Below are 57671 nucleotides of genomic sequence, written 5' to 3' on the forward strand. Positions count from 1 at the left end.
AGAAAATCGCAGCTCAAATTGCAGATTTTATCGAGAGCGTTGATATTATTTATTTAACCATTGATATGGATTGCTTACCATCAAGCGTCGTACCCGGCGTTAGTGCGCCAGCCGCCTACGGTATTGAGCTCAGTTTCGTTGAGCGCGCGGTCAAACTTATCTTGTCCTCTGGTAAGGTAAAAGTAGCCGATATTGCTGAGATTAACCCTACTTTTGATATTGATTCGCGTAGCTGCAAAGTTGCCGCTCGTCTTTTGGCTACTATTATCGAGCAGCATTTACTAAATTTATAGATAAAGGCTTATAAGTTTAACTTTAGAAATGAATTTTATATATTTACCTGATTATCAGTGTTAAGCAGGAGCTTATTATGAACAACTCTAGCGAACAGATACTTGACGACTCTATCAATACTACCGATGCTATGGATGACTTAACAACGTTTGACCATATTATTATCAATGCCAATCTTGCGACTTTTTCAGCGCAATATGGTTTCGATACTTATGCTAACAATAAAGACAGTATATCCGCAGCCGCAAAAAGCACGCCTTATGGTCAATTAGAAAACGCTGCTATCGGCATCAAAGACCGCAAAATTGCATGGATTGGGGCGCATACGCAAATAACACCCTATCTCACCCATTATCAGCGTCAGCAAATCACAGACGCTGATGGTCATTGGATAACGCCTGGATTGATAGATTGCCATACTCATATCGTCTATGGCGGCAACCGCAGCAATGAGTTTGAAGCGCGTCTACACGGTGCCAACTATCAAGATATTGCTGCCCAAGGTGGCGGTATTGTCTCAACAGTTCGTTCCACTCGCGAAGCCAATACCGAAGAATTGTTTGCACAGAGTGAAAAACGTCTGCTGGCGCTTATCAAAGAAGGTGTGACCAGTATCGAGATTAAATCTGGTTATGGACTAGACTTAGAAACTGAACGCAAAATGCTAAAAGTTGCCCGCGCACTCGGTGACAAACACAACATTCATGTCAGCACCACTTATTTAGCTGCTCATGCCTTACCACCTGAATACAAAGATCGTGTCGATGACTATATTGAGCAAGTTTGCCAGTGGTTACCAATCTTGCATAGCGAGGGCTTGGTCGATGCAGTCGATGGCTTTTGTGAAAACATTGCCTTTACTGCTGAGCAGATTAAGTGCGTCTTTGAAGTCGCACGCTCATTAAACTTACCAGTGAAACTGCATTCTGAACAACTATCAAATATAGGCGCTAGCGCCTTAGTTGCTGAATATCAAGGATTATCAAGCGACCATCTTGAGCACTTAGTAGAAGACGATATCAAAAAAATGGCAGCAAGTAATACGGTGGCTGTACTGTTGCCAGGCGCGTTTTATACCCTACGTGATACCAAGTTGCCACCGATCGAAGAACTGCGTAAACATCAAGTACCAATGGCAATTTCGACTGACTGTAATCCAGGTACCTCACCGCTGACCTCACTGCTATTAGCGATGAATATGGGCTGTACTCTGTTTTATTTAACTCCTGAAGAAGTCTTGTCAGGGGCAACGGTTCATGCTGCTCAAGCATTAGGTCTAACTTTTAAGGGGCGTATAGAAGTTGGCTGTGATGCGGATTTGGCGCTTTGGGATATCACTCGCCCTGCTGATTTAGCCTATCAAATGGGGCTAAATCCTATTGAAGGTATTATGGCTAAAGGTGAATGGCGCTAAACCTTATAGCCTCACCATTTTCTTTTAAATCGTAAAAAGCCCCAATCAATGAATGATTGGGGCTTTTGGTTTATGAAAAGAATTTATGACATTAACAACTTATGTCTTATAGTGAGTTCAATATAAAAGAGTTACGTTCAGAATAGCATTATGCTGGGATAAATTTCTCTCGCTTGCTGTGCGCTTCGCACTCCAGAGGCTTCGCAAAATTTATCCCAACAGTACTGTATTCTTTTTAAATTGAATCGACTGTAGTATGATCTATAAACCGTTCTTAGTTCAAGATACCATAAGCAACTAAGGCATCGGCAACACGTTTAAAGCCGACGATATTAGCGCCAGTCATATAATCGATATAACCTTTATCAGTTTGATGGTATTTTTCTGAGGCTTCAGCAGCGCCGTCATGAATATTTTTCATAATAACTTTTAAACGCGCATCAATCTCTTCAAAAGTTTTGTACTGACGTACTGAGTTCTGTGACATCTCAAGACCAGATACTGCCACGCCGCCTGCATTTGCCGCTTTACCTGGAGCATAGTGCACACGATGCAAGCGAATATGATCAATCGCTTCTGCAGTCAATGGCATATTAGCGCCTTCAACCACATACTTAATGCCGTTCTCAACCATCAGCTTGGCGTCGTCTTCATTCACTTCGTTTTGCGTGGCTGATGGAATAGCGATATCGCCTTTGATATGCCAAGGTTTTTGACCAGCGAACCATTCGCCACCATAGACCGCAACGTAATCTGCTAATGGTTGGCTTTTTGCTTTTTGCGCTTTTAACCAGTTGATTTTTTCTTGATTTAGACCCGTCTCATCATACAAGGTACCTTGCGAATCAGATACGGTGACCACAACACCGCCCAGCATATGAGCTTTTTCAGCAGCATGTAGAGAGACGTTACCCGCGCCTGAAACCAGTACTCGCTTACCATCTATGCGCTCATTTTGAGCCGTTAGCATATTTTCTAAGAAGTAAACCGCGCCATAGCCCGTCGCTTCCGTACGCATCAAACTGCCACCAAACCCTACGCCTTTACCAGTCAATACACCGCCGTATTCGCGGGTTAGGTTTTTATACATGGCAAACATATAGCTGATTTCGCGTCCGCTAACGCCGATATCACCTGCCGGTACATCCGTATCTTTATTGATATAGGGATGCAGCTCACGCATGAAAGCATAGCAAAAACGACGGATTTCGTTGTCTGACTTGCCCTTTGGATCAAAATCAGAACCACCTTTAGCGCCGCCCATTGGCAAACCGGTCAAGGCATTTTTAAAAATTTGCTCAAAACCTAAGAACTTTAAAACCGATTGATTGACGGTTGGGTGAAATCTAATACCGCCCTTATAAGGTCCTAACGCGTTACTAAATTGGACACGCCAGCCGCGATTTACTTGTACTTCGCCCTTATCGTTTTCCCAGTTGATACGGAAACCCATCACGCGGTCAGGCTCAACCAAGCGCTCAAAAACTTTGAAAGCATCATATTCAGGATGAGAGTCATATAGTGGCGCAATCGTGATTGCAACTTCTTTTACTGCCTGAATAAACTCAGGTTGATGGGCGTAACGTGCTTCGATTTTTTCGATTGCCTGACTGATACTCATATAGGTTCCTTAGGGTAGAAATTGTAATCGTGCTGATTTACACCGGCGCACTATCGCATACCCGAAAATGATAGGATGGTGAACACAGATGTAGGATTGATGTCGCTGCTATACGCTATTTGGTATGACAACTGGTGGGATTAGAATCCAAAGGTTTGGGTCGCTAAATTATGATAAAGAAGCCCAGACTATTTTTATCTCGTAATTGTATATCATTCTTTTGATGTATACGTCTAGTAAATATCGGCATCATCAAAAGTTATGGATAATTTTTTATCATTAAAATATCTGAAAATAGTGCGTAGTAAAAATTTAATAATTAAAAAAAAGGTGATTACTTCAGAAAGCTTTAGACGACTGAAGCAAATATTGAAGCATTTGCCTTTAACACTGAATGAATAATGAATAATGGTTTCATTAGCCCTATCAAAAGGCGTCGATGAAGAGCGCATTCGAGCTATGCAGCTTTTATTGTCACTGGGTGATCGTATTGGTCGCGAATTGGCTCGTGGTAGCACCGACCGTATTATGATTCAAGGTGTGAAAAACTATGTGATCATGACTTCATCAGGTTACAAGACTGCAATGAATATTAGGGCTAAACTGAATGATAAACTTGGCTCAATATTCTTAGATATTGAATGTGCTTTGGAGGCATTGATGAAATTAATGGGATAAGTGGTGTTAAAGGACCATCAACGCTGTTTGATACCTCATCTAGCTATCAATCGCTTTATCAATAACACTTTAAATGAAAATAGGCACCTTGTCTTATAAAAATTATTTAAGGCATTGCACACTGTTTATATGCAATGAGTCATTAGTACATTTAAATAATGGAAATAGCCATTCACAATGAGATGGTAATACATTAAGGTATTCTCTTCTGATGTGGCAACGCTCATTCTAAAGCTACTTAAACTGCCTGCCACTGCTGCCGAGTGATCTTATATAGCACATGTTCAGCGAGTAGATGATTTGACTCAAGTGCAGGATGATAAAAATTGTTTTGCGTATCAGTCATCCTGATACGCTTCATAAGCAGTTGAGAGCGCTTATTAATCACAGTAGTGAATGCAACCACCTCATCAAGCGCTAGCTCGCTGAAAGCAAAATCTAAAGACGCACGAGCAGCTTCAGTTGCATAGCCTTGTCCCCAAAACTCCTTACGCAGTCGCCAAGCAATCTCAACACAGGGAGCAAAAGACATATCAGCATGCGTCTGATTTAAGCCAACAAAACCAATAAAGGCATCATTTTTTTCTGAACCCTCTTTTAAACTGAGCGCCCAAAATCCCCAACCATTATCTTCAATCAGCTGCTGGCATTTACTCGCAATAATATCGCTCACTTTAGCTGATAAAAGCTTGGGGAAATACCTCATAACCTCTGGATCGGCATTCATAGCAGCAAATATTGCAAAATCGCTTGCTTGCCACTGTCTAAGATAAAGACGCTCTGTTTCTATATAAGGTTTCATTTGGTACTCTATAAAGCTCATTAAATTGCCTATTTACATAATTTCTCAAGCCATTCTTATGATGGCTACCCAGTTTAAGCCGCCATAATTAATAGTTGGCTTATGATTATGGCTGGTAGTTATCATTAGTAACTTATCCGCCATTGTAATCACCTAGCCTTTCTCTTAGTATCGTTTGATAAGTATCGTTTGATAAGTATCGTTTGATAAGTATTGTTTGATAAGTATCGCTTAATAAGCATATTGATTACAGTCAGCTTCAGGTAAGAAAGCTTACTTCAAATGGTACTTCATTAGATAAAAACAGACAATAAATTAGGTGAAACATATGGAAAACTCAGAGCAGTTAACATCAGAGCAGCCACTACGTATCGATATCGTATCAGACGTCGTCTGCCCTTGGTGTGTCGTCGGCTATCGCCAACTAGCAGCAGCACTAGAGCAAACCAATACTGATCATGTGATACATTGGCATCCGTTTGAGCTAAATCCTAATATGCCAAGCGAGGGTCAAAACATGCGTGAGCATATCATGGAGAAATATGGCTCAAGCAAAGCCGAGTCAGACGCTAGCCGCACTAGAATAGCCGAGGCAGGTTCTGAGGTCGGCTTTGAGTTTAATTTTAATGATGACTTGCGTATGCACAACACCTTTAATCTGCATCAGCTTTTGCATTGGGCTGAGCAGCAAGGGCGAATGCATGAGTTAAAGCAGGCATTATTTATCGCGCACTTTACCGATAATAGAAACCTCTCTGATATCAGGGTACTTGCCGATATTGCTGCAGAGATTGGGTTAGATGGTAAAGAAGCGTTGACGGTTTTAGAAGACCAGCGGTTTGCCAATGACGTACGTGAAGTAGAGCAGCATTGGCAAAGGCAAGGTATTCAAAGCGTCCCTGCTATCATTTTTAATGAGCAGCACTTGGTTAGTGGCGCACAAGGCATGGACAATTATGTCAATATTTTAGAGCAGCTATCCAATATGAAAGAATAAATTAAGATTTTTTAGTAGGACCATTTGTATGAATAAAGATAAACCAATCACCCTATCAGATGAAACTGAGATCCTTATCTTAGATCAACTACGGGTTTATATGAATGAGGAATTCGATATCGATATTGGCAATTTGCCCGCTAAGTTCTTATTGGATTTTATCATCGAAACCGTAGGTCCGCATTTTTATAATCAAGTGGTCGATGATATGGAGCCATGGCTATACGAGAGGTTTACGGGGATGTTAGAAGACATGCATAGCTTTAAAAAGGACTAAAAGATAGACAGAAAAAAGCCGCTCCTATGATACCTATGATAGGAGCGGCTTTTTTCTGTCTATAGTGCTAATTTTATAACTGCTTCAAGTTAAAAATGAATAACCGTACGAATACTCTCGCCTTTATGCATCAAATCAAACGCTTCATTAATGTCCTCTAATGGCATCGTATGAGTGATAAAGTCATTTAATGGAATATCACCTTGCATATAACGATCGACATAGCCGGGCAGCTCTGAACGTCCTTTGACGCCGCCAAAAGCTGAACCACGCCAGACGCGACCAGTCACTAGCTGGAATGGGCGAGTTGAGATTTCTTTGCCGGCACCAGCGACACCGATGATGACCGACTCGCCCCAGCCTTTATGACAGCACTCAAGCGCTGAACGCATAACATCGACATTACCGATACACTCAAATGAGTAGTCAACGCCGCCATCGGTCATCTCAACGATAACCTCTTGGATAGGCTTGTCATAATCTTTAGAATTGATGCAATCAGTTGCGCCTAGCTTTTTGGCGAGCTCAAATTTATCTTCGTTAATATCAATACCGATAATACGACTGGCTTTTGCCATTTTTGCACCGATGATGGCCGCTAAGCCAATGCCACCAAGACCGAAAACAGCCACGGTCGAGCCTTCTTCCACCTTAGCGGTATTCATGACTGCGCCCAGACCAGTGGTCACACCACAACCAAGTAAGCAAACTTTTTCTAACGGTGCATTGGCGTCGACTTTGGCTAAAGAGATCTCTGGCAATACCGTATATTCAGAAAAGGTTGAGCAACCCATATAATGGTAGATTGGCTGACCGTCTTTATAAAAACGGGTGGTGCCATCTGGCATCAAGCCTTTACCTTGAGTCTCACGTACCGCTGAGCATAAGTTGGTTTTACCTGAAGTACAGAATTTACATTCGCCGCACTCTGCGGTGTATAAAGGAATGACATGGTCACCCACTTGCACGCTAGTCACGCCTTCACCGATTTGCTCAACGATACCGCCACCTTCATGACCTAAAATAGCTGGGAATACGCCTTCTGGGTCTTCACCAGATAAGGTAAAGGCGTCGGTATGGCAAACGCCACTGGCGATGATTTTAACCAATACTTCGCCTTTACGCGGTAGCATGACGTCCACTTCTTCAATCGATAATGGCTGATTAGGCCCCCAAGCAATGGCGGCTTTTGATTTGATAAATTTATCTGACATAAAAGTCTCTCTTTTTAATGGTTGAATTTTAATAGTGTGATTATTTTATATTACTTCCCTGCTAATGATAATATAGCATATTTGCAAATATCTTTTACACAGTGGTAATAATCATGAAGTGGGATGGTATCAGTGAGTTTGTTTACGTGGCAGAATTTGAGAGCTTTACTAAAGCGGCGTCCAAGCTTGCCATCTCGACGGCGCAAGTGAGTCGGCAAGTCACTGCACTGGAGAAGCGGCTCAATACCAAGCTACTGTATCGAACCACGCGTAAAGTGTCGCTAACAGAAGAAGGGCGGGTGTTTTATCAGCATTGCCGCAGCATCCTTGATGGACTAGATGCCGCAGAGCAAGCGGTCAGTAATTTGCAGTCCAAACCGCAAGGTCGAATCAATCTGACAGCTCCTGTCACCTATGGAGAGCAGCAGCTATTGCCACTGATAAATGATTTTATGGTGCAATATAGTGACATCGAAGTGACGGCTTTTTTGAGCAATCAGAAGATTGATTTGATTGAAGGTGGTTATGATTTGGCAATACGTATCGGTAAGCTGAGCGACTCTACGATGATGGCAAAAAAACTCAGTCACCGTACCAACTTTGTCTGTGCATCGCCCGCTTATTTTGAAAAATATGGTCGCCCAAAAACCTTGGATGAACTCAGTCAACACAGCTGCTTATTGGGTACACTTGATTATTGGCATTTTAAAGAAGCGGATACAGAGCGCAATATACGCGTGAGCGGTAAGATACGCTATAACAGCGGTTATAGCTTGGTTGATGCAGCGCTAAAGGGGCTTGGCATCGTACAACTGCCAGATTATTATGTACAAAAACATCTAGTAACCGGTCGTTTAATGACAGTATTGGACGAATATAGAGAGCAAGAAGAAGGGATATGGGCAGTCTACCCGCACAATCGTCATTTATCGCCAAAAATTAGGCTGTTGGTGGACTATCTAGCAGATCATTTGGCTTAATAATTCGTTAAGGCATGTTGCAAAGCGACTCTTTACTATGCACCGTTTATTACGCACAATGTAATGATGCACTATAAGGACTCGATGTTGCCAACCATCACTCACTGAATAAATGACCACTATAAAAAAGGAATTTTTATGCTTAAGATTATCTCTATTGCTGCTCTAGCTTTGGCTGTATCCTCTTGCGCCAGTGTTGAAAATATTTTAAACGCACCTGATAAGATGCCATCAACGCCAGACACGATGACTGCTATCAATACTAAAAAAGGTTTGGTTACGATGCAAAGTCCTCATTCCGTGCAAGATACCGCTGATAAGCTGGCAGCGATTATTGAAAGCAAAGGTATGAAGGTATTCGCACGCGTCGATCATCAAAAAAATGCACAGGGTGTCGATTTAACATTAAGACCAACACAAGTCATTATGTTTGGTAATCCAAAAGCGGGTACGTCATTGATGCAATGCGAGCAAAGCGTCGCCATCGACTTACCGCAAAAAATTCTCATCAGCGAAGATGCCGATAAAAAAGTATGGCTGTCATATAATAATCCTGAGTATTTAAAAAATCGTCATAACATTAAAGGTTGCGATACCGAGATTGCTAACATCTCAAAAGCGCTCAACAGTGTTAGTAAGGCAGCTATTACCAAGTAAATTTCTAGCAAAAAATTTAATAAATAAAAAGGTGGGTAGCCAAATCGCAACCCACCTTTTTTCTATCTCTAGAATATTAACTTATTTATTAGCAATGCTCAGAGCGTGCTATTTGCTCATGCAACTCTACTTTTAATTTCTTTGCACATTCTATAATCTTCTTTCGATCGGCAGGGATAGCACCATACTCAATGGCAATTTCGCGCATTTGTACGGTGACATCGTAGTGCGGGTAACTGGCATGACGATGGAATAAGCGCGCATCCACTTCAATCAACGCAGCAAAATCATGCAGCTCTTGCAAGGTATCTGCCAGCAGATGGCACCACTTATAGCCTTTAAACTCTATCTGCATAAAATCGACGTATATCGCCATAGAGCTACCCCTTTATTTATTGCTTTAAAATAATCTAAGTACTTTTACTTTAGTGCATCTACCACACACAAATCAGTATAACCTTGGTAATTCCCTTACGTTTTTCTTTAGCTGCTTAAGTACTTGCTGGTACTCATTATTACTCATATCTATCGTGCTCAAACGCCCATAACGCAGCTGACGATAATCCTTTTTAATCTGCTCTATTTTTATTTGAGCCACTGTTAAAGCATTGCTGTCTACCAACTGACTAGGACTACTACTCTGAGTATTTGTCCCTGTGTTTGCTTCAGGTTTTGGACGAGCACTTGTATCAAGTGACATTGCCAAGCGTTCAAGCCATGCCAATTGCCCTTCACTCTCAAACCTAGCCAACGTTTTATTATTCTTGCCAATACGTTTTGATAGCTGTGCAAGTGGCAGATCTGCTGGATGCCAGCGCTTGCGGCGGCGTTGCCAAATGACAAAAACCAAAGTCACCATGATGGTAATAGCACTCACCGCTAGCCAAATAATTTGCTGCATCACTGAGCGGATGTTAAACCATTTGAGTAGCGAATCAGCTTGTTTGTCCTGATCGTAACCAACGACGTCTTTTTGCCAATAGTAGCTGGCTTGATCTGAGAGGCGGCGCAAGGTTTGTAGCATTTGATACTGCTGATAGCTGATTTGCGCACTAGCGCCATCACCGAACATCGCCGCTCCCTGCGACTGCGTCAGCGCATCCATGCCTTGCTCGACGCGCTCAGGCGCAACAAAAGCTGTCGGATCAACACGTACCCAGCCTTGACCCTCAAGCCAAACTTCCGTCCAAGCGTGTGCATCTTTCTGCCGAACTTCCCAAACATTGCCGCCGCGGCTTAGCTCGCCACCTTGATAGCCTGCCACGACCCGCGCAGGTATACCAGCTGCCCGCATCATAAACGTAAAACTTGAAGAATAATGCTCACAAAATCCCGCTTTGGTCTCAAATAAAAACTCGTCAATACGGTTCTTATTCAGCCGTGGCGGTGATAGTGTATAACGAAATTCTGTTTGATTAATCCAGCGTTCAATAGCTGCAATATAGCGCACTGGATCTGAGCCAGATTGCGCAAATAATCGCTTTGCCAGTGCGCGTGCTTGTGGGTTGCCATCAGCTGGCAGAGCAAGATTCAGACGCCGTAATGCTTCAGACAGAACAGGGTCAATGCGCATCGGCGCAAACTGTAATACGTCATAACGGAACTGCTGAGTAACGGGCTGGTCTTTTAATAGGGTAAAGTTTGAAGTAATACTGATGTCTTGGCGCTGGGCAAAAGGATAATCGAGGCCAAATAGCCAGTTTTGTTGTGTGGGTTCTAAAATAATCTCATAGCTGGTAGGCGCAACTTTCACTTCATCAGGGATAGTAGCAAAGGCGTTCTCAATCCAAACAGGCATTTGCGGTGCAGGCCGCCATTGTTGTTGCTGAGGGCTAGGACGCCATGTAACCCCATCAAAATCGCTAAATACCAAGCCGCGCCAGTACAGCTGCTGCTGCGGTGGGCGCTTATCTGCAAACTCTACCCGAAAAGCCAGCTCAGTCGATTGTCCCAAATTAGCAAAGTCACCGGGCGACATACTATCGGAGACGCCAGTGGTTGCTTGCTGACCCGACAGCTGTACTGACCATAGCGGTGGTAAGCGCGGGAAGAATAAAAACAATACAACCAATAATGGCAGTGCCCCAAGACCTAATACACCCAAGGTGCGCAGACGACCATCACCGCGAGTATTGCCATCGTCATTGAGCGCAATAAATGCCAACAAGATAATGACAGCACCGATGATTACTTCTAAAGTCGTAACAAGACCTTGATCCATCAAAAACAGCGCGGCAAGCACGAATAGTGATAAATTTAAGACCACATAAGCATCGCGCCGCTTATACAATTCCCACAGCTTACTGATGAGACATAGCACTAAAAATGCGACGCCCATATCCAGTCCAAACGCCGTATTGTAGGTCAGCCACAATCCTGCCAGCCCCAATAAGAAGCCAAGCATTTGCATGCCTTGATAGACGCGTTTTAAATATGCTATTTTTTTAAACCGCACTTTGATGCGTGGCAATTGGGCAATAATACTGACGACAGCAAAACCCATTAGCCATAATGGTAAGTGTGCCGCATGAGGTAAAATAACAATGACTTGGGCAATTAATACCCAGTAATAGGCTGGTAGCGCTAAAAAATTGCGATACCATTTTCTACCGTAACCGTGTTCAACACTAGCGCGGGTGCTTTGACCCGTTGCCAATTGCTCAAAAACGGCTGTCTCTGTAGAGTTTTTAGTAAGAAAATCGATTGATACATTTTCAATGTCATTTGAGGAAGATCGTTTAGAATTGTTCATGGCGCTTTTGCCAATCTTAGCAAGCACGCTTGTGCAAAGCTGTCGCCCTCGCCCATCATCAGCGCAGAGGAAAATTCAGACGGTGCCTCATTTGGTAAGCACATATTAAACGGCACACCCAATTGCCCTAATATGAGCGTGCCGTGAGCCAGTTGTGCCAGCTTCTGTTCATGATTCGCCGCTGGCATATCGGCATAATCCAAGGTTTGCTCGTGACCAACAGGATCGGCAAAATGCTTGGTAAGCATACCCTGACCGCGTGCCACATGTCCCCAAGAAACCCGTGCCAGTGACTCTCCTTCGATATAGACATCTAGCCGCTCAAAGTCATCTTGACCTTGCCGATATTGCCCGCCTGTTGGTAAATCCTCCTGACTGGCAACTGCATACTGCGCTTGCCAATCAAATACTTCAGGTTTTGGATAGACCCAAGCAGTACGGGCAAAATAAACGTAAGACCACGCCCGCATAATGCCCAAAGGGTAAACCGTTTTTATTTTTAACCGTGGTAATTCAAACTGCCCACGATTCTGCGTCGGTACAGGCAAGCGAATAATTTGCTCGTTTTGCAGTCGTGTCACCAGTATTGACTGTTTATTATCAGCGCTACGTTTAATTTTTTTGCTGATGTTTTTATCTTTCTTGCTATTAGCCTTGTCATCAGTCTGCTCAAAGCTAAATAACAACTGCCGTCTTGGTTGACGGCTCTCACTGCGCAGCTGCAAAGTCACCCAAACAGGTGCACCTGCTTCTGCCATAGTCACCTCAAGCAAACGTACTTGCAAACCTGAAATGTGCGCAAAGGTTACATGAAAGCTGATCAGCCAGACGCTGACCAAATAAAAACATAAACCTAATACCAAGTTATTGCCATAGTTAATACCGGCAATAAAAGTAATGATCAGCAGCACCGCAAATAGCATGCCTTCCCGGCTAAAAAAAATATAGACATTACGCAAATTGAGTTTGGCGCTGTCACTTTTGGGCGCACGCGAGGCGAACCAACGGCTTAATGCTGAAGTGGCTGGTACGGTGAAAGCTTTTGGCAAAAGGCTCATGGCTACCCTATCATTACCATAAAATTGACAATATCATTGATATTCAGAGAAAGCGTTCGATACCAATATGTTGAATAACCAATTAGAGAATCACCTTCAGTGTTAAATGATTTTAGATGAGCATTTATCGAATCATAAACATTTAAACAATAACTACTACTTCTGCCAAAATACGTTGAGAAATGGTCGGGGTAGCTTGCCCGCCAGTGACATGGGCTGGCACAAAACGCTGACCCAAACGATGGTCAGTGACTGCAGCAAATACCGCTTGAATATCTTCAGGCGTGACCTCCATATGTCCTGATACATAGGCGTAAGCCTGCGCGGCGCGCTGTAGCGACAATAAACCGCGCGGCGACAGCCCATGATACTCTTGGCTTGCTCGCGTCTTTGCGACCAGACGCTGAAGATAATCCAAGACCACATCTGCGATGTATACCTGCTTAACCCCTTGCTGCGCCAATAACACCGCTTCCGTATCAAGCACCGCACCCAAACTGTTTAAAAGCTCGCGGCGATCTTGACCTTTTAACAATGCCCGCTCTGCTGCAGCTGATGGATAACCAAGCGATAAGCACAATAAGAATCGATCCAGCTGCGATTCAGGAAGTGGGTAAACACCTGCTTGCTGCAAAGGGTTTTGAGTGGCTATCACAAAAAATGGCTTGGGTAAGGGATAACTTTGCCCATCTTGTGTCACTTGCCGCTCCTCCATCGCTTCAAGTAAGGCGCTCTGGGTCTTGGGGCTTGAGCGATTGATCTCATCAGCGAGCAGCAGCTGAGTAAAGATAGGACCTGCTCGAAACTCAAATTGGCGCTTATTTTGATCGTAGATACTCATGCCCAATATATCGGCAGGCAGCATATCATTGGTGAACTGCACACGGCTAAAGCTCAAGCCTAATAATTGGGCTAAACCTTGTGCCAAGGTCGTCTTACCCATACCCGGCAAGTCTTGTAGCAATAAATGACCACCTGCTAAAATACCACTAAGCGCAAGCTTAACTACTTGCGATTTATCCAATACGATTTGATTCAATTGCGCCATTAACTGAGCAATTTTTTGCTGATTATGGCTATAATCAGCAGCACTAGGCACCGTTTGAGGACGCGTTTCTGATATCAGCTGATGTTTCGATGAAAGGGGCATATTAGGGGCTGCGTTAAGGCGATTATGGGTTTAATTTGTGAGGAAAAAAAGGTATCAGGTAAGGGTTATTTATCATTTTCAACACTTGGGGCAGCTGCGCGAAGGGTAGACAAGTAAGCGATCACATCAGCGCGCTCTTTAGAATCTGGCATCGGGTCTGACAGCATTTTAGAATCTGGCATGGCTTTTTCAGCATCCGCAATATAAGTATCAAGCGTTTGAGCATCCCATACCCAACCCGAGGCTTTAAGTCCTTCACTATAAGTATAATCTGCAAGTTCCGCTGCCGGCGCGCCATAAATATTCATCAGCTGTGGGCCTTTTTTATTGAGACCGGGGTTTAACTGATGACACTGACCACAAGCATCTTGATATATGAGTGCACCATTATCGGCATCGCCTTCAATATAAAGCGGTAGCGTGACAGTAGCACGATAATCAGGCGGCGTTTTCTCACAAGCACTTAGCAGCAAAGCGGCGACAAGCATACCGACCAGTTGATATTTATTGACTATAGACATGGTGTCATCTTTAATTAATAGGTATTGATGTCGATGAGTCTACATCAAACATCCTATAATGCAAAGGTTGATAGACATCGATAGCCGTCTGTAGACTATAAATACAGAGATCTATATAGTATTTATGAATATAAAATAAGACCTAACTCTCATTAGAGACTTTGATACTGTTACTCGGCATTTCTAAATAATTGCCTTGTAGGTAGCGTGCGCCGACACTCCATGCAACAGACATGGTTGCAGCATCTTCAATATAAGGCATCAATACATCAACATTAATCTCATTGGTACGTACGATAATTGATTTGACCGTTTCTAAATTGTCAGCGGCATCAATCCCTTCGACATAATTATGGGCTAAACGTACCACATTAGGATGAACAAAATTGGCAAGCTCCACAGATTTTATGGATGAGCCAAAATTATTGATGCTAAGCTGGCAGTTTATCTGATTGAGCGCGGTGAATTGAGATTTCGCTACTGTTAAGTAATCTGAGATGTCTTTTTCATTGAACTGCAGTGTCAACGCCCCAGCTTTACCACCGATGGCATTGATAAGCTGGCTTGCAACACTGGGCAGTTTTTTATCGATTAAAGACGCACTGGTTAGCTGTACCAGTAACCGTGCCTCTGGATGAGTTTTACGTACTTCATTGATTCTCTTACAGGCATTAATTAATACCCAGCGGTCTATTTTTTCTAATAATTGATGAGATTTTGCAACCGCCATAAACTGTTCTGGAGTCAATACGGTATTCTCAGCATCTGCTAGCGGTAGCCGCAGGAATACTTCAAAGAAATCACTACGGTCATTATTGATGTCATATATGGGCTGGAACAATAACTCAAAGCGATTATTGGTAATGGCATCAACCAGAGATTCTGCTAGCGCATGATCGTCACTATTGGCGTGTTCACTTGCATCATATAGATGATAACGACCGCCATGATTGGAGGTCTCAATCATGATTTGATTGATGGCATCCATGGCGCGCTCAAGCAACACTCTAGGCTCAGGCGTATTTTTTTCGATTTTAACAATAGCAGTACTTGCTGTCGTGTTGGTTGTGCGCTTATCCACTTCAATAAGCATCTTACTGATACTCATGCCAATCTGTTCAGCCAGCTTTTCAAGCGCAGCTGTCGTCTGATTTTCTACCAAAATAGTAAATGCTGTATCACTAAAGCGGCTGACATGACCATCGACTACCAGCTCATCTAAGGTATTAGCGACTTGTTTCACCGTGCTATCAATACCTTGCAGACCTAAACTGCTTCTAATTTTTCCGACATTATCGAGTTGCACATACAAAAGTGCCGCCGTCAAAGCCCCTTTTCTTGCCTGCTCATATGCTGCCGCCAGCTGCTCTTCAAAGCTGTGGCGATTATCAATGCCCGTCAAGCTATCTTTACGCTCAGCTTCAGCCAAACGTTTGGCGACCTCAATGCTATTGCTATTATTTTGTTGAATAATAATCTGGGTGACCGGCTCACCATCTAGTGTCGCTATTGCCAACTGTAGCTTTGCTTCAAACGTACTGCCATCTTTACGTCTACTCTCAAAATTAAACTCAACGTCTTTACGGTTCCCTTTGTCGAACTGACGTAAAAACTGTTTAACAGCCTTAACATTATCACCGCCTGCAATCAAATCAATCACAGGTATACCGATAATATCGTTCATCGCCTCAAAACCAAATAACTGCAGATACGGATCATTGGCAAAGATATGAATCCCTTGATCAATGTATGCGACTGCACTTTTTGAGTTTTTAATCAATACGTTTGCGCGCTGTTCTGCCTCAGAGAGCACAGACTGCAATGTCTTAAGCTGTTGGCGACTGTGCAAGTTTTCGTGCAATAAGCGAATAGCCATGATGACTGCCATTTCTTGCTCTACATAGAGTGCCTTAACCATCGTACCATTCATGATAGACGGTAAGCCTTCGTCATTGTGAGCGTTGGCTACCGTGTTTTTACTTATCAAACAAACCGATGGTAAGTCAACATCTTGCTCTTGAATAATAGCAACCACGTCGGTAAAATTCATATCATACGCTTGACCAAAAACCAACACATCCCATGATTGACGCAATGATTTTAGCAACTCATCTTTATCGTCCAAAAAACCTAAATTCACGCTGTCATAGTATGAACCGAGCAAGTCTACAAGGCGCTCAGCATAAAGCTGATCAGCATCGATAACCAATAAGTTCAAGAGAGACTGAGTACGCATAGAAAGCCTTTTTAATCTTAAAAAATAATATGAATCGCCGCTGAGCTGTCGTCAAATATATAAAAGATAGCAGAATATTGAGAAACAGCGTCGTAGTTATTGTTGTCATTATAAACAATAATTTAGCCGACTGTTGCTTAACTTATCATGGTAATTGTTAAATAATTCGACACAGCAATTTTATATGACACGAGTGACTAGGTCTTTAGAGGTCCGATTTTTATGTAGATTAACGTCATTAACCCTGCACTCCTTCATATTGGCTAAATTCATCAGTCACCATTAGACTACGACCCAAGCGCAAAGATTTCTGTTGGTCATTAATACGCATGATAACCTTATCATCTGTTTGAAAATGAGAGGTCGGCAATAATAGACTATAAGACGTTTGTAGGTGTTCATCAGCTCCGATGACAAACGCTGGCACAAAATGCTGACTGCGATTCTGTCTATCTTGTAGACAAATTCCACAGGCGATTATCTTATGACCAAGGATTTGCCATTCAAGCTCGGGTTTTGCGCTATCCAAATTAAGCCAACGCACCACTCCCATGGACCATTTAGGCGCGGTAGCAATATCTTTGCGGCATAGTAAAAAAAGGCTCATTATTTGTAAAGATGGTGCGATGGAAGTGAGATCATCAATTTTATCAGATGAATCTAGAAACAAGCGTAGGGTACGAAAGTGTGACAACTGATTATTACCCTCAGATGTATCCGCCCTTAATTCTTTATGGGTAGCAATATTTTTTGGTAAGGTATCATAACGCGGCTGCTGATACTCGGGCAGGTTTTTAGATGCTATTAAACTGCTGAAAGCTTCACCGTTACTGATACGGTAATGTATCTCATTAAAACCCGATATTAGCGTTACCGTCTGCTTTGTATTGTGATCAATAGGAGGCATGCGCTTTGGTTGAATATAACGATATCTTATCGCCATTGAAACGGTATTAATCAGAAAATATTCAACCCCTCTTCGATCAGTATCGATTAAGGTTTTTATACGCGATTGTAAATACGTCATTAAAGGTTCAAGCTCTATAAATAAGCAGGTGTGATGAGCATCATATGGGTTGATAGTAGATAATGCAGTTAAATAAGTAGGCGGCTCTTTACTCTGTAGATTGACGAACACTCGCGTTGCTGTGCGCGGCTCTATGGTAGCAATTATATGTGCACTCCATGCTGGCAGCAGACGCTGTAGTAGTAGGATATGAGGTCGACGCAGTGCACGTACATTTAGCAACTCATGCAAGCATATTTGGCAATATAAATGATGGATAGTATCACCTTGCTGCGCTGGAATGTAAGCACTCAGTACGATATGTGAGGCTCGCTGCTGGCATGCATTAAGATATAAGTTATTTACATTGGCCCATATATAGGCTGGCGACTTTTGATAGCAAAAGCCATCTTCAAATAGCAGTTTTTGATACATCAGTAGCGTTTGGTAAGTGGCAATCGCCAAAGTAACAGGAGATGATTTTTCACTGGTAAAATAGCGCTGCAACAGATTACTTGAAGGTGCTTGCTGCTTATCCTTTAAAAGGGTAATTTCGCGGCGTATCACGCCGTCATAGGTCATAATCAATGCATAGTACAGCGACTTCACCTGAGCAACATAGCCAAGCTGAGCTTCATTGAGCGCCCCTGTCTCATAAATGTACTGTTGGCGTAGCGCCGCAATTAGCTGACTGGCGGCATTAGTGACAATCTTAATCAATCTTAAATGCTGCCTATCGTCAGTAGGAATCAGACGCAATTCTGTTAATACTTTTTCTATTTGTTCGACTTGCTGGGCCTCTGTTTGCGCTGGCAATAGTGCCGCCCATTTATGCAAGTGCGGCTCATTGCTACTCTTAGACTTATTGCAAGCTTCTAACAAAGGGGGTTCAGCCGCTAAATACGCTTGAAACGTCGATAAATTTACCATTACCATCCTTAGTAATTGCGTAAGTTATCCATGAGTGTAGAAGGATATATTCTTAAAAAAGAATATTGCTATCATACCTAACCATTCTTCTATGTATGTTGCTTATTTATAATTTTCTCAAATCTATTTCTTGTTATGTATTTGCCAAAATAAAAACCCTATCATAGTGCACAATTTCCTTATTATTGTAAACATTAATTGGTACCTTGAAAGGTTCGTTTGGCAATTCTCTGACCAGTTTGGGTACTAGGTAGCCCGGTAATTTAGCCAATAGCGACCAATAAAGCTCAATGGCAAATTCCTCCTCACTGTCAAAATGAGCCGCGCCCGCCACTTTATCTAGTACATGTAGATAATAGGGCAACACGCCCGCTGCAAATAAACGCTGACTCAATGCCGTTTGCGCACTAACGCTGTCATTGATACCTTTTAAAAGTACCGCTTGATTTAATAAAGTAATTCCTGCGGCACGAGCGCGCTGCAAATACTCTGCTGTCAACGCATCAATCTCATTGGCATGATTACCATGAATGACCATGACGATTTGACAGTGGCTTTGTGCCAAACGTTCTAATAGCGCATCATCAAGCCTTGCTGGAATCACGAGCGGCAGACGGGTATGTAGACGAATGGTTGTCAGTTGCCCAATCGCCTCCAAAGTATCTAGCCAAGCAAATAGACGTCTATTGGTCACATTTAATGGATCACCGCCACTTAATATAACTTCATTAATCTCAGGATGGGCGCTGATATAATCGATAATATCCTGTTTTGCGCTGGCAGTTGGCATATTGGCACTATAGTCAAAATGCTGACGAAAGCAGTAACGACAATGAATCGCGCAAGCACCAGTAATGGTTAATAGCAGTCTTGATTGATATTTATGCAGCACGCCTTTGACAGGATTATGCGCATTTTCGGCTAGTGGGTCAGCCACATAGCCCGCCACTGCCATTTGCTCTTTATGATTGGGTAGTACCTGCCTTAACAAAGGATCATCACGATCACCAACGGTCATTTTTGCCACAAAGGCACGCGGTACTCGCAGCTCAAAATGCTTAGGCACGTAGACCTCTGAGCGCAGAGATTGTAGCTCTAATATCTCAAGCAGCTCATCGATAGAGGTAATGGCTTCGGATAATTGCGTTTGCCAGTTTTTTTGTGTGATTAAATGGTTTATCATGACAACCTAATACCTGTGCCCAAAAGCCGATATTATACGCTGTTAGGGCGTCGCCTATCAAAGCAAACGTCCTATCGTTTATGTACCAGAATGGCTCATATCTTTTAGCACGGTAAATCTGGCACTCCATTTTCACTAAAAATATTTACCATCCTTTTTTTCAACCCTTTTTCTAAACCCTTAGGAGTCTTCCGTGGCAAGTTTTTCTACCAATGAATTTAAATCTGGTCTCAAAGTCATGCTCGATGGCAACCCTTGTGCCATTCTTGAAAACGAGTTTGTCAAACCAGGTAAAGGACAGGCCTTTAACCGTGTTAAATTGCGCAATCTTCGTAGTGGTAAAGTATTGGAACAAACCTTTAAGTCAGGCGATAGCTTAGAAGCTGCTGATGTCATGGACACTGAAATGAACTATCTCTATAACGATGGTGAATTTTGGCATTTCATGCATCCTGAGAGTTTTGAGCAGATTCAAGCGGACAAAACAGCGATGAGCGATTCAATAAAGTGGTTAAAAGAAAACAGCAATGCACTATGTACCATCACTTTATTCAACGGTGCTCCTCTTTCAGTAACACCGCCAAACTTCGTTGAATTGCAAATCACTGAAACCGATCCGGGTGTACGTGGTGATACCTCAGGCGGCGGCGGCAAGCCTGCAACGTTAGAGACTGGCGCTGTGGTACGTGTACCATTATTTGTGCAGCAAGGTGAGGTAGTACGTGTAGATACTCGTACTGGCGATTATCAAACGCGCGTTAGCTAAAACTATTAATAGATAGCTCTAGTCTGTCTGTAAAAACAAAAAGCTTAACCGCTCAGAGAGAGGTTAAGCTTTTTTAATGGCTAGCAAATAAGTCATGAATAATAAAGGGTGGAATTAAACTGCCAGTTATTGTTCTAACGATTGTTTATGCATCAACCAATATTGAACCAACGCATTCAGCTGCTCTTGTTTGAAGGGCTTGGTACAATAATCCTGCATACCCACATCAAGGTATTTTTTACGCTCGCCATCCATTGCATTGGCAGTCAACGCAATAATAGGCGGTAAGTCTTGGGGAGCATACAGCTCGTGAAGTTTGATGGTTGCCTGTACCCCATCCATAATCGGCATATGATGATCCATCAAAATCACATCATAGCGCTCAGGATATAAGGCAAATATCTCGATAGCTTGTTGCCCGTCATTGACGTGAGTGACCGTATGACCACCATTATTAAGGGCTTTTTTGGCAATCATCGCGTTCACACTGTCATCCTCAACCAACAAGATATGACCGACCAGCTCATCACTCGGCAACGTTATTGTAAAGTCATTGTCCGCTTGCCATATCTCATAATCTTCTGTAGCAATACACGGTAGCGGCAACAATACTCTAAAGGTCGTGCCAATGCCGACTACGCTATCTACTTCAATATAGCCATCCATTAGCTGCACTAGAGACTTGCAAACAGACAATCCAAGTCCGGTACCACCATAAAGCCTATGGGTATATTTATTTGCTTGATCATAAGCATCAAATATTGCCTCTAATGATTCAGACTTAATACCGACGCCCGTATCCGTAACCTCAATACATAAAGTCATTTCTTGATGAATCGTTGTGCTATTTTTATCATCAATGGCAAAATCTAAACGACTATCATTACCTCCTTTAGTCTGATCGCAATCCTTATTATCTAGACAAGGATTGTCTTGCATATGTTTAACATCAATCGTTACACGCCCGCCTTCACGGGTAAATTTAATCGCATTATTGACCAAATTTACCATGACCTGCTTAAGACGTACGGGATCCCCTTTAACATAAGGCGATAGTGACTCGGTATAGTGATAGTCTAAAACCAAGCCGCGTTGGCGAGCTTTGATAGCAAATAAGCTAACGACCTCATTACAGAGACTAGATAGATTCATCGGGATAGAATCGATAGTCATTTTACCGGCTTCGACTTTTGATAAGTCTAAAATACCATTGATAATCGCGAGCAAATGCTCATTTGATACTTTTATATTCTCGATATATTCTCTTTGTTCAACGCTCAACATGGTGTCACTGAGCATCTCAACCATACCGATGATACCATTCATCGGTGTGCGTATCTCATGACTCATATTGGCCAAAAACGCTGACTTCATCTCATTGGCATATTTAGCATTACGCTGCTGCTCTTGTAGCTTTAAAGCGTCGGCTGCCATCGTCGCAAATTGGGCTAGTATGTTGGCTTTTTCATCACTGAAATCATGATGAGGCTCTATATCCATCAAACATAAAGAGCCAAAACGATAATTTTTACCGTCTTCATGCGTGATGATGGGTGCACCAGCATAAAAGCGTATCTTAGGCCATTGAGCGACAAATGGATATGTATTGAAGCGCTCATCGTTTGCCAAATCAGCTACCACAAAAATACTATCAGACAATATAGTATAATTACAAATAGCCACATTACGTGTCGTGGTACATACCTCGTCAAGACCAATACCAGATTTTAGGTACTGAGTTTCTTCATCTATAAAAGTAATCGCCACCATCGGCACATTAAAAAACAGTTTCGCAAGCTCAGTCAAACGTGCAAAAGAAGACTCTTGATTGGTATTAAATACCTGATATTTTTTGAGCCTATTGATACGCTCCGCATCATCTTCTGCGATAGGGTAATCAAAGTCTGGTACGTTGGATATAGACAAGGTGGACTCCATAAATTCATATCAGAGGCTTGGTTTAACAGCCGCCTGCTTAAGCAATAATTGTAATGCCTCACTCACCATAAGCATGGCAACCACTGAGGTGACGACGACCGCCGAGCCATAACCACCACAGTGCAAACCACCTGTTTGACAGCTCTTGTCTACGCGCGGTGGTTCTGTCGAATAAACACACTTGATACCAAATTTCTCTTTTAAGGCACTATTAATGCCCTTTTCATGGCGCAATTTATTACGTAATTTGGCCAATAATGGATCTTGATAAGTGTCTCGTAAATCGCCGACTCTGATCTGACTGGGGTCTATTTTACCACCTGCCCCGCCAGCACAGACCAATTTTAGTTTGTTAAAGCGGCAATGCAAAGCAATGGCAAGCTTGGCATCCATATCATCGATACAGTCTAAAATCACAATCGGAGCGGTTTGTGCCGCCGTTTTTGCTTCTTCACGACTGGGCAGCAATGTTGCTACATTTTCAGTAGTCAAAAAATCATCAACCAAATGCAATGTAGCTTTTGGATTGATTTCACGAATACGTGCTGCCATCGCCTCAATTTTACTTTGCCCAAAGGTACTATCTAAAGCAGGCAGCTGCCGATTGACATTGGATGCTACCAATATATCTAAATCAATTAATGTAATAGTACCAACAGCCGTACGCGCCAAAGCCTCTGCTGCCCAGGAACCGACACCGCCAATACCAATAACATAAACATGCGCAGCAGAAAATGTATCTACTGCAGCATTACCATACAGTGTCTGAGTACCTTTAAAACGGCGCTCATACTGCTCGGCATCTCTATCTCTATCTCTATCAGGTGTCTCTAATATTTCAGATACAAACATTTGCTCTTCGATAGGCTCTGGTTGGATAATATCTGACTGCATGTGTGTGTCTTCATTCATAACGATGTAGAAACTCTTTTAAAAATTTTATTGTTAAACCAACTATATATTAATTAGTATGCGCTAAAAACTTCAAAGCGTATAAGACCACTTAGTTTGCAAAGCATTACAACTGTTGAGCCACAATTGCTGAGCGAGAATAGCCGCAGGAACATTTAGTAATTCGCTCAAGCTATGTAATACGTAAAGCAAATTAGCAGGAACATTCCTACTATGCATAGATGTATCACCCCATTCGCTATTTTTATCTCGTCCAAGCACAGACGCGTTATTAGATGACGCATCTTCTAAATTATTATCTAGCGTCTGGCCTAGGATAGGCATCATATCGGGGCAATCTGTCTCGATAACCAAACAGTCAATACCATAACTCTCAACCGCAGCTTGAATGGCAAGGCGCAGTTTTTTCGCATTGGGATTGGTTATTTGCCCAGTCACGCCAAGCTTAAACCCTAATTTCGCAAAGGCTTTGGCTTCTTGTACACCACCACTAAAACTATGGGCAATGCCGCCAAGCTTATGCGCGTCATAATTATGTGCTTTTAGTAAAGCCAGTGCTTCGGCATGTGCTTTACGAATATGCAGCATAACAGGTAGCTGATGTGCCACTGCCATATCTAACTGCGCAATAAAAAACCGCTGTTGTTTGGCAAACGTTTCAGGCTGCTTCATGGCATCGGTAAAAGTATCTAAACCTATTTCACCAATGGCCAATGGACGCTGTTCATTTAGCATTTGCGCCATTTCTTCCAAATGGGCTTCTGTATGCTGCTCAATATAAAAAGGATGTAAACCTAGCGCAATATGTACTTTAGGAAAACGTTTTTTTTGGTTCAAACAATTTTTTTTATCCAATTGACAAAGATCATTTATCTGCTGCTGATTCTCATAAAGCCGTACAAAATATCGGTGCAAGTAACCAACCAAAACTAAATGGCGCACACCTTTATCATAGGCAAATTGCGCCTGCTCACCTCTATCCTTATCAAACACAGGAGCATCAAAATGCGTATGAGTATCAATTAAAGGAAAAATCTTCGTTCTTACTTTATTATTGATAGCTGATGTATCAATCCCCGTCATCAAGAAACTCCAAAATTCATCATTGCTATGATAAGTCAGCTTTCCCATTAACTACTTTCTAAATAATCATTTTACTCACTATCTGTACTTTTAGCTTTTTCTATAGGGTCATAATTTTCAGGCACTGGTTTGTGCGCCTTTTGACTACTGCGTCTTGGTATCAGTACCAATGCAATACCCACTACGCTTAATGCCAGCCACTTTTTTTTATTATTAGTGCTTGCCATTATAGTTACCTTTTAAAATTAACTGACGAATAGTACTTAGCCGATATTTGATAAATACGGCTTTATAGGTGACCTTTATCTATTTTAACAAATATATCGTACTATCAGCAAAAGCGTGACATACCCATGTTATCTGTTTTTATTATACGCGTATAGCCAAGGCATATGTTTATCTATTATATGAATACGCAAACTAAAGTACGGTGTATGTAATACACCGTACTTTTAAGTATAGTAAAACTTTAAGAGAGATATGAAAGCAGAGTTTGGTAAACGCTAAAAGCCTAGATAATTTATTAGCGAACAGCCATAAAAGCGCTTAACGATTTAAGGGATAAGTTGTGATACCTGTGCTTGGACTATCAACACGAGTAAAACCTTTGGAAGTTGTTTTTGGCTTTTGATCCCGTTTAGGAATCAAAGGATTGAGTGGCATAAGCTCGTAATCAGCACTAATATCACCATTCCAACCTTCGGTACCGCTTAATGGCAGCTGTTTAATCGTACCGTTTTTATCAATAACCAGCTGAAGGACGCGCATCTGATTGTATTTACGCTCTGTCACGCTTGCTACTGCACCGCCATCACGGAGGATAGTCGGCTGTAAAAATATGATTAAATTGCTTTTTTGGCTATTGTCATTGTCCGAGCGGAACAGTCGACCGATAAGAGGTACATTACCCAAACCTGGCACTTTTTGTTGGCGCGTAGTTGAGTTGTCGCGCATCAAGCCACCTAAGGCAATGGTCTGCTGATCATCTGCCAAAATGGTAGTATTGATCAGGCTTTTATTGGTGATAAGACCGCTGGCATTCCCAGCACTACCCGGTACGACTGAAGAGACTTCCTGTGATACCTCTAAACGTACGGTGCCGTTTGCACCAATATGCGGGATGACGTTTAGATTGATACCAATATCTTGGCGATCAATGGTTTGAAAGGGATTCGTCGAAGAGTCACTACCCGTGGTGTAGGAGCCTGTCACAAACGGTACGTTCTGACCCACTAAGATACTGGCTTTTTCATTGTCCAAGGTCAAAATCGATGGCATAGATAGTAGATTGGCACTGGTAGAAGAATCAAGCGCTTGCAAGATAGCACCATAGAATTGCGCATTGCCTTTGCTGTCTTTACTACTACTGCCTATACCTAACAAAGCACCAGCAATGGAGCCTGCTGCCGCGCTTATCCCTGTACCACCTGACAAAGCAGCAGCGGCAAGTGAAACTGCACTTGCGCCCACGTTATTGAAGTTCACCACGCCATAACCGCTATTGGCATTACCTAGCGCCCACTGAACCCCAAGCTGCGTTGCATCATCGCCTGATACTTCAACAATGGCTGCTTGAATCAATACTTGCGAGCGGCGGCTGTCTAACTGATTGACAGCGTCTTCGATCTCAAACATCAGCTCAGGTGCTGCATTAACAATGACGGCGTTTTGAGTTTCATCAGCGATAATACTAAAAGGTCGACCATCGATACCGATACTTGTACCCGCTGAACTATTATTCGGTAAAGGCGTAGCAGCAGTACCACCGATACTATTGCTACCTACCTTACTATTAGCACCACCAGTTAGCGACGACCCTGTAGCAGCGGCATCATTCAATGATGCTGACTCTAATGTTGAAGAACCACCAGAGCTATTGATGGATTGGCTGGCAAGGAGACCGCGCAGCATCTCAGCAATATGACCGGCACTGGCATATTTTAGGCGGAAAACACGCAGACCACTTAAGCGCCTTGAAGGCGTTGTGTCCAACTGATTGACCATCTCTTGAACTTTGGCAATCATCTCAGGACTGCCTTTAACCAACAGTCTGTCGCTCGCCGTGTCGGCGATAACCTTTAGCTGATTGTTGCCACCTTGCGCTTGCCCGCTACCAGCACTCGCCACCAGTGCGCTAATCAACTCCATCATACGTTCGGCATCGACATGACGTAGTGGTATGACTTGTAAGCTGTCATTCACATTACTGTCTAAATCACGGATAAGCGCTGTCAGCTGATTTAGGCTATCAGCACGATCGGACAGCACTAAGGCATTGACTCCAGGCACAGCAGCGGCATGTGCAGACGGTGGCATGAGCGGACGGATAACGCCCAAGACTTCTGCTGCTTGGGTATTCGTCAGATAAATCACCCGCGTTGCCAAGGTTTCACCGACGCTCTCACCACGTAAATCAACAGCAACACCGGTTTGTTTGGCGACGTTATCTGGCACCAGTTTAATCGTTGTTCCTGAATCGATAGCAGCGATACCGTTGACTTGCATCACGCTCAAAAACAGCTGATAAATCTCATCACGCGACAAAGGCTTGTTGGAGATCACAGTCACATTACCGTTGATGCGCGGATCAAGGACGAAGTTTTGATTGGTAATCGTCGCCACTTCATTGATAAAGGCTTTGATATCAGCATCTTGCAAATTGACTTTCCAGCTTTCAGCACTCACCAGCCCAGTACTAGCCGCCCATAGTGGTATGGCCAAGCAAAGAGGACGGCACAATCGCATCAAACGCTGCAAAATATGATGCAAAGGTGTGACTGAAAAATTATGAGAACTGACCATATTGATGATTACCTACAGTGATGGCGCTTGGTATGTACTGAATTCAATGACTATTGAATTTAATGGTTACTGGATTTGATAAGTCCTGATTCTTTAATGCTTTTGATAAGTCATAGTTCTAATTGATACTAAGTTATGTTGGCCATCATATCGTCAATCATATCAACCAACAAATATTTATTTTGAAGAATCATTTTTGTCACTTATATATGCTAAAACTGCTGCCGAATCGTAATAACTTGATCGCCACGTTGTACTTCTATCTGTGCTTCCCCTGATTGCTTCACTTGTTGTAATACGCGAGCATCCTGAGCAGGATTACTACCGACGCTTTGCCCGTTGACTTTCAGTACTCGATCACCAGATTCAAGTCCCAAGCGATTGCGTATATTAGCAGGCATCGCTGCTGTGACTTGATAGTTGTCGCCTCCTGCCATTACACCCATTCTACTTAAATAACTGGCAGGGTTTTCTTGTAATTCAGTCACTGCTTCGTCAATTGCAGATTTAGGCGCGCTGTCGCTAGGTGCTTCGGCAGCCGGTTGATTACCAGTATTGCTTAGGTCAGGCACAGGCGCATTAGGTAGCATATTGCTATCTTGCAAGCGCTGATTACTGACCCCGCCTGCGATCATCGCACTTTGATCAAGTGGCATGGCTTCTGGCATACGAATCACCGTTTCCTTGTCAATAGTATCAGCGATAATAATCTCGTTCCAAGCAACCGCAACCAACGTGTAATCGCTGTCTTTTAAGGTGTCACCAATTCGGTAGTTTTTGACTTCACCGTTGACCTCTAAAAGTGCCGAAGACAAACTCTCTGGAATGGCCAGCAATACACCCTTTAGCACAATATTAGGCGGCGGCTGCACTACAGCAGCGATAGGATCAGGGTCGGCAAAAATAGCAAATAGACTATTATAATCTGGAGCGGATAAGGCGTTATCCTGTAAAGGTACCAGTGGTAATGCCGGCGCTAACGGTGGCGCAAGCAGCAGCCATAGTAGTCGCGCTGCCGTCCAGCTTAACCAAGTGATTGCCAATAATAGCAGCCAAACGGCAAAACGGTTAAAAATATTTAGCACAGGTTTTAAGCTTGTAGGGAGCGTCATCATCTAGCGTGTCCCTAGCCCATTTAACAGTGGTTGACGTACACTAACCACAGGCGTATCTTGCGGCGCTTTCCCCTTGTATTCAGGCATACTCTCGAGCAGACGCTGGGTCAAGCTGACATCCAACATATTATCGCCATCAAGATACAAGTCGCCTAAACGCTTGTCCTGATTGTTGACAAGATTGATATGCAGCAGATTTTTATTATTTTTTTGCTCGGTGCTCAGCTCAGCACGCAGAGCAGGTATGGTGAGATAAAATATTTTGCCGCCGCTAGGATAGCCGAGCTCGCCGCCAATCCATGTCAGCTGACCTGACGCTTGACGAAAGCCGGATGTGTTTCTATTAGAGTCACTGTTTGAGTCATCATCGTTTGAACCAGACTGACGTTTGAGCGAGATATTATTGACCTGAATTGGCGTATTTGGTAATTGCCAATCGACAATCCGAGTCAAAGTCTCAGGCGCAATTTTACCGCTCATGTCTTTTACTTCCCAAGAATTTGCACCTATTTTTACCTGACCATTGAGGCGAGTTTGCTCTGATAAAATATCAATCTTCGCACCAAACTTACCCAATAATAAATGCCACGGCTGCCACGACCATTCAGCCGCCCCGATCAATGGCGTCGCTGACAGAGGTATTTGCCAAATTGCAGCGCCCTGCCATACGTTACCGGACACATGCTGTACATAAGGCGTCTCTGGTGCATATTTTTCAAGTAGCCATGCTGCGGGCATTTGCAAAACAGCAAATAGCGCGAACAAGACAAGTCCAATCAACCACCACAGCTTACGGGGATGCTTATGAGACGAGGCAGATACTTGGGGCACGATGGCATAACTCTTATATCAGGTAAAAACGTCATTATCATAGCAAACAATAGCATACAGATGACAGCAAAAAAGCCAGTATCTTTTTACCACTATTTTGGTAAAAAGATGCTGGCTTTTATCTGCCTATAAAGGTTCGATCTACTTGTTAATCAAACAGAACTTTATAGACAGAGCGTTCGTTGCTAAATATAACAGCGACTATCCATTAGAAAATTAAATAGCAAAATCTTCAAGACGACGACCTGCGGCTAATGCCTCTACTAGCCATGTTGGTTTACGTCCGCGACCAGTCCATGTTTCTTCGTCATTGTCGGTATTACGGTATTTAATGCTACGCTTCTTTTCTAGTTTTTCGCCCGCTTGTAAAATCTCCTCGATACTGGCGTTGCTTTCTTCAGCGATTTTTTCAAACTGCGTATAAGCATCATACAAGCGCTGGTGTTGCTTTTGAGCAATAAGCTGCTGTGCATTTTCAGTAATAGCACGTAGCTCATCAACATTTAAGCTGTTTAAATCAATAACATTACTTTTGTTCATAGTATTTTCCACATTAAAATAAAGGGTATAAATAAATAGCATTTATACTAAAAATAGATTTATCAAGAACTACTAAATACAGTAATTATTAAATAATAAATCTTTCGCATACTAATAAAAATTTGATTGTCTACTGATAAATATGGTGTGAATGCTTAAAATTATAAGCAACGCTAATATAAACAAAAATACTGACAATAACAATGACTTATCGTTATTTTCTACTAAAATCAATAAATGGTGGTTAATTCGATGACAATCAATGATATTAAATAAATAGCTTTATTTATTAATATTTCTTTAAATAGCCTCCGTAATGATTAATGCTGTATAGTTATTATGAGGCATCATTGATGCACAGGTTCTGTTGGCATATCGTTTTTAAAATGACTTAATTATATAAATGACTCCTTACACTTTCATTATCTGTACATACTAAAAAGCCTTGCGTTAGCAAGGCTCTAAGTTTATTTCTTTATAAATACAACATCTTGTTATTGTACCCTAGAACGGAATGTCATCGTCTACAGGGCCATCTGGCATCGCTGTAGGCTTCGACTGCGCTGGTGCTTGAGTCGGTTTATTAAATTGATTCTGCTGAGTGGGCGTATTCTGATTGTTAAAGCTATTTTGATGACCACCCTGTGACGCACTGCCGCCTTGGTTATAACCGCCTTGTTGAGCGGGCTGATTGCCTCCTTGCTGACCATAGTCGTTCTGGCCACCTTGATTACTAAATCCACCGCCCTGATTACCATAGCCACCTTGGTTGCTTTGACCACCTTGATTATTGCTACCAAAGCCACCACCAGCATCATTACTACCACCTGTCGAGCCATCTAGCATTTGCATTTGTTCAGCACGAATTTCAGTGATATAACGGTCTTGTCCGTTGGGATCTTGATATTTACGGGTACGTAAGCTGCCTTCGATATATACCTTACTGCCTTTACGAAGATACTGCGCAGCGATTTCACCCAAGCGATTGAATAGTGAGATACGATGCCATTCTGTTGCTTCTCTTTTTTCACCGCTTTGCTTATCTGTCCACTGCTCTGACGTCGCAACCGAAATATTGGTCACGCTACCGCCGTTATTGAATTGACGTGCCTCAGGGTCTGCACCGAGGTTACCGATGATGATAACTTTATTAACACCGCGCATGATATCGTCCTTTTACTTATGAATAATTTTATTACCAGCTTTAATCGAGTCTTTAATATAAAGCCTCAATCTTAGCAGTAATATACTTTTACTTTAACCATTTTTCTGTTAAATATCTAGAGGGCTTTGCGCCAAATGCGACAGCTCCTGTCGCGAAGTATCTGTGAGCTGCGTCTTGTCCAATTTTAAATAAGCGACTTGTTCTTTTGCCATGACCACCAGCTCATCAACACCATCTACTGCCAGCATTTGCCGTGACCAGTCCTGAATATCGATATTCTTTGGTATTGTCACAGTCGTACTTGACAAATATGGTGGATCAGCAATAGGAATAATCAGCAATAAAGAGGCGGCCATTATAATTGCCAATATGCCCCATGCCAACAAATTAGGCTGACTTAATAACAACCCGCCCATCGCGCCACCAACAAAAGCACCAAAGAACTGACTGGATGAATTTAACCCCATCGCAGTGGCTTTATTGGCGACTGGTGCGCGCTTGGATATCCATGAAGGAATCGTTGCTTCAAGTAGATTAAAGCCCATAAAGTAGAGCAATAAGCCTAATATAATACCAATGCCAACCTGACCACCGAGCGCCAATAATGCTAAGGCAACCGTCATCAGTGCAATCGCGGCTAAAAATACTTGGCGCATTTTGCGTTTCTTTTCAGCGATGATAATAAAAGGTATCGCGACGGCAAAACCGATGAACAATAAAGGCAAATAGACCAAGCCTTGCTGACGTACCGACAATCCTAGTACGTCATTAAGCTGATGCGGTAAAATAACAAAGATAGCGGTCATGGTCAGATGCAGAGTAAATATGCCAATGTGCAAGCGATTTAGATCGCCAATTTTTAGGACTGTTGCCAACTGCTGACCAATCGATTTATTGTCTAAATTGTGCTTAAGTACCCGTAGCGGTGTCGGGACGAACAGTAACAATAACATCGCCAAAACTGCAAAGCCCGCAGTCAACCAAAATAATCCTGAGATGCCAAGCGAGCCTACTAATAGAGGCCCAAAGGCAAAAGCAAGCATGATAGAGGTTGCAATGGTCAAACCCATCGCCGCCATCGCTTTGGTGCGTATCTCTTCGCGCGTTACATCAGCGAGTAACGCCATCAATACCGCAGAGACCGCGCCACTACCTGCCAGCGCCCGACCAATAATGACCTCGTAAATATCCGTGGCATTGGCGGCAATAATACCGCCGATGGCAAACAAGACAAGACCTAAAAATATAATTGGCTTACGCGGGAACTTATCCGCGGCAAGGCTCATCGGTATCTGAAATATCGCCTGCCCTAGCCCATAAATACCGACTGCCAAACCAATCAGAAACGGCGTCGCATGCGCGTAATTATCACCATACACAGAAAATACTGGCACAATCATAAACAAACCAATCATCCGCAAGGCAAAGATGCCACCGACCCCGAGGATTGCCCGTTTTTCTACGCTATTCATACTTGCCTCACTGGTTCATCATTGCTGGTTTATCACGGCAGCTCTGCTTGTATTATTACGACTGTATCAAGGGTTTAGCCTACAAATTAAGCTCACTAGTATAAGACATTCGCCGTTTGCTTGCCGAGACTTTTGCCCTCCTACTTCAGCATCATAGCGGACACCGACTTAAGCCATTCATTTTACGCGTTAATTTTGTTACCAAGTGCATCTGATGGGTCATTACACCTTGAATAATGCAGCTATCATGACAATAAAGTAAGACGTTGAGAACGTTGTGGTCTGAAAAAACTTATAGTAAATCTTTTTACAAAACGACGTTATTCTGCCAAATCTATAACAAACCACTCATATTAGTTAATCTTTATTTAGATTACCTTTATCCATTTCAAGTATTAAAAGCATATTCTAATATAGACAGCCATTACTATCGCTTTGTGAAAAGCGCATATTTTTATAAAGCCGTATTAATTTGAATAGCAATTTTAAAATTATCCACGTTTTTGATGAATCATTTGACTCATATTGATTGACCCTTTTATTTTTTTGAAAATATCATTTAGCAAATAGGAAACCTATCACCGATGGCACACGAGTATATTAAGGTTCGCGGCGCACGCACTCATAATCTAAAAAATATCGACTTAGACATTCCACGAGATAAATTTGTGGTCATTACGGGTTTATCAGGCTCTGGTAAATCTTCATTGGCATTTGATACGCTGTATGCTGAAGGGCAACGCCGTTATGTTGAAAGTCTTTCGGCTTATGCGCGTCAGTTCCTCTCGCAAATGGAAAAGCCAGACGTCGATAGTATCGAAGGCTTGTCGCCGGCGATTGCCATCGAGCAAAAATCAACCAACCATAACCCGCGCTCAACCGTCGGTACGATTACCGAGATTTATGACTATCTGCGTCTGCTTTATGCGCGTATTGGTACGCCGTTTTGCCCTGAGCATGGCGAGCCAATGGTCGCGCAGTCGGTCACTGAGATGGTCGATCAAGTTATGGCATTGCCAGATGACACGAAGATTATGATTTTGGCACCCGTCATTCGTGAGCGTAAAGGTGAGCATACGGTCTTGCTTGAGCAATTAATTGGTCAAGGCTTTGTGCGCGTACGTGTCGATGGCGATGTCTATGATACTGATGAGCTACCAACGCTCGATAAAAAGAAAAAGCATACCATTGAAGTCGTCGTTGACCGCTTTAAAGTTCGTGATGACTTAGGTAACCGCGTCGCCGAAAGTTTAGAGACGGCTCTACGTTTAGGCCAAGGTTTGGTGACGCTACACTTTATGGATGGCAATCCAAAAGAAGGCGGCGATGAAAACCAAGTCATGTCAGCCAAGCATTCTTGCCCTGTTTGTGATCGCGCTGTCTCTGAGCTTGAGCCGCGCATGTTCAGTTTTAACAATCCGTACGGTGCTTGCCCAAGCTGTGATGGCCTTGGTAAACGTCAATATTTCTCAGCCGAAAAACTAATCACCCATCATGAAAAATCGCTCAATCAAGGCGCAATTAATGGCTGGGATAAGCGCCACGCCTATTACTTTGGTCTGCTTTCAACCGTCTGCAATCATTTCAAAATTGACATGGATGCACCGTGGCAAGATTTACCAAAAGAACAGCAAGACCTTATTATGCAAGGCTCTGGTAAAGAGAAGCTGACCTTTAACTTTACCGATGAGCGCGGTCGTAAAACCAACAAGACCGTACCATTTGAAGGTGTGCTTCCATACTTAGAGCGCCGCTATGCCAAAACCCAAAGCAATCTCGTCCGTGACGAGCTGGCAAAATACCTAGCGGATACCACTTGTAACGTCTGTGATGGTGCGCGTCTCAATGAAATCTCACGTAATGTGCGCGTTGATGACCAGACCATCGCTCAAATCGTGAAGCTGTCTATAGGTGATGCGGCTGAATATTATAAGACCATTAAAATTGGCGGTCATAAAGGCGAAGTTGCGGAGAAAATCTTTAAAGAGATTAATGAGCGCCTCAACTTCCTCGTCAGTGTCGGACTTGATTATTTATCCCTCGCCCGCTCTGCTGAAACTCTATCAGGTGGTGAAGCACAGCGTATTCGTCTCGCTAGTCAAATTGGTGCAGGCTTGATGGGTGTGATGTATGTACTCGATGAACCATCAATTGGACTTCATCAGCGTGATAATGATCGTCTACTAAAAACCTTAACGCGCTTGCGTGATTTGGGCAATACGGTATTGGTCGTTGAGCATGATGAAGATGCGATTCGTCAAGCGGATCACGTCATCGATATCGGAGTGGGCGCTGGCATACATGGTGGTCATATCATCGCTCAAGGTACGGTCGATGACATCATGGCAAACAAAGAATCGCTGACTGGACAATATATGTCTGGTAAGAAAAGAATCGAGATTCCAGCGATTCGTCATAAAGCCAAAACGATAGAGGTTGAGGAAAAAGGTAAAGCCAAACCGAAAAAAGTACCGATGACCATTGAACTAAAAGGTGCGTCTGGTAACAACTTACACGATGTTGATTTGTCTTTACCAATCGGTATCATGACCTGTATCACGGGTGTTTCAGGTTCTGGTAAATCGACCTTGATTAACCGTACTTTAATGCCACTTGCCGCGACTCAGTTAAACAATGCTTCGACGCTCATCGCGGATAAGCATGACAGCATCAGCGGTCTTGAGCATTTGGATAAAATGGTCGATATCGATCAAAGCCCGATTGGTCGTACGCCGCGCTCAAACCCAGCGACGTATACCGGCGTGTTTACCCCAGTACGTGAGATGTTTGCACAAACTCAAGAAGCGCGCGCCCGTGGTTATAAAGCAGGTCGCTTTAGCTTCAACGTGAAAGGCGGACGCTGTGAGATGTGTCAAGGTGATGGTCTTATCAAAGTTGAGATGCATTTCTTACCTGATATGTATGTGCCGTGTGATACCTGTGAAGGCAAGCGCTATAACCGCGAGACCTTAGAGATTCACTATAAAGGTAAAAATATCGCCGACGTGCTTGATATGACGGTTGAGGACGCGACTGAGTTCTTCTCCGCCATTCCGGCGATTTATCGTCGCCTGCAAGCACTCATGGATGTTGGTCTGAGCTACATTCGCTTGGGTCAGTCTGCACCGACGCTATCTGGCGGTGAAGCGCAGCGTGTGAAATTGGCGCGTGAGCTTGCCAAACGCGATACCGGACAGACGCTTTATATCTTGGATGAGCCAACTACTGGTTTGCATTTCCATGATATCGATAAGCTGCTCAATATCCTGCATGCACTACGTGATAAAGGTAATACTATCGTGGTCATCGAGCACAACTTGGACGTCATCAAAACGGCGGATTGGGTGATTGACCTTGGCCCTGAAGGCGGTAAAGGTGGCGGCATGATCATCGCTGAAGGTACGCCTGAGGAAGTGGCAGAAGTCAAAGAATCATACACTGGTGTATTCTTGAAGCCGATGCTTAAGCAAGCGATGAAAGAAGTAAGTTAATAGAACTTAGGTAATAATGAATGAAAGGCTACTCTTTATAGGGTGGCCTTTTCGTTGGGTGATAGTTAAGCAATACTTTGCACCAATGCAGGAGAAAATCTATAATTTTCTGATTATAAATAAGATGTAGCTAATCTCGCTTCTCGACGCAACGTTTACGAAATTAGTTAAAGTTAGAATAATTCAGGATAATCTTCTTCTAACTCTTTAATTTTCCGCAATGTAGTAGTATGCATACTCATAGAATAAATCATAGGCTGCATAGAACCACCTTCAACTACGCTAGACTTATATTGCGCCTCGCTTTCGCGATATTTCTTCCATTTGAGGATAGACTCCTTAAATAAATATTTATCAAAATCCAGCATGTCAGTAAAATCTTTGTTTCTTAATTTACTGATATAACTTTCAAGCTTTATATCAAGTTTATCGAACTCGTTATGTGCATGAACGTTCATGTCAGTTTGTGTTTCTGGAGCATCTGGATATAATTTAGAATGAATGAAATCAGTAGTATTTTCTAAAAATATTTTAGTGTTTGAAAACAATTCCTGAATAAAATCTTCATTGACTTCTACTTTTGTTCCAAACTCATGGCAAAATATATGCCTTAATTCGAATACAGTAACAACACTCTTTAGAATCTCATTAGCATTACTTTTAAAACTACTATTAATCAATTTCTGTTCATCAAATATACTTTGAGTTTCAAAATTATTTAGTTCATGTAAGAATTTTATTCCTAACAATATTGAGATATTATTATCAATATCACTTATATTATTACAAGATAGTGTATGTGAAATGAACTCTCCAATTGTCAATTTTTTACTCTGAATAGCATTAACTATACTATAATCAAATTTTTTATTTGAGTTATTGAATTTTTCGACATTATTTGAGTAGGGTTCTCCATAATCTATAATCTCTGCATATAAAGAACGAAAAAGTCCCTCCATGCAAGCAACAAGAGCTATAGGTATATATTTGAAAACCTCTTCACTTATATGATCGTTACCAGCATTACTTTTAAGTAATTCTTGCAATGAGTAAAGTCTTAAGTAAACTTGATGGCTGTCCGCAAACTCATTTCTTGATTTTAAATCCATGATTTCTTTTATAGCATCTCTAGCCATCATATCCTCCATAGGATGTGTTCTACGCACTCTTTAATATAGGGGTTTTAAAGGTGCTTAGAACGCACCCTACAGATCATCTTTTAGACATTTGATAATGAAAATCTGCTAATACTTCGTCATCAAAACCTTCTTCTTTAAGAGAAACAATAGACTGTAAAAGCTGTCCATTATCAAGTATATCTATCTTACCAGACAGAACAGAATCTTGACTATAAATGCTCTCTTTTATCTGCATACTTATATACTCTCTTGCCATAGCATTTGTATAACTTCTATATTTATAATAACTGTCTAAATCGTAGCCATGTTCTCTGAGCTCTTCCTCATCTTCTACTCCTAACTTGGCTTTTAACTTGTGAATCCAGTGAATCCACTTTTTATTCTCTTTTATAAAGTACTCTCCGTTAAAAGCATCAGTATCCTCTACTCTTTTAAAATTTAATGCTAATGCTAATTCCACACTATTGTCATAGTTCATTTTCATCATATACAATTTCCATTTAACGTTCTTTAAAAAATGCAATTTTTAAGTTAATAGCACAGTGGGTAAAGGTTGCGACACTCAGCAACAATATCAATCAAACCTTAACTACAATATCTACCTTTATAAGCATTTTAGCCCCGATTGTAGCGGTTATCCTTGGTTAACCACTAGATTGCGGTGACTTAGCTAGGAGCAATATCGAGACAACAGGAATATTACTGGCTATTAGTCATCGCTCTAGTGGGCAACCAAGATATTAGCGAAAAGTGGGATTGGCTCTCTACGAAGACACCATAAACTAAATAAACTCCCTCTCAACATTCATCACCCGCGCATCTACCGTACTTTCTACTTTTTCCTCAATCTGACTACACTGCGATTCGACCTCACGTTTAGACAGCCCGACGATCACAAACGTCCATTCGCTGGCATCATGCCGATCACGCTCACCACTCTCACATACCGCGACGCTTGGCGTATTGCCAAAGCGTGCATGCAAGCCGCCCATACGTTGGCGTTTCTCCTTTAATGAGCTACAACCGGGCAGAGCAAAAGTCAGCGTTAAGATAGCGATATGCATTTTATTCTCCTTGCGACAGTGGTTTACGCTTTATAATAGTAGCAAATAAGCACGGCAAGTTATGCTATCGTTACCTTGCCTCATCGATACATTATAACAATTCACAAATATCACAATAGCCAACATGCGTACACCCTCAATGACCTCTACCAGCTACGTACAGCAACAGCACATTACTCGATTATGCGTGCGTTGCGGCTTACTCCTTATGCAATATGGCGCTGAGTCTGCCGTAGTGGTGGACTTATGTAAACGCTTGGGGCTTGCTTTGGGGATGAACAGCGTGGAATGTTCGCTGAATTTTAATGCCATTACCTTAACCACTATCTGTGATGAGCGCTGTATCACCACCACCAGAGACACGATCAATCAAAGCATCAATGTCAATTTATTGGTACAAATTCAGCAAATTGTCAATAAAACCGAAGCCCTCACAGATAATGATAATGACAAACTGAAGCCTGAGCTGACTGAACGCACCACACTTGCCTTTGATGAATTAGATAAGACCGTTTACCCGACGTGGCTAGTGGCTGTGTTTGTTGGCGCATCTTGTGCTGCATTTGCTTATCTAAACGGCGGCAGTTGGTCAATTACCGCCGTGACCTTTATCGCGGGTATGGTGGCGATGCTCACTCGTATCTACCTGTCCAAGCACCATTTTAATCCCTTTATAGCGGTCATCGTGACCGCTTTTATTGCCTCTTTAATTGGGTCGACTACCTATTATTTTGATATTGGTAATAATGCCGATATTGCTGTTGCCTCTAGTGTACTCTTATTAGTGCCAAGCTTTCCTTTGATCAATTCTTTCTCAGATATCCTAAAAGGCTATGTCAATATTGGGATTGGGCGTGCCGTTTTTACCTATATGCTGACTTTGTCCGCGTGTGTTGGTATCGTAATGGCGCTGGGCTTACTTAGAATACAGCACTGGGGATTTTGACATGTGGTTCATTGAAACCGTGGTGCTGTCGTGTATCATCACCCTTGGTTGGACGCTGATGTTTAGCGTTCCCAAACGTTATATTTTGCCTTGTTTGCTGATGACCGCGTTTGGATTCGGGCTAAAGACGGCTCTTGTCTATCAACATGTCCATCTCGTTGTGGCCAGCTTTTTTGGGGCGATGCTTGCCAGCTTCTTGGGGGTGTATTTTTCTAAAAAGTACACGCTACCGCCCAAAGCATTAATTTCGCCCAGTGTCATCTGTATGATGCCAGGTATCGCTGCTTATAAGGCGATGGTCAGTATGGTACAGATTGGCTATTTTGGCTTTTCCGACGAGTTATTTAGCCAAATGATGGTGTATTTGTTTGAAGCCTTATTTGTGACTTCAGGATTGGTGCTGGGCTTGTCCATTCCTGGACTATTATTTTATAGACGTCGTGCCATCGTATAGATGGCGGACTGCTCTTAGCTAGGCACTGTTTTCAATTAACGTTCCAAATTACATTAATAACCCCTTAATAAAGAGACTCAATATGACTAAACACTATGACTATATCGCCATTGGCGGCGGTAGCGGCGGCATCGCCTCGATTAATCGAGCCGCGAGCTATGGCAAAAAATGTGCCATTATCGAAGCCAACCAATTAGGCGGCACCTGCGTGAACTTGGGCTGCGTACCCAAAAAAGTGATGTGGTATGGCGCACAGGTTGCTGGAGCCATTCATAAGTATGCGCCAGATTATGGCTTTGACGTTGAACTAAAAGGCTTTGACTTTCAAAAACTGGTACAGAGCCGTCAACAATATATTCAAAACATTCACCGCGCTTATGACAATAACTTGGCAAAAAACGGTGTTGAAGTGATAAAAGGCTTTGCCAAATTTGTTGATAATCATACCGTAGAAGTGAATGGCGAGCTTATTACCGCTGACCATATTTTGATTGCTACAGGCGGTCATCCTATTAAGCCAAATATCAGAGGCGCAGAACATGGCATCGATTCTGATGGTTTTTTTGCCTTAAATCATTTGCCAAAACGGGTCGCTATCGTTGGAGCGGGATATATCGCCGTTGAGATCGCTGGTGTGATGAATAGTCTTGGCGCTGAGGTACACTTGTATGTCCGTCAGCACTCGCCGCTGCGCTCGTTTGATCACACCATTGTGGAGACTTTGCTGATAGAGATGGAGCAAGACGGTATTCAGCTGCATACCAACACCATGCTCACTGAAGTTGTTAAAAATGACGATGATAGCCTGACTTTGTGTACCACAGATGGTGCTCTTGATACGGTAGATTGTTTGATTTGGGCGATTGGTCGTGCGCCTTCGACGGACAATATCAATTTGCAAGTGACGGGCGTGGAAACGACCGAGTTTGGCAAAATCATAGTCGATAAATTCCAAAACACCAATGTTAAAGGGATTTATGCGGTAGGCGATATTATCGAAAACAGTGTTGATTTGACGCCGGTGGCTATTGCCGCAGGTCGTCGCCTATCTGAGCGCTTATTTAATGATAAGACTAATGAGCATCTAAACTATGAGCTGATACCGACGGTTATCTTTACTCACCCTCCTATTGGCACCATTGGTTTGTCTGAAATCGATGCCGTAAATCAATTTGGTAAAGACAATATCAAATGCTATACCTCCACCTTTACGGATATGTATAGTGCGGTGACTCAGCATCGCCAAAAGTCTACAATGAAGCTGATATGTTTAGGCGAGGAAGAAAAAGTCATTGGCTTGCACGGTATCGGCTTTGGCGTGGATGAGATGATTCAGGGCTTTGCGGTAGCGATCAAAATGGGCGCAACCAAAGCTGACTTTGATAATACCGTCGCCATTCATCCCACTGGCTCAGAAGAGTTTGTGACGATGCGCTAGCAATGGACTAGGTAATATTAGTAATAGCCTTATCTATGATATAAAAAGGATACCGTTTGGGTATCCTTTTTTATTATCAGCAACCAATAGAAGTGCTTATTTATTAGCCCTCATTTATTAGCCCTTATTTATTAAAAAGTATCAAAACCTCTAATTACCTAATACCCACTCATCATTAATTAGATAAACTTTAAATCCCGTCTTGTTGGTTTGGCTATTACCCGCTATCGTTTGGGTGACATCAGCGCTACAGAGATAGGCATTTTCACCCTCAATGGCATCGCAGTCGATATTCTCAATGCGCTCGAGCTTTGGCATCATGGTCTCCATCATGCCGCTCATGGCTTTTGCCATCTTATCATTGCCTGCGTTAGCCTTTGCGTCCTCTACTATCTTGGTAGTTTGCTCATATTGCGCTTCGATCAGCCCTTCAACCGTATTTTCAGGAGGCGCATTAGAACACGCGGCAAAAAACGGCATGAATACCATAATGAATACCGATTTTTTGAAATTTCTCACGTCGTCGTCCTGATATGTTTATAAAATTTAAGGTGCTTATAAGTCAGACAGTACAATCGGGATGCTGCTATGATGTGCTTAATAATGATGGTTGCGAGATACTCATGTGGCAGGCGTATTTTTTTATATTACCGATTGGGCTTGGCATTTTAACCTTGGTTGTCAGTCTGATATTTTTATTTGCCTATATTACCTCTAATGACAATGCCACACGCTTACCAGCGTTTAACTGGTTTAAGCGCTTAATTGTGGTGGCATTTTTACTGCTGAGTATAGGACTGTTTATGACTTTCAAATACTTTTGGGGTCGATAATATTAGCCTCTACATATTTTTTAACTGACTAGTTTTTCTAATTCTAATAATTCCAAATCCTGACGCTTTGGCTCGCCATTATTACCATCATTTGGAAACGGCATTTTATTGCCATTTAGCTGATAACCGCGGCGCTGATAATAAGACAATAGCTCAGGACGATGGCTTAAAATAGACATGGTCAAACGAGCCGGTTTTTTATCGGTTGCTTGACTATCAGTGGCTTGCTCATCTGGTTGTAGATGACGACCTGCAAATGTCTCGGCTGCTTGCAAAATCACGTTGCCAACGCCCTGCCCTTGTAGCTCAGGATGGACGGCAAACATACCGATATAAGCTTTTTTATCAGCAGTAGCATTAACTTGCATATCAACTCCGATACATCCTAACAGCTCACCCATTTCTTCTCCATCACGCTCGCCTGTTGTGGTTTTCGGATAAACAAAGAGATAATGGGTAGGATTAGCGATAGTACGAGCCAGCTCATCTTGAGTAATACGAATACCACCGATTAAGTCTGCTTCATTGGTCCAGCCTTCTGTCTGCCGATAACAGCGGTTCAATAGCTGCTCAAGTGCGCCAATATCACTAGCTTCTGCTTGACGTAAGAAAACAGTTTCTTTATTGGCATTGTCGTTATTAATATTGTCGTTGTTAGTCTGGGCTTCATTCATATTATTTTGTCCTTTTATTATCCGTATATTCAGTTCATTATAAGAAATTCATAAAGAGGCAGATAGAAATTTTCTTGCGTGCTGTGCCTCCGCCGACAGAGGCTGCAAAAAATTCTATCTGCCTCATGTATTGATAAAATACGTAAGTTTTTTATCTGATATCTATCCTAGATTAAAAAGCTGACCTAAATAAATAGCTCAGCTTTAATAGTAATATTTATCCATTTTCATTACTAGCGCGATAACGCCTGCGCTTGCTCAATAATATCAAAGCCGGCGTTAATCTGTGCACGTGTTGGCGCATGACCTTGGCGCAACAGCTCAGAGAATGCCACCAGCTCTTTATCACGTCCAAGCGAGCTTGCGGCACTAGCGCGTGTATCTTCATTTTCATCATCGAAGTAGTATTCGATATAATTAAAAGTATCTGGCGAACCCATTAGAATGCCATGATCTGGCGTCGTAGCATGTCCGCTATAACGCAGACTTTTGCCATATTGCATCGTCCAAAAGAAAGGAATACGCTCATCTAACGATTTGACCTCGTCATCATTTAATATTGCTGCTGCCGTCACCATGCCATGTTGCAATGCAACCCGCCAGTGCTCAATACGCATACGCCCAAGTTGACTGGGGGCTTTAGCGATATCCCCAAGCGCATAAACGCCATCGCGCAGTTGTAGATGCTCATCGACTGGTACGCCATCTGGATGATTGGTATCCTGTAATAACTCGATACGTGGTGCGACACCTGTTCCTAAAATCACGATATCGGCATCGATTTGCTCACCATTGGCTAATTTAACGCCATTCACTTGTGAGAAGTTCTCTTCGTTATTACTGGTAGTATTTTCAGCTGCAATGATTTCAGCAACGCTGGCATTAAATAAGAACTGAATACCGTTTTCTTTATGCAATTTAATCAGTGCATTACTGACCGTTTCGGACACAATATTGCCCATCATACGATGGTCCTGACCGATAACAGTGATAGAAGCTGTCGTACCCGACTGCGCCAATGCTGAAGCGACTTCCATACCGATAAATCCCGTCCCGACGATGACTACGCGCTGATCATGACTGGCGGCTTTGATTAATTTGGCATCATCCATACTACGCAAGGTATAGACACCATCAAGCGTTGCCCCTTTAATAGGTGGAATCTTGGGCTCAGCGCCAGTTGCCACAACTAAAAATTCCGCTGTTAGCTTGTTGTTATCACCCTTTTCATCTGTTATCACGATACTACGGTCAGTGAGCAACACTTCACTGACCGTTTGGTTTAAGCGCAGCTCAATATCGTGTTTGCTTGCCCAATCTGTACCGCCCAGCAATAGCTTTTCTTCTGGCATATTACTGGCCAAAAAAGCCTTGGATAATAAAGGACGATTATAAGGGGCCTTTTCCTCGGTACTCACCAAGGTAATCTTGCCGCCGTAGCCAGTATTGCGTAGCTGATGGGCAGTCATAAACCCTGCACCGCCACCGCCAACGATAATAGTATGAGTATCAGTCAGCTTATCATTTTCAACCTGCTTATCTATCTTGGCTGAGGTATCAACCGTTAGGCTGTCGCCATTATCTATGATTTGATATTGAGTCAAGCCTGTTGTCGCGATTGGCTCCAGTAATGCGCCGTCGCTGCTATCAAAAGTTGCATGATGCCAAGGACAAATAACGCGATTACCACAACGCAAACCTGTACCCAAATCTGCTCCAGCATGCGGACATTTGCCATCAAAAGCGCGAAACGTGCTGTCGTCACGGGTAATTAAAATGATACCATCATCATCTTGCTTGTACGATTTCATACCGCCGCTGATAATGTCGGCTTTGTTTATAGTGACTGTATTTATAGTAGCTGCCTTACTCATAAGTCATCCTTAACGGTTATAATGGTTCCTGTTTAAAGCGTGTCGAGACTTATCGATAGTAGCAAGCCTCCTTCACTTATGCTGTTCTTTTGTATATTGACCACGTTGCAAAACGTAATGACTGCTTTTTTAATCCCTATTAATGTTCTATAAAACGTAAAAGACTATCTTATGACTGTTCAAGACCATGATATTACCGCTGCCACTAATACTGCCAATTTACCGCAGCCGATACAGCCGCTGTTAAAGCATGCTACTTACAAGGCTCATACCACGGATTTTATTGTTAACGAGTTGCTACCATTAGAGTTCACGGGCAAAGGTGAGCATTTATGGTTACATATCCAAAAGTCAGGGATGAACACGGCGTATCTTGCCAAATTATTGTCCGAATGGGCGGATATTCCTTTACGTGATGTCGGCTTCTCAGGACTGAAAGACCGTCATGCGCTAACAACACAGTGGTTTAGCCTGCGCATACCAAAGAAGCAATTACCAGACTCTGAGTTTGCGCCCTTAGATATCGGTGCTAATGAGTCAATCACTATCCTTGAGCAGCAGTGGCACAATAAAAAGCTCAATCGCGGCACGCACCGCGCCAATCAATTTATTATTACCTTGCGTGATATTGAATTTGTAGGCTTTGATACACCATCACCATCATCTGAACAGCTATTGTCTGCTAAGCAAGCCGTTGAGCAGCACTTAATGATTATTAGTCAAAGTGGCGTGCCCAATTATTTTGGGCCGCAGCGCTTTGGTCGCAGTGGCAACAATATTAGAGAAGCATTGTCGTTGTTTGCGCGTCCTGTACCTGAGGCCCGTCCGCCGTCTAATAAAGGCAAACGTAAACGCGTGCCACGCGAGCAAAACACCATGGAGCTATCGGCGGCACGCAGTTTGATATTTAATGAGATATTGGCAGCACGTGTCCGTGATGGCAGCTGGAACCACGGACTTGCAGGTGAAGTATTTAATCTAGATGGCTCAGGCTCGATATTTGCAAGCGACGAGATAGACGATACCTTACGAGCCCGTCTTGAATCAGGCGATATCCATCCGACCGCCGTGCTGTGGGGCACAGGTAATGAGAAGGTCAGCGGCAAAGCGGCAGCCATGGAAGCGGACACCGTAGCGCATAGTCCATTGTTAACACAGCTAGCCACAGGTCTAGAGCAGCGTGATATCAAGGCGCAAAGGCGAGCACTACGATTACCTATTGAAGCATTAAGTTGGGAATGGCAGGATAAAGAAGATAGTCAGATACTGATCTTAAACTTTACTTTGACGACCGGTAGCTTTGCGACCAGCTTATTAGCAAGTTTGGTACAAGAATTAAATACCTAGACATTATCTATGTCATAACCGGTTAAGGACCTAAAAGGTTAAAGTACTAATTTATTTGCTAGCGGTATAAAATGAGATAACCGTGCTATTTTCTGCTGCTAGTATCTCGTTGGCACTAACGACTTGATTACGTCCGCGATCCTTGGCTTCGTATAGTGCTTTATCAGCGATACAAATCAAGCGCTGGCAAATGTCGATGGGCAATTGTGCCTTCGCGATTTCTGTGGCGACTCGTTTTCTTCTGTGAGCAATTCTTCGTTGCGAGCTGTTTTGTATTGGGCTGCTTTTTTGCAATTCTTTAATAGATAAACGGTCTTTTTTTGAATTATTTGGCGATTGTACATTTTCTTTTGCCTCATCAGCCCTATATTCACTTTGAATATGAATACGCTCAGCATGCGTCAAGGTATAAACCCCTAAACTTGCCGTAACATTAAAATCTGTATGGTTGTCGCCACTGATGACTTGCTCAGCAATATCTCGTCGCAGCTGTTTAGCAATCGTCATGACGCTATCATGCGAGGTATCTGGGAGCACGATTAAAAACTCTTCTCCACCATACCGACTCACAATCGCCTCTTCTGTCAATGAATTCAATAAGGTCTGTGCAACCTCTGACAATACTTGATCGCCAACATCATGACCATAATTGTCATTAATGTTTTTGAACCAATCTAAGTCTAATAATATAATACTGACGTCCTGCTGATCTCCCATTGCCAAAAGCGCCTGCTGCATTTGCGTTAAGCCATAACGGCGACTTTTCAGCTGGGTCAATTCGTCATGATTGGCATACTGCATAATCTCCGCTTTACTGTTATCCAATATCAACAGCAGCGTGCGAAACATATAGATGATAAAAATCGCTTTTGGCAGCGACATATAAATATGTGTGCTGCGCCAAAAAAAAGCGGAAGAAAAACGCAGTTGATTAAACGTATCCCAGCTAAGCGTCCCATTTTGAAATATGGACGCAGAGATGGCATTTTCGATAGCTGTGGTCTCGCTATAGGTCAAATAGTTATAGCTATCCAAGGGAAAAGAGGTCGCTGTCATTTGTTGCAGGTTGGGAATCGTAAAGCCGAAATAGGGAATTAATGTAGCCGAAAAAATCAGCATACTATGAGCCAAAAAAGCCTTCCATACATAACGCCGCCGTATAAGCATCATACCCAGCATCGCCCCGCCCACCAGCGACACCCCAGCAACCAAGCTGCTATGCCCCATTACCAAAATAACCACCGCAATATAAGTACTATAAAGTGTGATTAATACCGCCTGCCACGTATGTAGCGAGCCGTGACCGGTTTTGATAGGCGATGAGCGACTGATCATCCATAAAAAGAAGAGTCCAAGCAGCGTAATGCCAATCCATAAAGGATACAACAGCGACATGTCAACATAGGAGCTATAGGTCTCTCTACGAAACCAAACATACAAGCACCAGAACCAATGTAAGGTAATTTCCATCAACACAAACAATGCTAGCAGCAATGCTCTATCAGCAGCCTGCCACTCGAAAATAACTCGAGAGAGTTTTCTATAGCCTAGATGAGATATCGAAAAAGCCATAATGGGCTACCGAAAACAATGAAAGTGATTGAGTTAAAACCAGAGCAATCCATCCGGTGTCATGATTGATACTAAATCTGAACTTATCATTGAGTGTGGCAATTTTTGATCTATTTATCAATCCGTTTAATTGATTCATCGGTCAATAAGTGCAGCTGTGTTCTATTTAAGATAAAGCCGCAAAAGATTGCCAGATACCTTGCTGTTCGGGATGCATGTTGGGGACATCGCCCAAGCGTCGCCATGGCATATTACTCCCATGAAAGTCACTACCTATCGATGCAGCAAGCTTGTGCTCAGCAATACTACGGTCAACCATTTTACGCGTACTGACAGGCTCGCTATTGGCAGGTAACTCACAAGCATCACCACCAAGCTGCGCAAATTCTTCGATAAGCTTACGGACGCGCGTCGCTGACAGCTGATACCGCGTTGGATGTGCCAACACCGCTTTGCCACCACATTCCTGTATCAGCTCAATGCCGCGCTGCATTGTCAGCGCCTCGATCGCCACATAAGCAGATTTATTGTCTGCCAAATACTTATCAAAGGCTTTTTGTACCGTCTTTACTTCACCGCGTTCAAATAACACTTGCCCGATATGTGCACGCCCAACTGCTTGCGGATTGCCACTAGCTTTAGCAAGAACAGCTTGCCACAGCTCATCATAATCGATACCAAGCAGCTTACTGAGTTTTTCTGTAATACGTTGACCGCGAGTCGCGCGGCTGTCTTGCAACTGTTGTAGGGTGGCGTGCATTTTCTCGCGGTCGGTAAAATCAAGCCCAAGTACATGAATAATTTTGTTAGTAGATTTATTTTTACCGTAACCGCCGCTCAAAGTATGCTCACAGCTGATTTCTACGCCATTAATCAGTTGTATATTGCAAGCTTCTGCTGCGGCGCGTGCCTCATCGATACCTAGCAAGGTATCATGATCGGTCAAAGCCAATACATTAATGCCAGCCGTATGGGCGCGCTGTACCACTTCTGCCGGCGCATAAGTGCCATCAGAGCAGGTACTATGACAATGTAAATCGATTTTCATAAAGCAAGCCTTAGAGTTTTGAATATTCTTGAGTAAAATAAGGTTAAAAGTGTCAAAGCAGCTCATATCAGAGGATTATAGTGTTGATTGCTTTTTTTTGACGCAGTAGACGTGTAAACTAGCGCATACGTTTTAGTTGGACATTTTATTTGCTATGAAAGCCTTATTAGACTTCATTCCTTTGATCGCGTTTTTTATTGCTGCTCGTTACAATGGTATTTTAGCGGCAGCTGGCGCATTGCTCGTTGCTACTATCATCGTCTATGCGATTCACTTTGTGCGTCAAAAGGGTAAGTTCGACAAACAGCAATGGGTCGTCTTACTGTTAACTATCGTTTTTTGCGGTGGTACCCTGCTGTTGCGTGACGATATTTACTTGCGATGGAAATCACCGATTATTAACGGTATTTTTGCGCTAACGCTGTTGGTCAGTGCCGCAATCAATAAACCTTTGATGCAACTGGCAATGAAAGACGTTTTTTCGCTCACAATGAGTGGTTGGAAAAAACTGACCATTGCTTGGGCATTGTTTTTTGCGATGATGGCTGTCCTACATTATATCACGGCATTTACCATGTCAGATGAAGCTTGGATTAACTTTAAAACTTATGGCTGGATTCCGCTGATGCTAGTATTCGTAGTTGCTCAGTTTTTGTTATTGAAAAAGCATCTAAACCCTGCATTGACGGATAAGTCAGCTAAATAAAAGTTAAATAGCAGCTGATAACTTAATAGTAGATATTTTGTTATCTCTGAATGCCAATGATAACTATCATGCTTTACAAAGTCTGATAAGACAAAATGACGCATGATAGTTATTGATTCTAACGCTCTATTTTTATTATTAATTGGGGAAGCAACATGTCTTTATTCGCCATTATCGGTCATGACGTAGCAGGCAGTAGCGCGCAACGTCAGCTGACACGTCCAGAGCACGTTGAGCGCTTACAAATATTGAATCGTGAGCAGCGCTTGATTATCGCCGGTCCAACACCGATTGAACATGGTAAAAGCGAGATGTCAGGCAGCCTGATTATCGCGGACTTTGACTCGCTTGAGGCAGCTCAAAACTGGGCAAGCGCTGAGCCGTATTTGCGTGACGGTGTTTACAGTCATGTCGATATCAAGCCATTTATTCAAGCGTTACCAGCAGTGAATGTCAGCACAACAAATGAGGTAGCATCATCGTGATTCAGCGGTTACTCTCATTAAAAAGTCGTAAAACTGGTCTTGCAAGTACTGTTTTTGTGGGCATAGTATCTATTACTGCCCTGTCAATGTCAGTACATGCAGCGCCAACACTGACTACTCAAACCGAGCCCGCAGCAGGGATTGTGCCAGCACTAATCGCAGCTAACAACGCTCCTCAATCGAGCGACCCTCAAACAACTGCTCCGGTCATAGAAATGGCTACCGCAGCAAAGCCTGCTACCGATATTAACGATACCTTGGCGGCACAGCTGCAACCATCAAATAAAGCTTTATCAGCTGCCAACCAAGAATTACTAAGCCGTAATGCCCAGCTGCAACGCCAAGTCAATGATTTGCAGACGCAAGCAAACGTCTTGGTTTATGAAAGTCAAGGTCAATTATTTTTATATGGTGCATTTACTGTTTTGCTTAGCCTATTGGTCGGTATTTTCATCTCATGGCTGGTGTTTGTCCGCCGTGAACGCTGGTAGTTGCATTTTTATCGATTGAAATCATCTATTGGATTGATGTCTACCGATTTGATGCTCCACTTCCTACTTGCTTGACCACTGTGGGGTTGATAAATAATTATGCCCAAACCAGCTTCTATGGCTATTAATACAATCAAAAGCACGACACCAGCACATGTTATCTCTCCAGCCAACATTGAGTGGCAAACTGATGACGCTGGTAATGAAGTGCCAGTATCAGGTGAGTTTGGCGATGCCTATTTTTCGCAAGCAGATGGTTTAGCAGAATCTCACCATGTATTTTTGGCACATAATCAGCTGCCCACGCGATTGGCAAACCTTATTCCTAAGCAATGCTTTACGATCTACGAACTAGGTTTTGGTACAGGACTTAATTTACTCGCGACTTGGCAGTTGTGGCGACAGCTTCGATTAACACACCCGCACTTAGCAAGCGCCCGTTTGCACTTTATTACTACCGAAAAACATCCCGTCCTCCTTAATGACTTAGCAAAGATACTTGCCCCACTGGGACAACGTACACCTGAACTGGCACTGTTGATTGAGCAACTTTTAACCAGTTATCCTCCTCTTATCGCTGGTTGTCATCGGCTAGATTTTATTGAGGATAATTTAACCCTTGATATTTGGCTAGGTGATGCTAGTGATAGCTTAGCAAGTTTAGATAGTGCAGTAGCTACTCAGCGTCCGTACATCAATGCCTGGTTTCTAGATGGGTTTGCGCCTTCTTGCAATGAGATCTTATGGACAGAGCGTATCTTTAGCCACATGCAACGCCTATCACGTGCTGGCACGACTGCTGCTACCTATAGCTGTGCAGGTATCATCAAACGTGGATTACAGTCGCAGGGTTTTGTCATTAAAAAGAGCAAAGTGCTTGTGTCTAAGCGCGAGATGCTCACGGCCGTTATGAGCGAGATGTCATCTTTAGATAAGCCTATTTCAACCTTATCTAATAAGGTGCCTTTGTCCAACTATCCTAATAATGCAGTCGTTATTGGTGCTGGTGTGGCAGGACTACTGACTGCATGGTCACTTGCCAATCGTGGTATAAGCGTGACAGTGCTCGATAAAGACGCACCGCTGGCTGGTGCATCCGGTAATCCGCGTGCCCTACTCGCCCCGAATATGACGCCTATTCATCATGTTTATGAGCATCTGCATTCTATTGGCTATTTATACAGTGGTCGATTATATCGATACTTTAATCAGCAAGCTGCTATCCAAAAATCGCCGCTGATACTTGAGCAGACCGGCACATTAGACTTATTGGTGAAAACTAATATTGGTACGGAGCAGATTTTAGATTATCCAGATGCTATGGCAACCACTATCAGCACTGAAAAAGCACAGGATATCAGTGGTTTAAAAGATAAAGACTTAGCTCATAACTTGTATCTGCCACAGTCTGGTTTGGTCAATCCACAAGCCTTAAAAACCGTTATCCTTGCGCACCCCAATATCACCTATCAGCAGCTCAATATTATTAATATTAAGGAAACCGAGGGCAATGTCATTTTGACAGGTTCTAAAGAGGATAAAAATGCGAGCCAAGCCTCTTTGACTATCACAGCTGACCATGTTGTGATTTGCGCGGCTTATGAAAGCCATCAATTGGATAAACGTATCGTTAAGTGCCGGACGATTCGCGGGCAACTGTCTTGGTTTACACCAACTGCGCAGCAACTGACTAAACTGCCTAAATTGCCGCTCAAATACAGTGGCTACTGTGCGCCATTTATTGGACAGAGCGGTGATGCGGAACTGAACCATATTAGCGAAAATCAGCCGCACTTTTTACTTGGTGCAAGCTTTATCGATGGTGATGCGAATATTGATATTCGCAGTGAAGAAAACCAGCAAAATTATGACAAGTTGATTGAAGATATGCCTGAATTAAGCAGCGTCTTGCCAAATGATATCAGTACATGGCATGCGCGTGCTGGCATTCGTACTCAAACGATGGATTATCATCCATTGGTCGGATTACTTGCACAGAGTCAGCGTTTATGGACCATGTCAGCAATGGGTGCAAAAGGTTATGCGATTGCACCTATATGTGCCGAAGCCTTAGCAGATATGATGTTAGGCTGTTTTACACCTTTATCTGCCGCTATGTTGGCGCGCCTATCGCCCAATCGGGCGCGGCTACATAAAGTACATAAGCATAAAACACGTCAATCATTAATTTAAGTTCAGTACCTTAGCTATATGCCTAATTATGACCCTCACTAATGGATAGCTGTCTTATTATGAAAACTCTTCCCTCTACCTTTATAAAATCAAAACCATATTTTCAGGCTGTATCTGCCATTTTTTTAAGCGTATCACTGTTGATTGCCTGCAAAAAAACACCAGAGCCTGAGACCACTAATGAAACAGGCGCAGAACTGGCAGTTCAAACGACACCTGTGACTTCCAACATGAATGTACCCAATGTTACTGATGATATTAATGCCAACGCGTCTGCTGTGAATCCAGAACAAGATGTGAACTTAACGGAGCTAGAGGATAATCTTGGCACAACGGATACCTCAGTCATTGACCCTGCTCCAGCGCCCAATCCAGAGCAAGCCATTAAAGGCGCGCAAATCACTGACGTTAAATATCGAAGTGCCTCGGGCGAATCATTATCAGTCGTTTTTGAGACTTCAGCGGCGGGCATGCTTAATGCCATCATCACCTTACCGAACAAACCTAAAATGACCTTAAGCGCGCCTGAGGGTCAAGGTAATAATCCTACCTATCGCTCAAGTGATGGCAATGTTCAGCTAGTTAGTCATGCTGGCGGTGGTACCATAGATTTTATTCAAAATAATAAAATGACAAGCTTTGATGCCATTAGTGCCGATGCAGAAGTGATTACTGAGTAAGCTTTATAAGTATAAAAATATGTCGTAAAGTTAGTGGAAATGGCAATAAAAAAGGCTGCAAACGTTGATATCGTTGCTGCCTTTTTTATTGCCTAACTGACCTATTTTTCTATTATTTAACCAAATCCAGTAGTTTTACCAAACAGACTCACCAGCCAGCTCATCAATGACCACAAACCCCAACCGATAATGACAATGACAATGAGCCCCAACATATCAGGAATATGCAGATACAGCCAAGCAACTATTGGATTGCGCCAAAAAGCGCCAAAACGACTTTGCTGCTTATCTTCAAGTGATTGATGCAAAAACGGTCGATCCATATGGATGGTTTCGGTGATGCCATACTCGTTTTGTAGATGCTCATGCACGATGCCCAAGGTCTTACGACTAGGACGAATAAAGATGTCAAGCAGCGTCCCGATACCCGGTACGATACCAACCACCATATCAATCAGTGCCAATCTAACAGCGGGCGTCATTTTATGTGCGGGTACACCGAGCTGACGACCCAATATAAATGCATAACTTGTTAATGCCAGACCTGCTAAATCTCCTGCCAGCGGAATGGTCGAAAGCGCAGCATCTGCGCCCATACCTTGCTTGGTAAAAGGCACACGTACGAGCGAATCCATGGTATTGGCAAATTTTGCCAATTTACGCTCCGTCTCGATGACCTGCTGGCGTGTTAGTCCATGTTCAGCCAATCTTGCCTCATAATCACTCTTAGGCATATTATGCGCAGATGATTTCTTGGTCTTTAGTCTCGAAAATTTATTGAGCTTATCCATTAAAAGTCGTCCAGATACAAGCGATGGCTATAAGAACAAAAACGTAACGTCCTACCCATATATTGGCTAAAAATGCTTTAAAACAAGCCAAAGCATTACGACTGGCACACGCACTGTTTTGCTTAGCAAACATCATCGCGACTAACGCCAAGCCAAAGACTGGCGTAATACCTAAACTGGTCGGCGCAAAATAACGCCACATGACTGCGCCCATGATAATTAAAAACAACATCTGTAGTAACGAGATGATAATCACATCATAACGACCAAATAATATCGCGGTTGATTTGACCCCTATTTTTATATCATCCTCTCGGTCAGCCATTGCATATTGAGTATCATAAGCAACTGTCCAACACATATAAGCAAGGAATAACAACCAACACCATATATCAGGCGCGCCTTGTATCGCCACATATGCCATCGGTATCGCCCAACCAAAAGCCGCTGCCAAAAACACTTGCGGCAAATGCGTATAACGTTTCATAAATGGATAAATAAACGCCAATATGACGGCACCAAACGACCAATAGAATACTTGAATGGGTAAAAACAGTAATAGACTGGCACTCAATGATACCAATACTAAAAATACTGCAATTGCCTCTTTAGCAGACAGACGTCCATCAGCTAACGGACGACCTTTAGTACGGCTTACGTGACCATCGACTTTACGGTCGGCAAAATCATTAATCGCACAGCCTGCTGCCCGCATCAATATCGCTCCAAGGGCAAAAATCACAAAGATACTGAAACTGGGTAGTCCTGCCGTAATGCCTGCACTTTGTTGCTGCGCCTGCCCCATCGCCGCGAATAATACACCCCATAATGTTGGCCATAGTAGCAGTTCAATACCTACTGGCTTATCAAAACGTGTCAGCTGAATATAAGCTTGTAGCTTGTCGTTAAATGTCATGGCGTTTTAATTATCATGGATAGAAAATAGTAAATAATGATTTGGGTGTATAGCAATTTAAGTTATAGAACTTGGCGTACGCTATAGTGAGTTCAATATAAAAGAGTTACGCTCAGAATAGCATTATGCTGGAATAAATTTCTCTCGCTTGCTGTGCGCTTCGCACTCCAGAGGCTTCGTAAAATTTATCCCAGCAGTACTGTATTCTTTTTAAATTGAATCGACTATACTTTTTTTGATACTAATAATGCCACTAGACTTGTTGCCACATCTTATTGGCTTCAATGAGTGATAGCTCGGGATATTGCTTGCGTAAGGCTTTAATCGCAGCAACTTTCTCTTTTTGTGCAGCTTGCTGGCGTAAAAATGCCAATTGCTCTTTAGGATTACTTAACTCTTTTAGACGTGCTTCAAGGCGCAAGATTCTGGTACGCAGCATAATATTGATTAACAATAACGCCGCACCCATAACCCAAATGATTAATACAGACATTCCCTGCTCCTAAATTTATAAGCTGTCTTATTTGATATTATTAAACGAAATAACCGTCAAAACGTACTGCTTCATTATTCCAGCTTTCACTTGGCTGTTGATGAGCAAGTGACGGCGCAAATTGTGGACGCTTAACGATGACACGTCCTTGTTTTTGACCGTTTTGACTAATAGCGGCTTGTGCAGACTGTAGTAATTGCTGCTCTTCATCTAACGTTGGCGGATGCGCTAATTGATGCAACGCTTGCATATGCTTACCGACTTTCGCGCCTTTCCCCGTCTTGCTATCTTGATAACTGTCTTCTGGAAACATAGGGTCAAGATATATCACATCAATGGCTTGCTCGTTATCCGCCCCTAGATAGTTATTAAACCTTGCAAAATAAGTGAGCGCATCGGTATTAATAATCTGCAAACGTGACATCAGCTTTTGCCAATTTGGCAGCGTACTCATACGCAGCTGCTCTACAAGTAACAATAACGCCATCAATGGCTGCTGCTCAAGCATGATGACTTGTGCACCAGTACTCGCCAGTATCAAACTGTCATGACCAAAACCAGCAGTTGCATCAATGACCTCACTATCTGCGGTCAATTTCGCTGCTTGTAATAACAGCTCCGACTTACGCCCTGCACTGACTACGCGCCGCTGCAGTTTATCCCATTCGGGGGCAACGCTTAACCCCTCACTCAACCATGAAAGTTTATCTTTTTCATCTAACAGCAATATAGGTTGGGTAGCTATCTGGCTTAACTGCTGGCGACGTTTTTGATTTAATTTCTCTGTCACCAGTTCAGTATTCAAGATAATGGGTAGCTTATGCTCAGCTATGAGTGCCTGCAAGCTTTCGACTTGACTTGCCTGCGTTTCATTAACATAAAATAGTTGGCAGCTTATATCAGCAGTCAGCACTTGCTTCAAATTGGTCATGACTGCCATTCCTTTTTAATACTTATAAAATCATGAATCTCTATTAAAAACCATTCCATCATGAAGTTTAGCCTGCCATCTGATAACCAAAACCCCAAGCGGCTATTAAAACCAACACACCAGTGATAATACGCAACCATGCAAAGATTTTAAAGTCACGGCGACTGACCCAAGCGACCAATAAGCGAATACAAAGCAAGGCGATGATAAATGATACGACAGTACCAATGCCTAGCACTAACCAATCTTCGCTGCTGGTTAAAACGTCACGATGCTTAATAAAATCTAGTAGAGCCGCACCAATAATGACCGGAATACCCAAAAAGAAAGAAAATTCAGCGGAGGCTTTACGTGAGACGCCAAGCCACAGTGCACCAATAATCGTCGCACCTGAGCGTGATGTACCGGGTATCAATGCCAAACATTGCAGCAAACCTATCATCAAAGCTGTTTTTAGGCTAACGTCTTCTGCTTCTTTTGCAATAATGGTTTTCGGGCGATTTTCAACATAAAAGATCAGCAAACCGCCGATTATTAGCATAATTGCCACGACGATAGGGTTAAATAAATAGGCTTTTATCTCATCAGCAAAAGTGAAACCAACAATCATTACCGGAATAGTCGCGACAATTAGGCTAAGTCCAAGCTGGCGTGGATTACTCATGCCTTCTGCTTTACCCGTCAGCAAACCCATCAGTGCCTGCCAGAGTCTGCCCCAATAGTCATATATGACCGCTAAAATAGCACCAAACTGCACCACCACCACAAACAAATCGACTTTTTCTTTGGTCCAAAAACCCATCAAATCAGCGGATAAAATTAAATATCCCGTGCTAGAGATGGGCAAAAACTCAGTGATACCCTCAACGATACCCATGATGACAGCTTGAATTAATAAAATAATATCCACAAAATTATTCCTAAGAAATTCCGAAAACAGTAAAGGCGTTTGTTTTATATTGTTATATTCATAATACTGTTATTGTCGCGTGCGACACTTGAAAGCTTTATAAGCACTGAATATAGAAAAGGTACACTAAGCCTTACCTTGCTCTTTGAGCGTTTTCCACGCTTGATTGCGTAAGTATTTGGGTAAAGCTTGCGCCGCTTCTGTTCCGCCATTGACCATAAACTGAGCCATACCCAGTTGTCCTATCACGGTCGCATCAGGATGGATATCAGCATAAATAATCTGACCGTCATGTAGACTTAATAAACCGGCACCATTGCCAACGATAGGAATCTCTAGCGCTGTCTGGCTATCATAATCAAGTAGCTGCTCAGTATCTTCGCCATTGTCGTGATTAACGGGCTGCATGATATTATCTATTACCTCATAATGCCCAAAATATACCTGCTGCATACGCGCATCAAGGGCACTATATACTGAGCTTAAACTCTGTTGCTGATACGCCGCTTGCGCAATCGCCTGTAAGCTAGAAACACCCACACAAGGAATATCATGCGCGACAGATAGCGCCTGTACCACTGCCGTATTGATTCGTATACCACTAAAGGCACCAGGACCACGATTAAAGATAAGCGCTTGTATGTCAGCCAGTTTTAGCTGCGCCTCAGATAATGCCGCGTCAATCATCGGTAAGATTTGCTGGGTCTGCTGGCGCTTACCTGTCTCGGTATGACTCGATAACGCTTGACCGCTGGCATCTAAAATGGCGATCGAACACTGATCGAACACGGTATCCATTGC

54 protein-coding genes (2 of these 54 only partly in view) are annotated in these 57671 nt (G+C 42.8%); 19 read left to right on the forward strand and 35 right to left on the reverse strand.

Annotation, left to right across the window (positions count from 1 at the left end; translation table 11 throughout):
- Together hutG and hutI are read left to right on the forward strand one after the other, a co-directional pair.
- On the forward strand, window positions 1-293 hold the 3' end of the coding sequence (gene hutG / locus FQ083_RS06335; RefSeq protein WP_149409255.1) for a formimidoylglutamase. 799 nt of this gene lie to the left of the window's left edge; only the last 293 of its 1092 coding nucleotides appear in the window; the start codon falls outside the window, past its left edge; the stop codon is at window positions 291-293.
- Between the two features lie 77 nt (window positions 294-370).
- Complete coding sequence (hutI, locus tag FQ083_RS06340) at window positions 371-1708, forward strand: imidazolonepropionase (protein ID WP_149409256.1); 1338 nt, start codon at window positions 371-373, stop codon at window positions 1706-1708.
- Between the two features lie 274 nt (window positions 1709-1982).
- On the opposite strand, the gene gdhA is transcribed toward hutI, so the two are convergent.
- Window positions 1983-3329 carry an NADP-specific glutamate dehydrogenase gene (gene gdhA, locus FQ083_RS06345; protein WP_149409257.1) on the reverse strand — a complete coding sequence of 449 codons (1347 nt, stop codon included), beginning with the start codon at window positions 3327-3329 and terminating at the stop codon, window positions 1983-1985.
- Window positions 3330-3737: 408 nt separating this feature from the next.
- On the opposite strand from gdhA, the gene FQ083_RS06350 reads away from it, so the two are divergent.
- On the forward strand, window positions 3738-4007 hold the full coding sequence (locus FQ083_RS06350) for a hypothetical protein (protein ID WP_149409258.1): 270 nt from the start codon (window positions 3738-3740) through the stop codon (window positions 4005-4007).
- A 238-nt stretch (window positions 4008-4245) separates the two neighbouring features.
- On the opposite strand, the gene FQ083_RS06355 is transcribed toward FQ083_RS06350, so the two are convergent.
- A complete protein-coding gene (locus tag FQ083_RS06355; RefSeq protein ID WP_149409259.1) occupies window positions 4246-4809 on the reverse strand; it encodes a GNAT family N-acetyltransferase in 564 nt (187 codons plus the stop codon).
- 328 nt (window positions 4810-5137) lie between these two features.
- Between FQ083_RS06355 and FQ083_RS06360 the strand changes: the two genes are divergently transcribed.
- Both FQ083_RS06360 and FQ083_RS06365 read left to right on the forward strand, forming a co-directional pair.
- The gene (locus tag FQ083_RS06360; RefSeq protein ID WP_149409260.1) at window positions 5138-5806 is read left to right on the forward strand and encodes a DsbA family oxidoreductase; all 669 of its coding nucleotides are present in this window, start codon (window positions 5138-5140) and stop codon (window positions 5804-5806) included.
- 28 nt (window positions 5807-5834) lie between these two features.
- A complete protein-coding gene (locus tag FQ083_RS06365) occupies window positions 5835-6083 on the forward strand; it encodes a DUF2164 domain-containing protein (RefSeq protein ID WP_149409261.1) in 249 nt (82 codons plus the stop codon).
- Window positions 6084-6172: 89 nt separating this feature from the next.
- Here FQ083_RS06365 and FQ083_RS06370 read toward each other — a convergent pair whose 3' ends face one another.
- Entirely contained in the window at window positions 6173-7297 is a 1125-nt protein-coding gene (locus tag FQ083_RS06370; RefSeq protein WP_149409262.1) for an S-(hydroxymethyl)glutathione dehydrogenase/class III alcohol dehydrogenase, read from the reverse strand.
- 113 nt (window positions 7298-7410) lie between these two features.
- On the opposite strand from FQ083_RS06370, the gene FQ083_RS06375 reads away from it, so the two are divergent.
- Together FQ083_RS06375 and FQ083_RS06380 are read left to right on the forward strand one after the other, a co-directional pair.
- The gene (locus tag FQ083_RS06375) at window positions 7411-8277 is read left to right on the forward strand and encodes a LysR family transcriptional regulator (RefSeq protein WP_149409263.1); all 867 of its coding nucleotides are present in this window, start codon (window positions 7411-7413) and stop codon (window positions 8275-8277) included.
- 138 nt (window positions 8278-8415) lie between these two features.
- A complete protein-coding gene (locus tag FQ083_RS06380) occupies window positions 8416-8934 on the forward strand; it encodes a DUF302 domain-containing protein (RefSeq protein ID WP_149409264.1) in 519 nt (172 codons plus the stop codon).
- Window positions 8935-9022: 88 nt separating this feature from the next.
- Here the strand turns inward: FQ083_RS06380 and FQ083_RS06385 are convergent, their stop codons facing one another.
- The 8 genes from FQ083_RS06385 to epmB form a co-directional block, all read right to left on the reverse strand.
- Window positions 9023-9310, reverse strand: coding sequence for a DUF4031 domain-containing protein (locus tag FQ083_RS06385; RefSeq protein ID WP_020444115.1), 288 nt, complete (start codon window positions 9308-9310; stop codon window positions 9023-9025).
- Between the two features lie 72 nt (window positions 9311-9382).
- The gene (locus FQ083_RS06390; RefSeq protein WP_149409265.1) at window positions 9383-11686 is read right to left on the reverse strand and encodes a transglutaminaseTgpA domain-containing protein; all 2304 of its coding nucleotides are present in this window, start codon (window positions 11684-11686) and stop codon (window positions 9383-9385) included.
- The gene (locus FQ083_RS06395) at window positions 11683-12744 is read right to left on the reverse strand and encodes a hypothetical protein (RefSeq protein WP_149409266.1); all 1062 of its coding nucleotides are present in this window, start codon (window positions 12742-12744) and stop codon (window positions 11683-11685) included. The genes FQ083_RS06390 and FQ083_RS06395 overlap by 4 nt, the downstream gene beginning before the upstream one ends.
- A 142-nt stretch (window positions 12745-12886) precedes the next feature.
- On the reverse strand, window positions 12887-13894 hold the full coding sequence (locus FQ083_RS06400) for an AAA family ATPase (protein WP_149409267.1): 1008 nt from the start codon (window positions 13892-13894) through the stop codon (window positions 12887-12889).
- Window positions 13895-13959: 65 nt separating this feature from the next.
- Window positions 13960-14415 (reverse strand): c-type cytochrome, encoded by a 456-nt coding sequence (locus FQ083_RS06405; protein ID WP_011514266.1) that lies wholly within the window; start codon window positions 14413-14415, stop codon window positions 13960-13962.
- A 142-nt stretch (window positions 14416-14557) separates the two neighbouring features.
- Window positions 14558-16651, reverse strand: coding sequence for an EAL domain-containing protein (locus FQ083_RS06410; RefSeq protein ID WP_149409268.1), 2094 nt, complete (start codon window positions 16649-16651; stop codon window positions 14558-14560).
- A 238-nt stretch (window positions 16652-16889) separates the two neighbouring features.
- Window positions 16890-18587, reverse strand: a complete 1698-nt coding sequence (locus FQ083_RS06415; protein WP_149409269.1) for a hypothetical protein — start codon at window positions 18585-18587, stop codon at window positions 16890-16892.
- Window positions 18588-18720: 133 nt separating this feature from the next.
- A complete protein-coding gene (epmB, locus tag FQ083_RS06420) occupies window positions 18721-19770 on the reverse strand; it encodes an EF-P beta-lysylation protein EpmB (protein ID WP_149409270.1) in 1050 nt (349 codons plus the stop codon).
- Window positions 19771-19963: 193 nt separating this feature from the next.
- Here epmB and efp point away from each other — a divergent pair, with 193 nt between their 5' ends.
- Entirely contained in the window at window positions 19964-20536 is a 573-nt protein-coding gene (gene efp / locus FQ083_RS06425; RefSeq protein ID WP_011514270.1) for an elongation factor P, read from the forward strand.
- A 126-nt stretch (window positions 20537-20662) separates the two neighbouring features.
- Here the strand turns inward: efp and FQ083_RS06430 are convergent, their stop codons facing one another.
- From FQ083_RS06430 to FQ083_RS06470, 10 genes are all read right to left on the reverse strand, one after another.
- Entirely contained in the window at window positions 20663-22462 is a 1800-nt protein-coding gene (locus tag FQ083_RS06430) for a GAF domain-containing hybrid sensor histidine kinase/response regulator (RefSeq protein WP_262880875.1), read from the reverse strand.
- Window positions 22463-22483: 21 nt separating this feature from the next.
- Window positions 22484-23386 carry a ThiF family adenylyltransferase gene (locus FQ083_RS06435; RefSeq protein ID WP_149409272.1) on the reverse strand — a complete coding sequence of 301 codons (903 nt, stop codon included), beginning with the start codon at window positions 23384-23386 and terminating at the stop codon, window positions 22484-22486.
- Window positions 23387-23458: 72 nt separating this feature from the next.
- A complete protein-coding gene (locus FQ083_RS06440; protein WP_133105155.1) occupies window positions 23459-24469 on the reverse strand; it encodes a TatD family hydrolase in 1011 nt (336 codons plus the stop codon).
- 71 nt (window positions 24470-24540) lie between these two features.
- A complete protein-coding gene (locus tag FQ083_RS12655; protein ID WP_020444125.1) occupies window positions 24541-24696 on the reverse strand; it encodes a hypothetical protein in 156 nt (51 codons plus the stop codon).
- Window positions 24697-25015: 319 nt separating this feature from the next.
- Window positions 25016-27271 carry a type II secretion system secretin GspD gene (gene gspD, locus FQ083_RS06445; protein WP_133105123.1) on the reverse strand — a complete coding sequence of 752 codons (2256 nt, stop codon included), beginning with the start codon at window positions 27269-27271 and terminating at the stop codon, window positions 25016-25018.
- 212 nt (window positions 27272-27483) lie between these two features.
- Window positions 27484-28386, reverse strand: a complete 903-nt coding sequence (locus tag FQ083_RS06450) for a type II secretion system protein N (RefSeq protein WP_149409273.1) — start codon at window positions 28384-28386, stop codon at window positions 27484-27486.
- Window positions 28387-29217 (reverse strand): type II secretion system protein N, encoded by an 831-nt coding sequence (gspN, locus tag FQ083_RS06455; RefSeq protein ID WP_020444128.1) that lies wholly within the window; start codon window positions 29215-29217, stop codon window positions 28387-28389.
- A gap of 216 nt (window positions 29218-29433) precedes the next feature.
- Window positions 29434-29757 (reverse strand): H-NS family nucleoid-associated regulatory protein, encoded by a 324-nt coding sequence (locus FQ083_RS06460; protein ID WP_020444129.1) that lies wholly within the window; start codon window positions 29755-29757, stop codon window positions 29434-29436.
- A 504-nt stretch (window positions 29758-30261) separates the two neighbouring features.
- The gene (gene ssb / locus FQ083_RS06465; RefSeq protein WP_149409274.1) at window positions 30262-30921 is read right to left on the reverse strand and encodes a single-stranded DNA-binding protein; all 660 of its coding nucleotides are present in this window, start codon (window positions 30919-30921) and stop codon (window positions 30262-30264) included.
- A gap of 108 nt (window positions 30922-31029) precedes the next feature.
- Window positions 31030-32394, reverse strand: a complete 1365-nt coding sequence (locus FQ083_RS06470; RefSeq protein WP_149409275.1) for an MFS transporter — start codon at window positions 32392-32394, stop codon at window positions 31030-31032.
- Between the two features lie 584 nt (window positions 32395-32978).
- On the opposite strand from FQ083_RS06470, the gene uvrA reads away from it, so the two are divergent.
- Window positions 32979-35885, forward strand: coding sequence for an excinuclease ABC subunit UvrA (gene uvrA, locus FQ083_RS06475; RefSeq protein WP_149409276.1), 2907 nt, complete (start codon window positions 32979-32981; stop codon window positions 35883-35885).
- A 173-nt stretch (window positions 35886-36058) separates the two neighbouring features.
- Here uvrA and FQ083_RS06480 read toward each other — a convergent pair whose 3' ends face one another.
- From FQ083_RS06480 to FQ083_RS06490, 3 genes are all read right to left on the reverse strand, one after another.
- The gene (locus tag FQ083_RS06480) at window positions 36059-37021 is read right to left on the reverse strand and encodes a lysozyme inhibitor LprI family protein (protein ID WP_188004080.1); all 963 of its coding nucleotides are present in this window, start codon (window positions 37019-37021) and stop codon (window positions 36059-36061) included.
- A 76-nt stretch (window positions 37022-37097) separates the two neighbouring features.
- On the reverse strand, window positions 37098-37511 hold the full coding sequence (locus FQ083_RS06485; RefSeq protein WP_149409278.1) for a hypothetical protein: 414 nt from the start codon (window positions 37509-37511) through the stop codon (window positions 37098-37100).
- A 295-nt stretch (window positions 37512-37806) separates the two neighbouring features.
- Window positions 37807-38088 (reverse strand): DUF503 domain-containing protein, encoded by a 282-nt coding sequence (locus FQ083_RS06490; protein WP_149409279.1) that lies wholly within the window; start codon window positions 38086-38088, stop codon window positions 37807-37809.
- A 139-nt stretch (window positions 38089-38227) separates the two neighbouring features.
- Between FQ083_RS06490 and FQ083_RS06495 the strand changes: the two genes are divergently transcribed.
- From FQ083_RS06495 to gorA, 3 genes are all read left to right on the forward strand, one after another.
- Window positions 38228-39034 carry a threonine/serine exporter ThrE family protein gene (locus FQ083_RS06495; protein WP_149409414.1) on the forward strand — a complete coding sequence of 269 codons (807 nt, stop codon included), beginning with the start codon at window positions 38228-38230 and terminating at the stop codon, window positions 39032-39034.
- A gap of 1 nt (window position 39035) precedes the next feature.
- Window positions 39036-39488 (forward strand): threonine/serine exporter family protein, encoded by a 453-nt coding sequence (locus tag FQ083_RS06500; RefSeq protein WP_010201359.1) that lies wholly within the window; start codon window positions 39036-39038, stop codon window positions 39486-39488.
- Between the two features lie 82 nt (window positions 39489-39570).
- Window positions 39571-40926 carry a glutathione-disulfide reductase gene (gene gorA, locus FQ083_RS06505; RefSeq protein ID WP_149409280.1) on the forward strand — a complete coding sequence of 452 codons (1356 nt, stop codon included), beginning with the start codon at window positions 39571-39573 and terminating at the stop codon, window positions 40924-40926.
- 150 nt (window positions 40927-41076) lie between these two features.
- Here the strand turns inward: gorA and FQ083_RS06510 are convergent, their stop codons facing one another.
- Window positions 41077-41445, reverse strand: coding sequence for a hypothetical protein (locus FQ083_RS06510; protein ID WP_262880876.1), 369 nt, complete (start codon window positions 41443-41445; stop codon window positions 41077-41079).
- A gap of 74 nt (window positions 41446-41519) precedes the next feature.
- Between FQ083_RS06510 and FQ083_RS06515 the strand changes: the two genes are divergently transcribed.
- Complete coding sequence (locus FQ083_RS06515; protein ID WP_227673079.1) at window positions 41520-41759, forward strand: hypothetical protein; 240 nt, start codon at window positions 41520-41522, stop codon at window positions 41757-41759.
- A 20-nt stretch (window positions 41760-41779) separates the two neighbouring features.
- On the opposite strand, the gene FQ083_RS06520 is transcribed toward FQ083_RS06515, so the two are convergent.
- Both FQ083_RS06520 and FQ083_RS06525 read right to left on the reverse strand, forming a co-directional pair.
- Window positions 41780-42433, reverse strand: coding sequence for a GNAT family N-acetyltransferase (locus FQ083_RS06520; protein ID WP_149409281.1), 654 nt, complete (start codon window positions 42431-42433; stop codon window positions 41780-41782).
- A gap of 233 nt (window positions 42434-42666) precedes the next feature.
- Window positions 42667-44307, reverse strand: coding sequence for an FAD-dependent oxidoreductase (locus tag FQ083_RS06525; protein WP_149409282.1), 1641 nt, complete (start codon window positions 44305-44307; stop codon window positions 42667-42669).
- A 171-nt stretch (window positions 44308-44478) separates the two neighbouring features.
- On the opposite strand from FQ083_RS06525, the gene truD reads away from it, so the two are divergent.
- The gene (truD, locus tag FQ083_RS06530) at window positions 44479-45654 is read left to right on the forward strand and encodes a tRNA pseudouridine(13) synthase TruD (RefSeq protein ID WP_149409283.1); all 1176 of its coding nucleotides are present in this window, start codon (window positions 44479-44481) and stop codon (window positions 45652-45654) included.
- Between the two features lie 51 nt (window positions 45655-45705).
- On the opposite strand, the gene FQ083_RS06535 is transcribed toward truD, so the two are convergent.
- Together FQ083_RS06535 and FQ083_RS06540 are read right to left on the reverse strand one after the other, a co-directional pair.
- Window positions 45706-47226, reverse strand: a complete 1521-nt coding sequence (locus tag FQ083_RS06535) for a sensor domain-containing diguanylate cyclase (protein WP_262880877.1) — start codon at window positions 47224-47226, stop codon at window positions 45706-45708.
- Between the two features lie 166 nt (window positions 47227-47392).
- Window positions 47393-48274 (reverse strand): PHP domain-containing protein, encoded by an 882-nt coding sequence (locus FQ083_RS06540; protein ID WP_149409284.1) that lies wholly within the window; start codon window positions 48272-48274, stop codon window positions 47393-47395.
- A 154-nt stretch (window positions 48275-48428) separates the two neighbouring features.
- On the opposite strand from FQ083_RS06540, the gene ispZ reads away from it, so the two are divergent.
- The 5 genes from ispZ (at window position 48429) to FQ083_RS06565 (ending at window position 52829) form a co-directional block, all read left to right on the forward strand.
- Window positions 48429-48980, forward strand: coding sequence for a septation protein IspZ (ispZ, locus tag FQ083_RS06545; protein ID WP_011514294.1), 552 nt, complete (start codon window positions 48429-48431; stop codon window positions 48978-48980).
- 155 nt (window positions 48981-49135) lie between these two features.
- Window positions 49136-49465: a YciI family protein gene (locus FQ083_RS06550; RefSeq protein ID WP_149409285.1), complete on the forward strand. Its 330-nt coding sequence runs from the start codon at window positions 49136-49138 to the stop codon at window positions 49463-49465.
- 86 nt (window positions 49466-49551) lie between these two features.
- On the forward strand, window positions 49552-49956 hold the full coding sequence (locus FQ083_RS06555) for a hypothetical protein (RefSeq protein ID WP_262880879.1): 405 nt from the start codon (window positions 49552-49554) through the stop codon (window positions 49954-49956).
- Window positions 49957-50055: 99 nt separating this feature from the next.
- Window positions 50056-52149 carry an FAD-dependent 5-carboxymethylaminomethyl-2-thiouridine(34) oxidoreductase MnmC gene (gene mnmC / locus FQ083_RS06560; RefSeq protein ID WP_149409287.1) on the forward strand — a complete coding sequence of 698 codons (2094 nt, stop codon included), beginning with the start codon at window positions 50056-50058 and terminating at the stop codon, window positions 52147-52149.
- 59 nt (window positions 52150-52208) lie between these two features.
- Window positions 52209-52829, forward strand: a complete 621-nt coding sequence (locus tag FQ083_RS06565) for a hypothetical protein (RefSeq protein ID WP_262880880.1) — start codon at window positions 52209-52211, stop codon at window positions 52827-52829.
- A 116-nt stretch (window positions 52830-52945) separates the two neighbouring features.
- On the opposite strand, the gene FQ083_RS06570 is transcribed toward FQ083_RS06565, so the two are convergent.
- The 6 genes from FQ083_RS06570 to tsaB form a co-directional block, all read right to left on the reverse strand.
- Window positions 52946-53563 carry a DUF4112 domain-containing protein gene (locus FQ083_RS06570; protein WP_227673081.1) on the reverse strand — a complete coding sequence of 206 codons (618 nt, stop codon included), beginning with the start codon at window positions 53561-53563 and terminating at the stop codon, window positions 52946-52948.
- 49 nt (window positions 53564-53612) lie between these two features.
- Complete coding sequence (gene ubiA / locus FQ083_RS06575; protein ID WP_149409290.1) at window positions 53613-54536, reverse strand: 4-hydroxybenzoate octaprenyltransferase; 924 nt, start codon at window positions 54534-54536, stop codon at window positions 53613-53615.
- A 253-nt stretch (window positions 54537-54789) separates the two neighbouring features.
- Window positions 54790-55029 carry a hypothetical protein gene (locus tag FQ083_RS06580; protein ID WP_011514301.1) on the reverse strand — a complete coding sequence of 80 codons (240 nt, stop codon included), beginning with the start codon at window positions 55027-55029 and terminating at the stop codon, window positions 54790-54792.
- A gap of 40 nt (window positions 55030-55069) precedes the next feature.
- Window positions 55070-55960, reverse strand: coding sequence for a class I SAM-dependent methyltransferase (locus FQ083_RS06585; protein WP_149409291.1), 891 nt, complete (start codon window positions 55958-55960; stop codon window positions 55070-55072).
- 67 nt (window positions 55961-56027) lie between these two features.
- Window positions 56028-56870 carry an undecaprenyl-diphosphate phosphatase gene (locus FQ083_RS06590; RefSeq protein WP_149409292.1) on the reverse strand — a complete coding sequence of 281 codons (843 nt, stop codon included), beginning with the start codon at window positions 56868-56870 and terminating at the stop codon, window positions 56028-56030.
- A gap of 126 nt (window positions 56871-56996) precedes the next feature.
- Window positions 56997-57671, reverse strand: partial view of a tRNA (adenosine(37)-N6)-threonylcarbamoyltransferase complex dimerization subunit type 1 TsaB gene (gene tsaB / locus FQ083_RS06595; protein WP_149409418.1) — the 3' portion only. It continues 9 nt past the right edge of the window; only the last 675 of its 684 coding nucleotides appear in the window; the start codon falls outside the window, past its right edge — the gene reads right to left on this strand; its stop codon occupies window positions 56997-56999.

The organism is Psychrobacter sp. ANT_H59 (assembly GCF_008369225.1).
GTDB classification, from domain to species: Bacteria; Pseudomonadota; Gammaproteobacteria; order Pseudomonadales; family Moraxellaceae; genus Psychrobacter; species Psychrobacter cryohalolentis.

Bases quoted from the DNA above. Each gene is read 5' to 3' on its own strand.
- FQ083_RS06540 (WP_149409284.1), bottom strand. From the start codon at position 48,274: ATGAAAATCGATTTACATTGTCATAGTACCTGCTCTGATGGCACTTAT.
- FQ083_RS06375 (WP_149409263.1), top strand. From the start codon at position 7,411: ATGAAGTGGGATGGTATCAGTGAGTTTGTTTACGTGGCAGAATTTGAG.
- FQ083_RS06365 (WP_149409261.1), top strand. From the start codon at position 5,835: ATGAATAAAGATAAACCAATCACCCTATCAGATGAAACTGAGATCCTT.
- FQ083_RS06565 (WP_262880880.1), top strand. From the start codon at position 52,209: ATGAAAACTCTTCCCTCTACCTTTATAAAATCAAAACCATATTTTCAG.
- FQ083_RS06405 (WP_011514266.1), bottom strand. From the start codon at position 14,415: ATGTCTATAGTCAATAAATATCAACTGGTCGGTATGCTTGTCGCCGCT.
- FQ083_RS06385 (WP_020444115.1), bottom strand. From the start codon at position 9,310: ATGGCGATATACGTCGATTTTATGCAGATAGAGTTTAAAGGCTATAAG.
- FQ083_RS06460 (WP_020444129.1), bottom strand. From the start codon at position 29,757: ATGAACAAAAGTAATGTTATTGATTTAAACAGCTTAAATGTTGATGAG.
- FQ083_RS06355 (WP_149409259.1), bottom strand. From the start codon at position 4,809: ATGAAACCTTATATAGAAACAGAGCGTCTTTATCTTAGACAGTGGCAA.
- FQ083_RS06495 (WP_149409414.1), top strand. From the start codon at position 38,228: ATGACCTCTACCAGCTACGTACAGCAACAGCACATTACTCGATTATGC.
- FQ083_RS06480 (WP_188004080.1), bottom strand. From the start codon at position 37,021: ATGGCTAGAGATGCTATAAAAGAAATCATGGATTTAAAATCAAGAAAT.
- ssb (WP_149409274.1), bottom strand. From the start codon at position 30,921: ATGCGCGGTGTTAATAAAGTTATCATCATCGGTAACCTCGGTGCAGAC.
- gorA (WP_149409280.1), top strand. From the start codon at position 39,571: ATGACTAAACACTATGACTATATCGCCATTGGCGGCGGTAGCGGCGGC.
- FQ083_RS06535 (WP_262880877.1), bottom strand. From the start codon at position 47,226: ATGGCTTTTTCGATATCTCATCTAGGCTATAGAAAACTCTCTCGAGTT.
- FQ083_RS06570 (WP_227673081.1), bottom strand. From the start codon at position 53,563: ATGCCTAAGAGTGATTATGAGGCAAGATTGGCTGAACATGGACTAACA.
- FQ083_RS06525 (WP_149409282.1), bottom strand. From the start codon at position 44,307: ATGAGTAAGGCAGCTACTATAAATACAGTCACTATAAACAAAGCCGAC.
- hutI (WP_149409256.1), top strand. From the start codon at position 371: ATGAACAACTCTAGCGAACAGATACTTGACGACTCTATCAATACTACC.
- gdhA (WP_149409257.1), bottom strand. From the start codon at position 3,329: ATGAGTATCAGTCAGGCAATCGAAAAAATCGAAGCACGTTACGCCCAT.
- FQ083_RS06370 (WP_149409262.1), bottom strand. From the start codon at position 7,297: ATGTCAGATAAATTTATCAAATCAAAAGCCGCCATTGCTTGGGGGCCT.
- FQ083_RS06440 (WP_133105155.1), bottom strand. From the start codon at position 24,469: ATGACGGGGATTGATACATCAGCTATCAATAATAAAGTAAGAACGAAG.
- FQ083_RS06410 (WP_149409268.1), bottom strand. From the start codon at position 16,651: ATGCGTACTCAGTCTCTCTTGAACTTATTGGTTATCGATGCTGATCAG.
- ubiA (WP_149409290.1), bottom strand. From the start codon at position 54,536: ATGACATTTAACGACAAGCTACAAGCTTATATTCAGCTGACACGTTTT.
- FQ083_RS06470 (WP_149409275.1), bottom strand. From the start codon at position 32,394: ATGAATAGCGTAGAAAAACGGGCAATCCTCGGGGTCGGTGGCATCTTT.
- FQ083_RS06400 (WP_149409267.1), bottom strand. From the start codon at position 13,894: ATGCCCCTTTCATCGAAACATCAGCTGATATCAGAAACGCGTCCTCAA.
- epmB (WP_149409270.1), bottom strand. From the start codon at position 19,770: ATGATAAACCATTTAATCACACAAAAAAACTGGCAAACGCAATTATCC.
- uvrA (WP_149409276.1), top strand. From the start codon at position 32,979: ATGGCACACGAGTATATTAAGGTTCGCGGCGCACGCACTCATAATCTA.
- FQ083_RS06415 (WP_149409269.1), bottom strand. From the start codon at position 18,587: ATGGTAAATTTATCGACGTTTCAAGCGTATTTAGCGGCTGAACCCCCT.
- gspD (WP_133105123.1), bottom strand. From the start codon at position 27,271: ATGGTCAGTTCTCATAATTTTTCAGTCACACCTTTGCATCATATTTTG.
- FQ083_RS06555 (WP_262880879.1), top strand. From the start codon at position 49,552: ATGTCAGTACATGCAGCGCCAACACTGACTACTCAAACCGAGCCCGCA.
- truD (WP_149409283.1), top strand. From the start codon at position 44,479: ATGACTGTTCAAGACCATGATATTACCGCTGCCACTAATACTGCCAAT.
- FQ083_RS06490 (WP_149409279.1), bottom strand. From the start codon at position 38,088: ATGCATATCGCTATCTTAACGCTGACTTTTGCTCTGCCCGGTTGTAGC.
- FQ083_RS12655 (WP_020444125.1), bottom strand. From the start codon at position 24,696: ATGGCAAGCACTAATAATAAAAAAAAGTGGCTGGCATTAAGCGTAGTG.
- FQ083_RS06520 (WP_149409281.1), bottom strand. From the start codon at position 42,433: ATGAATGAAGCCCAGACTAACAACGACAATATTAATAACGACAATGCC.
- FQ083_RS06580 (WP_011514301.1), bottom strand. From the start codon at position 55,029: ATGTCTGTATTAATCATTTGGGTTATGGGTGCGGCGTTATTGTTAATC.
- FQ083_RS06485 (WP_149409278.1), bottom strand. From the start codon at position 37,511: ATGATGAAAATGAACTATGACAATAGTGTGGAATTAGCATTAGCATTA.
- FQ083_RS06550 (WP_149409285.1), top strand. From the start codon at position 49,136: ATGTCTTTATTCGCCATTATCGGTCATGACGTAGCAGGCAGTAGCGCG.
- FQ083_RS06435 (WP_149409272.1), bottom strand. From the start codon at position 23,386: ATGAATGAAGACACACACATGCAGTCAGATATTATCCAACCAGAGCCT.
- FQ083_RS06395 (WP_149409266.1), bottom strand. From the start codon at position 12,744: ATGAGCCTTTTGCCAAAAGCTTTCACCGTACCAGCCACTTCAGCATTA.
- FQ083_RS06380 (WP_149409264.1), top strand. From the start codon at position 8,416: ATGCTTAAGATTATCTCTATTGCTGCTCTAGCTTTGGCTGTATCCTCT.
- mnmC (WP_149409287.1), top strand. From the start codon at position 50,056: ATGCCCAAACCAGCTTCTATGGCTATTAATACAATCAAAAGCACGACA.
- ispZ (WP_011514294.1), top strand. From the start codon at position 48,429: ATGAAAGCCTTATTAGACTTCATTCCTTTGATCGCGTTTTTTATTGCT.
- FQ083_RS06390 (WP_149409265.1), bottom strand. From the start codon at position 11,686: ATGAACAATTCTAAACGATCTTCCTCAAATGACATTGAAAATGTATCA.
- FQ083_RS06500 (WP_010201359.1), top strand. From the start codon at position 39,036: ATGTGGTTCATTGAAACCGTGGTGCTGTCGTGTATCATCACCCTTGGT.
- FQ083_RS06450 (WP_149409273.1), bottom strand. From the start codon at position 28,386: ATGATGACGCTCCCTACAAGCTTAAAACCTGTGCTAAATATTTTTAAC.
- FQ083_RS06350 (WP_149409258.1), top strand. From the start codon at position 3,738: ATGGTTTCATTAGCCCTATCAAAAGGCGTCGATGAAGAGCGCATTCGA.
- FQ083_RS06585 (WP_149409291.1), bottom strand. From the start codon at position 55,960: ATGACCAATTTGAAGCAAGTGCTGACTGCTGATATAAGCTGCCAACTA.
- FQ083_RS06360 (WP_149409260.1), top strand. From the start codon at position 5,138: ATGGAAAACTCAGAGCAGTTAACATCAGAGCAGCCACTACGTATCGAT.